This window comes from Salinicola acroporae (genome assembly GCF_003206615.1).
Lineage (GTDB): Bacteria > Pseudomonadota > Gammaproteobacteria > Pseudomonadales > Halomonadaceae > Salinicola > Salinicola acroporae.
The window spans coordinates 52,762-109,601 of record NZ_PZJW01000007.1 but is presented as its reverse complement, the minus strand read 5'-3'; the positions used below and the strand labels follow the sequence as shown (position 1 = coordinate 109,601).

Here is a 56,840-nt window from a genome sequence, read left to right as displayed (position 1 = left end):
TCCTCGAGTATCACACCAACGCGTTGCGGCTGGTGGCCAGCGATCGCCGCGGCGCGACGGTCTACGCCAACACCTACTATTCGGTCGGCGGCGGTTTCGTGGTCGACGAGGAGCAGGCCGAGCATGGCGAGAGCGCCACTCGCGGCGTGCGCCTGCCGTTTCCGTTCCGCAATGCCGTGGAGCTGCTCGAGATCTGTCGCCGCGAAAAGCTGTCGATCAGCGAGGTGATGCTCGCCAACGAGAGCGCCTGGCGCGGCGAGGCCGAGACCCGTGCCGGCCTGTGGCGCATCTGGGAGGCGATGAAGGCCTGCGTCGATAGTGGCCTGGATCAACAGGGCGTGCTGCCGGGCGGTCTCAACGTGCGTCGACGTGCGCCGAATCTGCACCGGCGCCTGATGGCGCTCGACGACGACAAGGGGCTGATCGCCAGCACTTTCTCGGCGATGGATTGGGTCAACCTCTTCGCCCTGGCGGTCAACGAGGAGAACGCCGCCGGGCGGCGCATGGTCACCGCCCCCACCAACGGCGCCGCGGGGATCGTCCCGGCGGTACTGCACTACTACATGAAGTTCCAGCCCGGGGCGTGCGAGAAGGACGTGGTGCGCTTTCTGCTGGCGGCCGCCGCGATCGGCATCCTGTGCAAGACCAACGCCTCGATCTCCGGCGCCGAGGTCGGCTGTCAGGGAGAAGTGGGTTCGGCCTGCGCGATGGCCGCGGCGGGGCTGGCCGAGCTGCTGGGGGGGAGCCCGGCGCAGGTCGAGAATGCTGCCGAGATCGGCCTCGAGCACAACCTGGGACTGACCTGCGATCCGATCGCCGGGTTGGTCCAGGTACCCTGTATCGAACGCAACGCCATCGCCTCGGTCAAGGCGATCAATGCCGCCCAGATGGCGCTGCGCGGCGATGGCGAGCATTTCGTTTCCCTCGACAAGGTGATTCGCACCATGCGGGATACGGGGCGTGACATGCAGGACAAGTACAAGGAAACGTCCCGTGGCGGTTTGGCTGTCAACACCATCGAGTGTTGAACCTCCGGGGGAGACGGTCTGGTATTTCCGGCCCTTTGCCAAGCCGTAGACCCTGACACGTGATAACGACAATCGCCGCTAGCTGTGCCAATATCGACCTCCTGAATCAGGGCCTGACACGGTGGCCCAGGAAGCACGTAACAAGGGCAAGGGTCATGAGCCAAGACAGTTGCATTATCTGTCATTTCAAGCACTACGGTGAGCTTTCCGATAACGACGAGGCCCTGCTGGCCGAGCTCGAGCAGAGCCCGACGGAAATCAAGGGCGACCAGATACTATGGCAGGAGGGTGATATCGCCCGTGAGTTCTGCACCCTGAGCAAAGGCTGGGCGTACTCCTTCCGTCACATGGAAGATGGCTCCCGTCAGATTCTCGAGATCTACCTGCCCGGCGATATCATCGGCCTGAGAGAGTTCGCCTTCAAGGAGCGGCTGACCGGCGTCGCCATGCTCGAGGATGGTGTCGTCTGTCATTTCCCGCACCGCCGGTTGATCAATGTCTTCCGCGAATCGCTGACCCTGTCGGCCATCTTCTTCGCAATCTCTTCGCACCAGCAGGCGCTGCTGACCGAGCGACTCGTCAACCTCGCTCGCCGCAGCGCGCGCCAGCGACTCGCGCATCTGATCTACGAGATGTACGTAAGGCTGGATCGCACCAAGGCTCGCCAGGGCAACAGCATCCGGTTGCCGCTCTCCCAGCAGCACCTCGGCGACGCCCTGGGATTGTCGTCGGTGCATGTCAGCCGCACGCTGACCGCGTTCCGGGAAGAGGGGCTGCTGTTGCGCTCGCGCCAGCGTGTGGAACTGCCCGATCCCGAGGCGCTGGCGCGGGAAGCGGAATTCGGCGATGCCTACCTCAACGACGGTATCGATCACTTCTTCCACCATTGAGTCGACGGCCCACGAGGTGCCGGGTCGGGCTGTTGCCGGCCCGGTTGGCTCGCAGTGACGGCGCGAATCGCTAACCGGCGGCAATCGCTTCCGGCAGCCGCGTGGCCAGGAAATCGACCAGTAGACGTATCTTTGAGGAGAGCTGGCGGTGGCGGGGATACACCGCCCACACGGCGGTGTCGGTGAACTGGTAGCGGTCCAGCACGGCCGTCAGTTGGCCCTGGCGGATTGCCGTTTCCACGTAGTAGTCCGGCAACTGGGCCAGGCCGATGCCCTTGCATGCGGCATCCAGCAGCGCCGGCCCCGAATTGCCCCGCCAGTTACCCTCCACGCGAACCTCCCGCTGACGGCCATCGACGCTGAACAGCCAGCTATCCCGCGATCCGACCAGGCAGTTGTGGTGCGGCAGCTCGGACAGACTGTGCGGCGTCGGATAGCGCTGGAAATAGGCGGGGGCGCCGACGACGTATTCGCGACGCTGGCACAGCCGCCGCGACAACAGGCTCGAATCCCTGAGCACGCCCATTCGAATCGCCACGTCGAAGCCCTCGTCGATCAGCTCGACCGTGCGATTGGTGAAGTGAAGACGCACGTCGAGCTGCGGGTAACGACATTGGAAGTCGTTGACCAGCGGCGCGATGAAGCGCTCCCCGAACGTGGTGGCGCAACTGATGGCGAGCCGCCCCTGCGGCTGGGACTGCAGTTCGTTGAGTGCGGCTTCGGCTTCCTTGAAACCGTCCAGCAGCGATCGGCAGTGTTCGTAATACACGGCCCCGCCATCGGTCAGCCGAATCTGGCGCGTGGTCCGATAAAGCAGCGGCGTTCCCAGGTCCTGTTCGAGTTGGCTGACCAGCCGGCTGACATGGGAGTTGGAGACCTTCAACGACTGGGCGGCGCGCGAGAACGTGCCCAGCCGAACCACGGCAACGAATGCCTCGATACCATCCCAGCGTGACATGCAGTCCCTCATCTCCGCGTTGCAGATCAATTATTGTTGCATGGCAACAATCATCTGCGAAATGCCTGGTTTATTGCCTGGCGGCGTGCGCCTAGACTGAGACTGGAAAGCGCCGCCATGGCGCCGGCTGGATGTCGAGCGACCCATCGAAGTTCCTCAAGCTCATAGTGGAGACCTGATATGAAATCGCGTGCCGCAGTCGCCTGGGAAGCAGGCAAGCCGCTCTCGCTGGAAGAGATCGATGTACAAGGCCCCAAGGCGGGCGAAGTAATGGTGCGCATGGTCGCCACCAGCGTCTGCCATACCGACGCTTATACGCTCTCCGGCAAGGACCCCGAGGGCCTGTTCCCGTCGGTGCTGGGCCATGAGGGCGCCGGGGTCGTCGAGGAAGTGGGCGAGGGGGTCACCAGCCTGAAGCCGGGCGATCATGTCATCCCGCTCTATACCGCCGAGTGCGGCAAGTGCAAGTTCTGCCTCTCGGGCAAGACCAACCTGTGTGGCGCGGTGCGTGCGACCCAGGGCAAGGGGCTGATGCCTGATGGCACGACCCGCTTCTCGAAGGATGGCACCTCGCTGCATCACTACATGGGCTGCTCGACCTTTTCCGAATACACCGTGCTGCCGGAGGTGTCGCTGGCCAAGGTTTCCAAGGAAGCGCCGCTGGACAAGATCTGCCTGCTCGGCTGCGGTGTCACCACCGGGATCGGCGCGGTGCTCAATACCGCCAAGGTCGAACCTGGCGCTACGGTCGCGGTATTCGGGCTGGGCGCGATCGGCCTGGCGGTGATCCAGGGCGCACAGATGGCCAAGGCGTCGCGGATCATCGCGATCGATGTCAACCCGGACAAGTTCGAGCTGGCGCGCCAGTTCGGCGCCACCGAATTCGTCAATCCCAAGGATTACAGCGATCCGATCCAGCAGGTGATCGTCGATCTGACCGATGGCGGTGTCGATTACTCCTTCGAGTGCATCGGCAATGTCAACGTGATGCGCTCCGCGCTCGAGTGCTGCCACAAGGGATGGGGCGAATCGATCATCATCGGTGTCGCCGGTGCCGGCGAGGAGATCTCGACGCGGCCGTTCCAACTGGTGACCGGCCGGGTCTGGAAGGGCTCCGCCTTCGGTGGCGTCAAGGGCCGCAGCGAGCTGCCGGGCTATGTACAGCGCTACATGGATGGCGAGATCAAGATCGACGAGTTCGTCACCCACGACATGGCCTTCGACCAGATCAATGAGGCGTTCGAGCTGCTGCATGCGGGCAAGAGCATCCGCACCGTACTGCACTATTGATACGGGCCCGGAACTGCCCGATTGATACGGGCCCGAAGCCGCCCGAGTGACACGGGTCTGAAACCGGACGTGATGCGTGCCCGAAGCCGCGCGAAAGGCATTTGAATTATCGCGCCCGAAGCCGCGCGAACCGCGTCCAATCCGCCGGCGGTGATACTGCCGGCGCTGCCAGGAGAAAACCATGTCGATGAGTGAGCAGTTGGAGCTGGTCTCGGCCACCAAGAGTTTCGGTGGCTGGGTCAAGCGTTACAAGCATTACTCCCGGGCGCTGGATTGCGACATGATCTTCGCGATCTACCTTCCGCCGCAGGCCGAAGAAGGGCGCGTGCCGCTGATGTGGTGGCTCTCCGGCCTGACCTGCAACGACGAGAACTTCATGCAGAAGGCGGGGGCGCAGAAGACCGCCGCCGAGCTGGGCATTGCGATCGTCTGTCCGGACACCAGTCCCCGCGGGCTGGACCTGCCCGGCGAACACGAGAGCTACGATTTCGGCTCCGGCGCGGGCTTCTACCTCAACGCCAAGCGCGAGCCGTGGTCGAAGCATTATCGGATGTACGACTACGTGACCGAGGAGCTGCCCTCGGTCGTACGGCTGCACTTCCCGGTCAATGGCCGCGAGTCGATCAGCGGTCATTCCATGGGTGGCCATGGCGCACTGGTGCTGGCCCTGCGACAGCCTGGACGCTATTCGGCAGTGTCGGCATTCGCGCCGATCGTCAACCCGACCCAGGTGCCCTGGGGGCAGAAGGCGTTCGAGAACTACCTGGGCGACGATGTCGGTCTTCGCACCCAGTATGACGCTTGCGAACTGGTCGCCAAGGGCTCGTCGCGCCAGCCGCTATTCATCGACCAGGGGGAAGCGGACAACTTCCTCGAAGATCAGCTCAAGCCCGAGCGGCTGGAAGCGGTGTGCGAGGAGCACGATCACCCGCTCACGCTGCGTCGCCACCCCGGTTACGATCACAGCTACTTTTTCATCGCCAGCTTCATCGACGAGCACCTGCGCTATCACGCCGAGAGGCTCTACGCCAAGCGCTGAGCGCGATCACGGTCCCGTTGACTCGTCGGGACCGAGAGTCGATCGTTTCGCGGCACGCTTCTGGCGTGCCGCTTTTTCGTTGGCCGGCCTGGGACGGCGTCCCGACTGGAGGGGTCGCGGTGGACTCCCGTCAAGCAGGTGCCGGTATGTCGATCGACTACTGCAGGGTGGTGGCTCCATGAAACCAGTGAACGTGATGAATCCTGAGGCCGACTCGATGCCCTACGTCGAGTGCCAGCGTCTTGAAAGCCTGTCGCGTCAGTTCAATCATGATCCTGCCACTCTCGGTCTCGGGGCCAGGCCCGGCACTGGCATCGGTGACGGGGATGGCTTCGAGATGATAGCGGCTGCCCATGGGTTGGACGTGACGAATCCTGACCTCCCAGTCAGCCGCCGGACCCCGGAGAATCTCGATATCGTGGGGCCGAATGTAGGCGTTCTGTTCGGCCAGATGGAGCGTATCCAACGTCCGGGGTAGTGGCAGACGCCAGCTACCACTGTGGAAAGCGCCATTGCGAACGCAGCCCCTGAACACATTGACGTTGCCAATGAAGGTAGAGACGAACGGGGTGCGGGGGGTGTCGTAGATTTCCGCGGGCGTGCCTAGCTGTTCGATTCGGCCATGATTCATGACCACAATGCGACTCGCGACTTCCATGGCCTCCTCCTGGTCATGGGTGACGAAGAGGCTGGTCACGTGGAGCTCCTCGTGCAGGCGACGCAGCCAACCTCGCAACTCCTTGCGAACGTTGGCGTCCAATGCGCCGAAAGGCTCATCGAGGAGCAGGTATCGAGGTTCCACCGCCAGCGCTCGGGCCAGCGCAATGCGCTGGCGCTGGCCGCCGGAGAGCTGGGGCGGAAAGCGCTTGGCCAGCCACTCCAACTGGACCAGATCGAGCAGCTCATGGACGCGCTGACGAATCGCGGCTTCGGTGGGACGCTGGGCACGTGGCCTGACGCGTAAGCCATAGGCGACGTTCTCGAACACGCTCATGTGATTGAACAGGGCGTAATGCTGGAAGACGAATCCGACCTGGCGGTGGCGGATGGGCTCGAACGTCATGTCGCGGCCTTCAAGCAGGATGTTGCCGCTGTCGGCGAACTCCATGCCGGCGATGCTGCGCAGCAGGGTGGTCTTGCCGCAGCCGGAGGGGCCGAGTAGCGCCACCAACTCGCCATCGTCGATGGACAGCGAAATGTCGTCCAGTGCCGTGAAGTTGCCGTAGCGTTTGGTCAGCTGGTTAACGTGGATGCTCATGACGATGCACTCTCCCATTGGCGCTGCTGGCGCCACTCGACGATCGACTTGGCGATCAGGGTCACGATGGCGAGGCCAGCCAACAGCGTGGCGACGGCGAAGGCCGCGCTGAACTGATACTCGTTGTAGAGAATCTCGACGTGCAGCGGCAGGGTGTTGGTCGAGCCCCGGATATGACCGGAGACGACCGACACCGCCCCGAACTCACCCATGGCGCGCGCGTTGCAGAGAATCACGCCATACAGCAGCCCCCACTTGATGCGCGGCAGCGTGATCGTCCACCACATCTGCCACGGGCTGGCCCCGAGCATGATCGCCGCCTCTTCCTGTTCCGCGCCTTGCTGCTGCATCAGCGGTATCAGCTCTCGGGCGACGAACGGCAGGGTGACGAACATCGTGGCCAGGACGATACCCGGCAGGGCGAAGAGGATGGGAAAACCGTTGGCGGCGAACCAACCGTCGAACCAGCCCTGCGCGCCGAAGATCAGAATGAAGACGAGGCCGGCGATGACTGGCGATACCGAAAAGGGCAGGTCGATCAGCGTGGTCAAAAGGCTTCTGCCCGGAAAATCGAACCGTGCGATACACCAGGCTGCGGCAACGCCGAAAAGCGTATTCAGCGGTACGCAGATCAACGCCGTGAATAGTGTCAGCCCGATCGCGTGGCGCGTGTAGCGATCGGTGATGGCGGTCATGTAGGCCTGCCAGCCATCCCGGAAGGCTTCGACCAGCACGGCGACCAGGGGCAGGATCAGGAATAATCCGATGATCGCCATTGCCAGCAAGCTCAGCAGGTACCGAACGAGAGGCGTTTCATCTGCCTGCTGCCGAGCCACGATTTGACGGTGGGTGGTGCTGTTCACGAGGCTCTCCTCAATCCTGTCCGGTGCGCTTGCGTGTCCAGTGCTGCAGGCCGTTGACGACCAGCAGCATGATGAAGGCCACGACCAGTGACGCCAGCGCGATGACGGTGGCACCGGCGTAGTCGTACTGTTCCAGCTTGGTGACGATCAGCAGGGGCACGATCTCGGACTTCATCGGCATGTTGCCGGCGATGAAGATGACCGATCCGTACTCCCCCAGTCCTCGCGCGAAGGCGAGCGAGAACCCGGTTAGAATGGCTGGCACCAAGGGTGGTAGCAGTACGCGGTGGAAGGTCTGCCAGCGCGATGCGCCCAGACTGGTCGAGGCTTCCTCCTGCTGTCGGTCCAGCTCCTGAAGCACGGGTTCGACCGTGCGCACGACGAACGGCAGCCCGATGAAGATCAAGGCCACGACGATGCCCAGTGGTGTGAAAGCGATGCGAATCCCCCAGTCCGTGAAGAACTGCCCCAGCCAACCGTTGGGGGCATACAGCGTCGTCAGCACGATCCCGGCGACGGCAGTGGGGAGCGCGAACGGTAGATCGATCAGGGCATCGAGGCTGCGCTTGAAAGGTAGCGGGTAGCGCACCAGCACCCAGGCGACGACCAATCCCAGCAGCACATTGGTGAAGGCCGCGGCGAAGGCGGTCGAGAAGCTGACGCGAAATGCCGCCAGTACCCTGCGATCCGCCAGCGCATGCCACATGCCGCCGAGACTGAGGCCGGCGGATTGGGTCACGAGAGCCGATAGCGGGATCAGCACCAGCAGCGAGAGCGTGAACACCGTGATGCCCAGGCTCAGCCCGAACCCCGGTAACCGTGTCTTTCGATGGCTCATGAGCGGTCGGCTTCCACGCGGTCAGGGCTGATAGATCTTGTCGAAAACACCGCCATCGTCGAAGTAGGTCGCCTGCGCTTCGCGCCAGCTACCGAAGACTTCATCGACCGTGTGCAGCTCCAGCTCGGGGAAGCGTGCGAGATCCTCTTTCGAGGCAGCCTCTGGATCGACCGGACGATAGTAGTTGGCGGCGACCAGGGCTTGGGCTTCCGGAGAGTAGAGGTGTTCGAGATAGGCGCGAGCGGCCCTCTCGGCGGCCTCGCCCTTGTTCTCGACGTTGCCCTCGACGACCGCCACCGGCGGCTCGGCAACGACGCTGACCGAAGGCACCACGATATCGAACTGACCCTCGCCCAGCTCTTCGGTGGCTAGAAACGCCTCGTTTTCCCATGCCAACAGCACGTCGCCGATACCCCGCTGGACGAAGGTGTTGGTGGCGCCGCGGGCGCCGGAGTCGAGGACCGGTACATGGCGGTAAAGGTCGCCGACGAATTGCCGCGCTGCCGCTTGTGCGGCGCTGATTTCATCGGCGTACCGGGGATCGTCGAGCTTGCTCAGGTCGCCCAGTTGTTCCTTCAGGACGTAGATCCAGGCGGCCAGGAAGTTCCAGCGCGCGCCGCCGGAGGTCTTGGGGTTGGGGGTGATGACCTCGATGCCATCCTTCGTCAGGTCATCCCAATCCTGAATGTGCTTGGGGTTACCCTTGCGAACCAGAAACACGATCGTCGATGTGTAGGGAGCGCTGTTGTGCGGCAGCGCGCTCTGCCACGCCTCGGGTATCTTGCCGGTGCGATCGGCGATGGCATCGATGTCGTAACCCAGCGCCAGTGTCACCACATCCGCCGGTAGGCCGTCGATGACGGAACGCGCCTGCTTGCCGGATCCCCCATGGCTCTGCTCGATGGTGACGTTGTCGCCGGTCTGCTCGCGGTACCAGTGGCTGAACAGCGGGTTGTAGGCCTGGTATAGCTCTCGGGTCGGATCGTAGGAGGCGTTGAGCAACTCAATCTCTTCCGCCTGGGCGAATGTCGTCGCGGCCAGCGCGGAAAGTCCCAGCGCGCCGGCAAAGATCCACGAAGTCAGTTGGCTCATTGGTTTCGTTCCCTGGAGTCGATCGGTAGGCGATGTAAAGGGATGACTCTAGGTGAGGGGCTGTCCGTTGAAAAAGTAATAAAAAACGAATTGTTTATCGTATTTTTAACTTAGTGGGCCAGCGTGCCGCGAGCGCCAGCTGCACGGTCTCCTCGTCCAGCGCGACGCTGCACAGGCGAAGAAATTCATAGGCGAAGGCGTGGAGAAAGTGGCCACGTCTGAGGGCGAGATAGGCGGTATTGCGGGGGAACAACGACTCGCCCGACAGCAGCGTCAATCCCCGGTCGCGATCGGGGTGATAGGCCAGTGACGCGATGATTCCGATCCCCAGGCCGAGCTCGACGTAGGTCTTGATCACGTCGGCATCCAGCGCGGTCAAGACGACATTGGGTGCCAGCGCGGCCTTCTCGAAGGCCTGATCGATCCTGGCGCGGCCGGTGAAACCTTCGTGGTAGGTCACGACGGGATAGTCGGCCACGGCCTCCAGGGTCAGGGTGGCCACCTTGGTGAGCGGATGGTCGTCGGGCACGACGATGCTGTGGTGCCAGTGATGGAACGGGAAGCGTACGAACGACGCGCCATCCTCGTTGACGGCTTCGGTGGCGATGCCGATATCCACCGTCCCCGCTTTCAACAGGGAGACGATCTCCCCGGGGCTACACTGGTGGAGCTCCAGATGGACTTTGGGAAATCTCTCCTGGAATCGAGCAATGATCGGCGGCAGGGAGTAGCGCGCCTGGGTGTGCGTCGTGGCGATCGCCAGCCGGCCCTGGTCCCGGTTCGCCAATTGATGCGCCGAGCGCTTGAGGTTTTCGGCATCGAGAAGAATCCGCTCGATCGTCTCGAGCAGCGTGCGGCCTGCGGTCGTCAGCCCGAGTAGCCGCTTGCCGCGACGCTCGAACAGCTCGACGCCGAGCTCGTCCTCGAGGTCGCGAATATGCTTGCTGGCACCGGATTGGGAGGTGAAGAGTGCGTTCGACGCCTCGGTCAGGTTGAAGCGTTGGCGCACGGTCTCGCGGACGATGCGTAGCTGCTGGAAGTTCATGGCGGTCCCGGTGAAGATCGTTACCATGGAATATAAATCAGGCTTTTTATTCCCTTTAATACCTATTGCTCATATCCATATCGACCATTCGCTGCCGATATTGCCGCTTTGTGTCTAGCGATCGTCGCCTGAAGTCAATCCCTGGCCCGCGGGAGGGTCACAGTAGAGGAGGTTCATTCGATAACAACTCAAGGGAGAGGACTCATGACCAGAGCAACACGCTCGAGGGCAAAGCATCGCCTGTTGGCCGCGGCGCTACCGTTGGCACTGTTGACGGCGGGATCGGCGCAGGCTGATCTCGACGAGGTGCGTCTAGGCGTCTCGCCGTGGCCCGGGGTCACCGTCAAGACCGAGATTGCCGCTCAACTCCTCGACGCCATGGGCTACCGCACCGAGCAGAAAGAGCTGGCGGTGGGCGTCATCCTCAACGGACTGGCCAACGGCCAGCTGGATGCCTACCTGGGCAACTGGTACCCGGTGCAGCAGGAGATGACCGAGCCGCTGCTCGACTCGGGGCGCTTGGCCCACGCCGCAGCCAACATCAGCAACGCCAACTCGGGGCTGGTGGTGCCCTCCTACGTCCATGAGGCGGGGGTCGACAGCGTAGCCGATCTCGATCGCTTCAAGGATCGATTCGACGGCAAGATCCAGGGCATCGAAGCCGGTACCGGCATCAACGATGCCATCCTGGAGGCGATTGCCGAGGACAAGGCCGGGCTCGGCGACTGGCAGCTGCAGGAGAGCTCCACCGCGGCGATGCTGGCCTTTGCCGGGCAGAAGATCGCCGATCACGAGTGGGTGACGTTCGTCGGCTGGGAGCCGCACTGGATGAACGTCAACTACGATCTCTACTACCTGAAGGATGCCGACGACAGTGGCGTTGCCGATATCGTCAGCACGGTATGGACCCTGGTGCCGGGCGATCTCGAGCAGCAGGATGCCAATCTCTACCGCTTCTTCTCCCAGTATCAGGTCGATATCGCCGACCAGAACGATTGGGTCTACCAGTACAGTCACGAAGAGCGCCCCGCCGACGAGGTGGCCAGCGAGTGGATTCGCGCTCACTACGATACCGTGAGCCAGTGGCTGGACGGCGTGACGGCCAAGGATGGCAAACCCGCCATCGACGCCGTCAAGTCGCAGCTGGATAGCTGACCGCGGGAGGCGTTCGAAACCCGGCGGCCCGTTGAAGGCGTCGAGGACAGCTAGACGGGATGGCTACGAGCCTTCGAGCCGTCGCTCGATCGCCTGGCAGAAATCCTGCCAGGCGATCTGCATTGGCGGTAACTCCGCGTGGCCATGCAGCGCCGAGTGGACCATGCCGGGCGCACGGCGATAGCCCACCGAGGCGCCGGCTTGGCGCCACGCCTCTACCGCCGTCTCCAGCGGGCGAGTGAGCGGGTCGCGCTCGACTGCCAGCACCTCGATCGTTGGCGTGGGCGGGCGCTCGCCGGGGATCGCCGGCACGTCCGGCGCCGCCATCTGCCACAGCGACAGCACGTCGGCTCGTGACAGCAGCGGGGCATCCTCGCCCAGCGTTGCCGCGGTGGGCGTTCCCACCACCGGATAGATCAGGCCGAGCAAGCCTTGCCATTCACCGCCATGGGCGACATCGATCGCCAGCCGGCCGCCCGCGCTATCGCCGATGACGGCGACAGGGGCAGTGGTCTCGACCACGGCGTGGCAATCCGCCAGCGCCTCCGCGTAGCTTGCTTCCGGTAGCAACCGATAGTCGACGCTGACGACCTCGCGCTGCAGGCGCTCGGCCAGATCGGCGGTGATGCCGTGATGGCTGTCGACCGAGCCCAGGTTCCAGCCGCCGCCGTGGAGATAGACGACAACGCCGGAGCGGCAGCGAGCCGGTTGAAAGCGGCGGATCTTGACGTCGGCAACACGCTCGTCACGAACCCGCATTCCAGCCGGGTCGGCTCGGCGCCGGCTGGCATGCAGGGCTTCATACTCCCGACGTGTCGTCGTGACCGGCGCCTCGGCCTCGGTGAGGCTGAACTGGTGGATGAAATCCTCGATCCGCATCGGGTATCCTCTGTCGGTGGCTGCGGCTAACACGGTAATCGGACCACTGGCACCCTGCCAGCGCCATCGCCGGGGCCTGGGTTGCGCCAAGACGATTGCGACGAACCCATGCCAGCAAGCCCTTGTTATACTGGGGGTCCACTTCCTCGAACACGAGCTCCCGTTCATGCCGTCAGGTTGGCCGCGCACGCTTCTTCGCTATCTGGTGATCGCCATCGCGGCCTTCGTGGGTTTGTCGGTGCTGTTCGTACTGGTGTTTCGCTTCGTGCCGGTATTCGGCTCGATGGTGATGGTGGAGCGCAAGGTGAGTTCGTGGTTCCACGGTGACAACCTGGCCATCGAACAGCAGTGGGAGCCGTGGTCGCGACTCTCGGACAACGCCAAGCTGGCGGTCATGGCGGGGGAGGATCAGCGCTTCCCCGACCACTGGGGCTTCGATGTGTCGCAGATCCGGCGCTCGCTGGCCAACTGGTCGGATGGCGGCGATCTGCGGGGCGCCAGCACGCTGAGCCAGCAGACCGCTCGCAATTTGTTCCTGTGGACGGGACGCAGTTGGATCCGCAAGGGATTGGAAGCCTGGTTCACGCTGCTGCTGGAGGCGCTGTGGCCCAAGCAGCGAATCCTTGAGGTCTATCTCAACATTGCCGAGTGGGATACCGGCGTGTTCGGGCTGGAAGCCGCGGCGCAGCACTATTTCGGCACCTCCGCCGCCAGCCTCAGCGTGTCGCAGGCGAGTCGGCTCGCCGCGATTCTGCCCAATCCTCGCGGCTGGAGCGCATCTCGGCCTTCCGCGCACGTCCAGCAGCGGGCGGCCTGGATCCAGCGCCAGATGCGCAATCTCGGCGGCACCGCCTTCCTTCAGCGTCTCGACTGACGCCACCGGTCGGCTCAGTCGTCGGCCCAGTCGGCCAGCACCGCGTCGCGCTTCTCCAGCAGGTGGCGCTCCATCACGGCTCCCAACGCGGGCCCGTCACGAGCTTCCAGGGCACCCATCATGTCGCGGTGTTCCTCCACCGCCTTGCGCCACTTGGCTTGTGAACGATTGGAAGAGAGCCGCAGCGGATGGAGGCGCCGGTTGAGCGACAGGTATGTCTGGCGCAGGGCGTCGTTGCGGGCTGCCCGGTTGATCAGGTCATGAATGCGCTGGTTGGCATGGTAGTACGCGGACAGGTCATGGCGCTGCCAATGGTCCAGCATCGCCTCATGGGCTTCACGTACGTCCGCCAGCTCTTCCGCGGTGATCCTGAGCGATGCCAGCTCGCCGGAGAAACGCTCCAGTGCGCTCATCAGTTCGAAGGTATCGTGAATCTCCTGGCGCGTCATGCGGGTCACGAAAGTGCCGTAGTTGGGCGAGATCGTCACCAGTTTCTCGGCGGCCAGCACGCGCAGCGCCTCGCGTAGCGGCGTGCGCGACACCGCCAGGCGCTCGGCCAGTTCGCGTTCGTTGATCCGTTCGCCGGGTTTCAGGTCGCCTTCGGTGATCAGGTCGTGTAGCCGCTCCACGATCTTGTCGTGCAGCGCGGCGCGCTCGATGCGCATTGGTCGGGCGGCGAGGCCGAGTGCCGTATCGTCGGATGTCTGCATGCATTGAACCCTGTCGGTTTCCTTCTTTCTATCGCAAGCGTTCGATCGTGGCTACTGCGCATGGCGGCGGGACCGGATTCTTCTTCAACCTCAGAGGCGGCTGCCACGCTCGCTTTTTGCACGCCTGATCGTGGCCTGCGACTTATGTCGTGGTTTGTCGGCGCGCGATTATTCGGCATATTGCGTAATGAATGCAAAAAACAATGTGAAGCGATCCTCTGCTTCACCTCCCCAGGCTTCATCCCCCAGGCTCCAACCCTGGCTTCACCTTTGGAGACGCCGCCATGCTCGAGCTGGACCAACACCCCTCCGGTCGCCATTTTCTTCAGATTCCGGGACCGTCGCCCGTGCCGGATCGCATCCTGCGGGCGATGAGCCTGCCGACCATCGATCATCGAGGTCCGGAGTTCGGCGAACTGGGCCTGAAGGTACTGGGAGGCATCCGCAAGATATTCCAGACCCAGCACCCGGTGATCATCTATCCGGCATCGGGAACAGGGGCATGGGAGGCGGCGCTCTCCAATACTCTCAGTCCCGGCGATTCGGTGCTGATGTTCGAGACCGGGCATTTCGCCACGCTATGGAAGCAGATGGCACTGCGACTCGGGCTCGAGCCGGAGTTCCTCTCGCTGCCGGCATCGCAGAGCTGGCGTCATGGCGTACAGCCGCAACTGATCGAGGCGCGGCTGCAGGAAGACCGCGAGCATCGAATCAAGGCGGTGTGCGTGGTGCACAACGAGACCTCCACCGGGGTGACCAGCGATATCTCCGCGGTGCGCCGGGCCATCGATGCCGCCGACCATCCGGCGCTGCTGCTGGTCGATACCATCTCGGGCCTGGCGAGCGCCGACTACCGCCACGACGAGTGGGGCGTCGACGTCAGCGTCTCCGGCTCCCAGAAGGGATTGATGCTGCCACCCGGAATCAGTTTCAACGCGCTGTCGCCCAAGGCGATCGAAGCCAGTCAACGCTCGACCATGCCCCGAGGATTCTGGGCCTGGGACGAGATTCTCACCGCCAACGCCAACGGTTACTGGCCCTACACGCCGAACACCAACCTACTCTATGGTCTCGGCGAGGCGCTGGACATGCTGCTGGGGGAGGGCCTGGAGCAGGTCTTCGCTCGCCACGAGCGCTGGGGAGAGGGCGTCCGGCGCGCGGTCAACGCCTGGGGACTGGAGATCCAGTGCCAGGAGCCGGCGCTCTATTCGCCAGTGTTGACCGGCGTGGTGACGCCGGAGGGTATCGATGCCGACGAAGTGCGTCGCACCATCTACGACCGGTTCGATCTGTCGCTGGGGACGGGACTCGGCAAGGCCAAGGGGAGAATGTTCCGCATCGGCCATCTCGGCGACTGCAACGACCTGACCCTGATTGCCACCCTCGGCGGTTGCGAGGCCGGGCTCAAGCTCTGCGGGGTCGAATTGTTCGGCAGCGGTATGCAGGCCGCGCTCGACTTCTTCGCCGACAACCCGGCACCCGGCACGCCGGCGGCTCGCAAGTTGGCGGCTGATGATCCGACGGGTCAGCCACAGGCGGATGCTGCCCGCGCCTGACAGGAGATCGCCATGAGCGTGATGCCGAGAAGCCCGGTGGCGCGGCAACCAAGACGTGCCGCCATGAGTGAATTCGAGGACCGGCTGCGGCGCGAGTTGAAGGGCGAAGTGGCGTTCGATGCCGGATCGCGGGGACGCTATGCCACCGACGCCTCGATCTATCAGATCATGCCGTTGGGCGTGGTGGTGCCGAGAAACCAGCAGGACCTGTCGTTGGCACTGGAGGTCGCGCGCGATTTCGGGGCGCCGGTGCTGCCGCGTGGCGGCGGCACCAGCCAGTGCGGGCAGACCGTCAACGAGGCGCTGGTGATCGACACCAGTCGCTGGTTGACCGGCATCGGCGAGCTGGATGTCGAGGCGCGCACCGTCTCGGTGGAACCGGGCGTGGTGCTCGATCATCTCAACGCCTGGCTCAAGCCCCACGGGCTCTGGTTCCCGGTGGACGTCTCCACCTCGGCGCAGTGCACGCTGGGCGGCATGGCCGGCAACAACTCCTGCGGCTCGCGCTCGATCCGCTACGGCAACATGGTTCACAACGTGCTGGGGCTTGAAGCGACGCTGGCGGATGGCCGCGAGGCGGTTTTCGGCCGCTTCGACGAGATCGCGCCCGGCTCGGCCCTGGCGGGGCTGGCTGATTCGGTGGCGGCGATCATGCAGCGCGAGGCGGCGGCGATCCGCGAGCACTATCCGCAGGTGCTTCGCCGGGTCGGCGGCTACAACCTGGATCTGTTCGACTGCCGCAATCCGATTCCCTACGACGCCGAGGGCCGGGCCAATTTCGCCCACCTGCTGATCGGCTCGGAGGGGACGCTGGCGTTCACGCGAAAGCTGACCCTGAAGCTGTCGCCGCTGCCGGTGCACAAGGTGCTCGGCGTGGTCAATTTTCCGACCTTCTACCAGGCGATGGACATGACCCAGCATATCGTCGAACTGGGCCCCGCCGCGGTGGAACTGGTCGATCGCACCATGATCGAGCTGGCGCTGGAGAATCCGGCGTTCCGACCGACGGTGGAAAAGTCGCTGATCGGGCGCCCGGACGCGATGCTGCTGGTGGAGTTCGCCGGCGAGAGTCTCGATTCGCAGCTGCACCAGCTGAAAGCGCTGGAGACGCTGATGGGCGACCTGGGGCTGCCGGGCAGCGTCGTCGGGCTGGAGTCGGGAGCCGAACAGTCGGCGCTGTGGAACGTGCGCAAGGCCGGGCTCAATATCATGATGAGCATGAAGGGCGACGGCAAGCCGGTCTCGTTCATCGAGGACTGCGCCGTGCCACTCGAGCACTTGGCCGAATATACCGAGCAGTTGACCGACGTCTTCCATCGCCACGGCACCGAGGGCACCTGGTACGCCCACGCCAGTGTCGGCACGCTGCACGTGCGGCCGATTCTCGACATGCGCCGCGGCGGTGCCACCAAGATGCGTGCCATTGCGGAGGAAGCCTCCGAACTGGTTCGCCGTTACAAGGGCGCCTATTCGGGAGAGCACGGCGATGGCATCTGCCGCGGCGAATGGGTGGCGTGGCAGTTCGGCGCGCAGCTCGATGCCGCCTTCGGCGAGATCAAGCGGCTGTTCGATCCGGACAACCGTTTCAACCCCAACAAGATCGTCGACACGCCGAAGATGGACGACGCCCGGCTGTTCCGCTTCCCCGCCGACCACCAGATCCTTGCGGTGGCCACCGAACTCGACTGGTCGGCCTGGGACGTGACCCGCGACCCGCTGAGCGGCGAGCTGGGCGGCCCCGGCAGCGGTGGTGACCCGGCCAACGGGCTCGCCAAGGCGGTGGAGATGTGCAACAACAATGGCCACTGCCGCAAGTTCGATGCGGGCACCATGTGCCCCAGCTATCGGATCAGTCGCGATGAACGCCACCTGACCCGGGGCCGTGCCAATACGCTGCGGCTGGTACTGTCGGGCAAGATCGGCGATCGCGGCCTGGCCAGCGACGAAGTCGCCGAGACCCTGGACCTGTGCGTCTCCTGCAAGGGATGCAAGCGCGACTGCCCGACCGGCGTCGACATGGCCAAGTTCAAGATCGAGGCCCGCGCGGCACGGGTCAAGGCGCGTGGCCTGGGATGGCGCGACAGGCTGGTCTCCGAGCTGCCGCGCTATGCGCCCTGGATGCGACATGTCGGTCGCCTCGCCGCGCGTGTCGAGAACGTCTCCTGGCTGGGAGGACGTGCCAAGCGCTGGCTCGGTTTCGCCGAGGCGAGGTCGCTGCCGATCTTTGCCGGCGATTATCTCCGAACGACACGGCGGGCGGCGAGGGATGAAGCGCCCCGTTCGGGGTCGCCTCCGGTCGCAGAAGTGGTGCTGTTCGTCGATACCTTCAACAACTATTTCGAGGGAGACAACGCGGCCGCGGCAAGGCGCGTGCTGGAAGCCGCGGGCTATCGGGTTCATTTCAATATCCTCGAGGGTGAACGGCCACTGTGCTGCGGCAGAACCTATCTGGCAGCGGGGCGAGTGGATCGCGCCAGGCAGGAAGCGCAGCGCACGCTGGAGACGCTGATGCCCTACGTCGAGCGAGGCGTGAAGATCGTCGGGCTCGAGCCCTCGTGCCTGCTCACGCTACGCGACGAGTTTCTGCACTACGGTTTGGGGGATGAGGCCACACGGCTGGCGGATGCCGCCATGCTGTTCGAAGAGTTTCTGGTGGCGGAGAAGCAGGCGGGACGGCTGAAGCTGGAGCTCGCGCCGCTGGCGGTCGGCCGAGCCAAGGTCCACGGTCACTGTCATCAGAAGGCCTTCGACGCCTTCACCCCGGTGACGACGGTGTTGGGCTGGATTCCGGAACTCAAGGTCGAGGCGATCGCCTCCTCGTGCTGCGGCATGGCCGGCAGTTTTGGCTACGAGGCGGAACACCTCGATGCCTCACGCCAGATGGCGGAGCTCTCGTTGCTGCCGGCGGTGCGCGAGGCGGATGAAGACACCTGGATCGTGGCCGATGGCACCAGCTGCCGGCACCAGATTCTCGATGGCGCCGGGCGCGAGGCGCTGCACGTTGCTCGGGTCCTGGCGGCGGCATTGCCGGTGCATACCAATTAGACATTAGTCTTGTTTTGCTGCCAAACGCGCCTGGCCTGGCGAGCTCTGCCGCGGGCGATATCAAGGCGCTCGTCGGGTTTCGGCGGGCGCCTTGCACCTCTTTGCGGGATGCAACTCGCTGTCATGAAATGGAATTCTGCCGAGTCGCTGGCTACTCTGAAATCTTAGCGGGACGCTCGTGCCCGTAACGACGCGGTGCGCCCACGCTCGCCGCCGCCGTTATCGCTTATCACAACAACCAATGACATAAAGCGAACGCTCTCATGGAAGATCTTCAATTCTGGGATTTCGCGGTCATCGCCGCCTACTTCGTGATCGTCACCTTCATCGGCTACAAGACGGCCAGAGGCAAGACAACGCCTGAGGAGCTGTTTCTGGCCGGGCGAAGCCTCGGGCCGCTGGCGATCGGCTTCTCGCTGTTCGCCTCCAATATCTCCTCGGACACGCTGATCGGCCTGCCCGGGGCCGCCTACCAGCACGGCATCTCCGCCGCCAACTACGAGTGGATGGCTGGCGTGGTGCTGATGTTCACCGCGATCTTCGTGCTGCCGGTGCTGATGCGGGCCCGGGTCACCACCATGCCGGAACTGATGGAGCGGCGCTTCGATTCCAGGCTGCGCAAGTATCTCTCGGTCATCACGCTGTTTCTGTCGATCATTCTCGATACCGCCGGCACCCTTTATGCCGGCGGCCTGATCGTGACCACGTTCATCCCCGGCACCAACCTGTGGGAGGTGTGCGCGCTGCTGGCGCTGTTTACCAGCATCTACACCGCCTTTGGCGGGCTGCGCGCGGTGGTCTACACCGACGTGATGCAGGCCTGCGTGCTCATCGGTGGTTCGGCGGCGATGACCTGGATCATCTTCGGCCACTTCGACTACAGCTGGTCGACGGTCAAGGAGGCGGTGAGCCCGGAGAAACTGTCGTTGATTCGGCCGTTGGACGACCCCAGCGTGCCATGGCTCGGCCTGATCACCGGGGTGCCGATCGTCGGCTTCTACTACTGGAGCATGAACCAGTATGTCGTGCAGCGCTTGCTGGGCGCGCGGGATATCCAGGCGGCGGGGCGGGCCTCGATCTTCGCCGCGGCGCTGAAACTGCTGCCTATCTTTATCATGACCATCCCCGGGGCCATGGTGATACCGTTGTTGCCGGGGCTCGAACACCCCGATCAGGTCTATCCGAGAATGGTTCAGGAGTTCACGCCGACCGGCCTTACCGGGCTGATCCTGGCCGGCCTGATCGCGGCGCTGATGTCGACGCTCTCCTCGACGCTCAACTCCTCGGCGACCCTGCTGACGCTGGATTTCATCAAACCGGCCAGGCCCAGCCTGAGCGATGCCCAACTGGCCAGATGGGGGCGCATCTGCACCTTCATTCTGGCTGCCATCGCCGCCCTCTGGGGGCCGATGATCCAATACTTCTCGGGGCTGTGGGCGTATCTGCAGCAGGTGTTCGCCTTCGTCGCGTCGCCGCTGGTGGCCACCTTCCTGATGGGGCTGTGGGTCAAGTCGCTGGGGTCGTCGGCGGCACTGCGAGGGCTAGCCAGTGGCCATGCGCTCAGCGCAGTGCTGTTCGTGCTGGTGGAGACCGGCGTGCTGCCGATTCACTTCACCATCATCGGTGGCATTCTGTTCGCCGCCACGGCGCTGTTCACCTGGTTCTGGATGACGCGACTCGGCGCCAGCGATCGGCCGGGCCGCGATGATGCGCATATCGCGGTCATCGCCAAAGAGGGATTGGAGCGAGTACCCCGCGATGTCATGATCGGCATCGCCATCGTTTCGGCGCTCACCGCCATCATCGTCTATCTGCTGCGCTGAGGGCGTCGTCGGGGCCGTTTCTCTTTCCCAGGTCGCTCGGTATGCCAATGCCGGGCGGCTTCTGATTTTCAGGCTGCTATTCACAAGGACCTGTCATGGACATTCTTCGCCTCGCGATCGTGGGTTACGGCAAGATTGCCTGCGACCAGCACCATCCGGCCATCGCCAATGACCCCCGCCATCGACTGACGGCCGTTGCCAGTCGCAACGCCTCCGTGCCCGAGGTGGCGAATTTCGAAAGCCTCGAGGCGCTGCTCGCGCAAGGGCCGGAGATCGATGCCGTGTCGCTGTGCACCCCCGCCGGCGTACGCGCGGCGCAGGCGCGACTGGCGATGGCCCACGGCAAGCACGTGATGCTGGAGAAACCGCCCGGCGCCACGCTGGCCGAGATCGAGACGCTGCGCGAGGAGGCCGAACGCCATGGCGTCACGCTGTTCGCTTCCTGGCACTCCCGGCATGCCCATGGGGTGGCGGGAGCGAAGCGCTGGCTGGCGGAACGCCAGATTCGCGGTGTCGAGATCGAGTGGCGTGAGGACGTGCGGGTCTGGCATCCGGGGCAGGCCTGGATCTGGCAGCCGGGCGGCATGGGCGTATTCGATCCCGGCATCAATGCGTTGTCGATCGCCACCGCGATCCTGCCGCGTCCGTTCCACCTGGTCGACGCCCAGCTGCAGGTGCCCGGCAACTGCCAGACGCCGATCGCGGCGTCGCTGGATTTCGTCGACGGCGACGACGTGCCGATCCACGCCGACTTCGACTTTCGCCAGCAGGGCACCCCGCCGATCTGGGAGATTCATGTCGAGACCGATGCCGGGCGGCTGACGCTGGAAGCGGGTGGCAGCCGGCTGCTGATCGACGGCGAGCTGCAGGAGGAAGGCCCAGACGCGGAGTACGCCGGGCTCTATGCGCGTTTCGCCGAGCTGATTGCCGAGGGCCGTTCCGATGTCGACGTCAGCCCGTTCCGGCATGTCGCCGACTCATTGATGCTGGGATACCGCCATACGGTGGAGGATTTCGTCGAGTAGACGACAGCTGCGAGACACGAGCTACGAGAAGGGCCAGCGACTGATGTTGCTGGCCCTTTCCTCATGCGACAAGCACATGCTGAATTTCGCGGCTCGCGGTGTCAGCGATTCATCGCCTGCGGCAGGTAGAGCACGATCTCCGGGAAGGCCCGCATCAGCACGATGGCGAACAGCATCAGCAGGAAGAACGGCAGGGTCGCTTTGGCGATAGTGAAGATGTTCTTGCCGGTGAGCCCCTGGATCACGAACAGGTTGAAGCCGACCGGTGGGGTGATCTGCGAAATTTCCACCACGATCACCAGATAGATGCCGAACCAGATCGGGTCGATGCCGGCGGCGTTGATCAACGGCATGATGATCGAGGTCACCAGCAGGATCAGCGAGATGCCGTCAAGGAAGCAGCCCAGCACCAGCAGGAACAGTGTCAGCATCACCAGCAGCACGTTGGGCGACAGTCCCATCGCGGCGATGGCGCTGGCCAGCTGCGTCGGCAGCTGGGTGAAGCTCATGGCCGACGACAAGAACGAGGCGCCGGCGATGATGAACGCGATCATGCAGGAGGTGCGCAGTCCGGCGAACATCGACGCCAGGAAGATCGACTTGTCGAAGTGGCCGTTGAAGCGCGCGATGATCATCGACAGCACCACGCCCACCGCGGCCGCTTCGGTGGGGGAGGCGACGCCACCATAGATGCTGCCCAGGATGCCGCCGATCAATACCAGCAGCGGGATCAGCCGCCAGCTGTTCCTGACCTTGTCGAGAAACGGCATCGGCGCTTCGGCGTGTCCCGCGCCGCCGCGCCTGCCGGCAGTCAGCGACCAGATCACCAGGTAGAGCATGAATAGTGCCAGCAGCAGCAGACCTGGACCGATTCCCGCCATGAACAGGCGCGAGATCGACTGCTCGGTGACCACGCCGTAGACGATCATCATGATCGACGGCGGAATCAGCAGGCCCAGGGTGGAGGCGCTGGCCAGCGTACCGATCGCCTGCGTCTCGCTGTAGCCGCGACGCTCGAGCTCGGGCAACGTCATCTTGCCGACGGTGGCACAGGTTGCGGCTGAGGAGCCGCAGACGGCGGCGAACAGGCCGCTGCCGATGATGTTGGAGTGCAGCAGTCGCCCCGGGAGGCGGTTGAGCCAGGGTGACAGCGCGCGGAACATGTTGTCGGCAAGCCCGGATCGGAACAGGATCTCGCCCATCCATACGAACATCGGCAGGGCGGTCAGGTCCCAGCCGTAGCTGGCACCCCAGAAGTCGGAGGCGAGGATGGGGCCGACCTCGAAGCTCGAGAAGCCGGTCAGCGCGATCCAGCCGGTGCCGAGCAGGGCGAAGGCGATCCACACGCCGCCGCCGAGCAGGATCGCGAGGGTAAAGAGCGTTGCAAGACTGAGCGTGAGCACGAGTCGATACCTCGGTTCGGATTCTTGTTGGAGGCGTCATCAGCCGGCGAAAGTGTCACTCACCGCCGAAGTCGTCGTTGTCGCCGGGGGCCACGTAGCGCGACGGCGCCGTCACCGCTTGCTTCAGCGTCGTCAGCAGCGCTTCCAGCAGCGCCAGGCAGAGCAGCGCTAGGCCGACGACGAGGACGGTCTGGGGGATCCACAGCGGAATCGCCATCAGCCCTGCGGAGACGTCGCCGTAGTCGAGGCTCTCCTGGATCAGGCCGATCACTTCCCAACTGAGCAGGGCGCTGAGTGCCAGCGCGATCGCCAGGCACGCCACTTCGCACCACACTCGGGTCGCCGCCGGCAGACGGGCAATGACCAGCGTGACGCGGATATGAGCGTGATGAGTGAAGGTGTAGGCCAGGCTCAGGAAGGTGGCGCCGACCAGCAGGTAGGAGGCGATCTCCGAGACGCCGCTGATCTCGTAGCCGAGGCGGCTGGCACCGACCAGCACCAGCACGGCGTCGAGACAGCGCAGCAGTACCTGTAACGTGACCATGGCGCAGATCGCCAGCATGCAGGCCGCGGCGCCCCAGGCGCCCAGCCGGTAGAGCGGATTCAGTCTGAAGGTCATGACGGAGACTCACCGGGTGTGAGTGGAGACAGCCCAAGCAAACGGATGGCCCGCGCCAAGGCGGGCCTCGTGATGGGCGTTACTGGCTCTGCTTGGCCTGGCGTTCGCGGTAGCGATCGACCAATTGCTGGGCCTGATCACCGGCGCGTGCCTGCCAGTCTTCGAACAGTTTCTGGCCGGCGGCTTTCAATTGCTGCTGGAGCTTCTCATTGGGCTCGCTCACGGTGACGCCATGAGACTCGAGGGCCTTGGCACTCTCGGCGCTGTCTTCCTTGCTCATCTGCCAGCCGCGCCGCTCGGCCTTGGCCGCGGCGTCGAGAACGGCCTTCTGCGTGGCGTCGTCGAGACGATCGAAGGCGCGCTTGTTGACGAAGACGATGTTCTTCGGCAACCACAGGTTGGCATCACTGTAGTTCGACACGTAATCCCACGCCGACATGGACTTGCCGGTGGATACCGAGGTGATCATGGCGTCGACACGCCCGGTGCTGAACGCGGTGGGGATATCCGCTTCCTCGGTCTGGGTCGGGATGCCGCCCAGATTCTCGACGAAGCGCTGGGTGTTGATGTTCGGCGCACGGACCCGTAGGCCCTCGAACTGGGAGGCATCGGTCAGTTCGAAATCGGTGTAGATGCCCTGCGCCGGCCACGGCACCGCGTACAGCGGCATCAACCCCTCCTTGGCGAAGAGCTCGGTGATGATCGGCTTGGAGGCCTGCCACAGGTCGTAGGCGTCGGCGTAGCTGCCGGCCAGCCCAGGCAACGTGTCGACTTCGTAGATCGGCGATTCGTTGGAGAGCGTGGAGAGGAATATCTCGCCGGCCTGGACCGTGCCGCGGCGCACGGAAGGCTTGATCTCGGCGTGGCTGATCAGCGAACCACCGCTGTGGACGTTGATCGTCAGCTCGCCATCCGTCGCGTCGGCGACATCCTTGGCGAACTGCTTGGTGTTCTGGGTATGGAAGCTGGCATCGCCGTAGGGGGAGGCGAGGTTCCACTGGTCGGCGAGGGCCGGTGTCGCGACGGCGAGCGATCCCGCCACGGCGATCGTCAACAGTTGAACATGGGGTATGCGCATTGTTGGATTCCGTTTGTTATTGAGAAGGTCTTCCTGCACGCCGCTTGTTATTGAAAGGGGTCATGCTCGGGACATGGGACCTCTGCATTCTTCAAGTCGGCCGGCGATGGCGTCAAATCGTTAATTCTTATCCAAACTATCGGGCCAGACTTTCACCTCCTCCCACTGCCCGTCGCCGACGTGATCCGGGGAATGTTCCGCGGCGTAGCGAGCGGCGCACTCCTGGGCGAGTCGGGTGACCCCCCGGCAGAAGCTGGGATAGCTGCTGGTGCGCCAGATCGCATCGTAGAACATCGCCGGTAGCGGCGTGGGCAGTGCCAGCCGCAACAGCTCGCCGCGCTCGCAGGCGTCCGACACCGTGGAGACCGGTAGCGATCCGATGCCGACGCCATCGATGCTCATGCGGACGATGGTCATCAGCGTGGTGGCGCAGTGGATCTTGGGATCGTCGATACCGAGTTCGGCCAGATAGGCCACGAGCTCGCCGTAGGGGCGTGCCAGCTTGCTGAACGAGACGAACGGCAGGCGGGACAGCGCCGATGCGCCGCCCTGGCGCAGGCGCTCGGCATGTTGCGGTGCCACGAACAGGCCCATCTCGTAGGTGGCCAATGGCAGTTGGGTTACCGATAGCCCGGGGGCGACACCATCCATGGCGAAGATCATGTCGAGATCGTTGTCCGCCAGGCGCTGCTGCAGAACCGGCGAGATATCGACGGTGAGTTCGATGGTGAGCTGCGGGTGGCGTTCGGCCAGTTGGGTCAGGAAGGTGCTGAACCAGCTATGAGCGATGGTCTCGATGACCCCGAGCCGTAGCGTGCCGGAAAAGTCCTCCTGATTCTGGAATAGCTGCAGCGCCTCCTCGCGGCTGTCCAGCAGGCGTTCTGCATGGGCGTAGAACTCCCTGCCGCGCAGTGTCGGCTGCACCGGCCGGGCGCTGCGATCGAGCAGTGACTCGCCGACTGCCGCCTCCAGCCGGGTGATGCGATCGGAGATCGACGGCTGGGTCAGGTGCAGGCGCGCTGCGACCTTGCGAAACGAGCCCAGCCTGACGACCCAGACGAAGGCTTCGAGCTCCTTGAAGTCGAACATGAGGGGATCTCGTACTCGAAAGCGGATGGCCGATTCTTCGGCGCGGCGCCGTGAACGTCAACTCTCCCGCGCGTGTGGACCAGCATCGCGTGATGGATGAAAGATTGCGCCGATACTGCGCATCGCGAAAAACGATTGGACCCTGCGGCTGGCGTTTTCCTAAAGTGCAGTGATGCCACTTCGAGGGGCCAGCTTCCACGGCTCTCTTCTGAAAGTCCTGCCTTGGCGGGCTTTTCTGAAGTGGGTTGAGGCGATGGGCCCCCAGGCGGGACTTCCTACAACAACGATACGAGGTAATGCGATGCGCGCGCCCCTGCTCAACTGCGACATGGGTGAAAGTTTCGGCAACTGGGCGTTAGGGCTCGACGAACAGGCGATGCCTTTCGTCGATTGTGCCAATATCGCCTGCGGTTTTCATGCCTCCGATCCCGACGTCATGCGCAAGACCGTGGCGCTGGCCGTGTCCCATGGGGCGAAAATCGGTGCGCATCCAGGCTATCCCGACCTGATGGGGTTCGGTCGCCGCTCGATGGCCTGTTCGCCGCAGGAGGTCGAGAACCTGATGCTCTACCAGATCGGTGCCTTGGAAGCGTTCTGTCGCGCCGAGGGCACCCGTATCCAGTACGTCAAGCCACACGGTGCGCTCTACAATGACATGGCCGGCGACTTCGATCTGCTGCGGGCGGCGATGCAGGCGGTGGTTCGATACGATCGGGACCTGCCGCTGCTGGTGATGTCCACCGCCAACCCCGGACCGGTGCGCGAACTGGCCGCGGAGATGGGCGTGACACTGTGGTTCGAGACGTTCGCCGACCGCGCCTATGACGCCAGGGGACACCTGGTCTCGCGGCGTCTTCCGGGTGCGGTGCACCACGATCGCGGCACCATCGTCGAGCAGGCCGTGGCCCTGGCCAAGGGCGAGCCGTTGATCGCGGACGATGGCAGCGAGCTGCGACTGCCTGCCGATACGCTGTGCGTCCACGGCGACAATGCCGAGTCCGTGGCGGCGGTGAAAGCCATTCGCGAAGCCTTCCAGCGGTTGGCGGACGCATGAGTCAATCACCTTCCCCCGTCGTCTCGCCCTCTTTCGGTATCGAAACGGTCGGCATGGATGCCCTCATCGTCAGGCTGTTCGATGCCATCGACGAGGCGCACATGCCCTGGATCCTGGCCGCCGACAACGCCCTGCGGGATCGGTTCGGAGAGGTGCTGATCGACCTGGTGCCGTCCTATACCACGCTGCTGGTGCACTATGATGTGGCCCGGCTCTCCCAGCGCGAGGCCAGGCAGTGGGTCGGCGAAGCCCTGCGAGGGCTCGAACCGGCCTCCACCGAGGCCGGTCGGGAGCATCGCATTCCGGTGTGGTACGACGACAGTGTCGGCCCCGAACTCACCCGGGTCGCCGAGCGCCTGGGCGTCGATACCGATGAGATCGTGCGTCGCCACACCGGTCGCGACTATTGCGCCTTCGCCCTCGGGTTTTCCCCCGGCTACGCCTTCATGGGCATGATCGAGGAGAGCCTGGCCACGCCGCGATTGAAGACGCCGAGACAGAAGGTGGCGGCGGGCAGCGTGGGAATCGCCGAACGCCAGACCGCCATCTACTCGATGCGCTCGCCGGGTGGCTGGAACATCCTGGGCCGTACCGCCGTCGAGCTGTTCGATCGCGAGCGCGATGAGATCAGCCTGTTTCGTCCGGGCGATCGGGTCCGATTCGAACCGATCAGCCGCGAGGCTTTCATCGAACAGGGCGGCGACACCACGCCGCTGGAGGAGCGCTGATGGCGACGCCAGAAATCTCCCGGGCAACGAGTGCCGCTCTCGTCGTCGAGGCCACCGGGCCGCTGGCGCTGGTAGAGGACGCTGGCCGCTTCGGCGCCCGCCATCTCGGCGTGACCCAAGGCGGAGCGCTGGACTGGATCTCGCTGGGCTGGGCCAACTGGTTGCTCCGCAACGCGCCGGATGCCGCTGGCATCGAGATCGCCATGGGCGGGTTGAAGCTGCAGGCCACGAGCCGGATGCCGGTGGCCATCGCGGGTGCCGATCTCGGCGCCACGCGGGATGGTGAGGCACTGCCCGCCAACGGCAGCTTCGTTCTCGAACCGGGGCAGGTGCTGGCGTTCGACCAGCCCAGGGCGGGGCTGCGCGCCTACCTGGCGTTGCCGGGCGGAATCGATGCCGAACCTTTCATGGGAAGTCTCTCGACCGTCGCCCGTGAGCAGTTGGGTGGCCTCGATGGGCGGGGGAGTGCGCTTCGGGTCGGCGATCGGTTGATCGCGGCCTCGGCGACCGCCGATACCCGCGAGATGCCATTCGCGCCGGCCATGCCGCAGGAGGAGGCCACGCTCGAGCTGGTCACCGGCGCGCAGATTGCGCACTTCGATGGTGCCAGCCTGTTCGCGGCCTTCAATCAGGCCTGGCAGGTGGACAGTCGAGCCGACCGCATGGGCGTGCGCCTGACCGGCACGGCGTTACGCTGTCGGTTGGGGGGCATGATCTCGGAAGGCATCCCGCTGGGCGCGGTCCAGGTCCCACCGGATGGCCAGCCGATCATCCTGCTCAACGATCGCCAGACCATCGGCGGCTACCCGCGTCTGGGGGCGCTGTCGCCCATGGCCTGCGCGCGTCTCGGGCAGTGCGCGCCCGGCACGGCGATACGGCTCTCTCCGGTCTCTCCCCAGCAGGCGCGGCGAGCCTATCTGCGTCAACTCGCGCTATGGCGCTGAGCGTGGACGGGGTCGCTGCCATCGTTCGTCGGCGGGCGCCGGCGGGCAAGGGCGTCGGTCGCCATACAGTGTCGGCCCTTCAGTCGTCGCCCGCCTGGCGCATCGGTATCCTGTCGATGGTGGCGTAGATCTCCTGGAGGTCGACCTCCCCCTGAAGCTGCACCTTCTTGCCGCCATCCTTGCCGACCAGGATCGTCGTCACGCCCTGCTCGGGGCTGACGTCGACGGCCTCGAGCAGCGCCCGGGTCTCGTAAGCCGTCATCGGGCGGCCATGGCGGGTGCCGCTCTCTCCCTCGACCGTATAGAACACCATGTCCCGATCGTCGAACTGCTCCCGGGTGCGCTCGAGCTGCTGGCGCAGATGCCGGTAAGCGGGTTGTCCCGCATCCGGCGTCACCACGATGAGCGGGCGGAAGTTCCATCGGTCGGTAATCAGCGGGTTGGCCGGGTCGTTGCCGTTCGCCTGAGCCGAAGCCCCTGTCGCGAACGAGACTCCGGCCATCAGTACTCCGGCCATCAGTACTCCGGTCATCAACCAGTGTTTCATGGGATCTCCCTCGAGTGTCGTTTGTGAATCCCACATTGTGACTCCAGGGGCAGCAAGGGGTTCAAGCTGCCCGGATGGCAACAAGCTTATTCTTAGCAAAATTTTTTCTAAAAAAGTAAAAATATTTGCAGGTGGTGGGGTGTCAGGATAATCTTTCAAAACGAAAAGGGAGGAGTGAACCATGGCTGATCGCGATGGTTTCGATATGCCGCCGACATCGATCGCCGCCTTGCAGGCGCTCTCGATCGCCGCGCGTCGAGGAGAGCCCCGAGCACCGAAGTTGACGCCGGGGGCGCTCAAGTTGCTCGAGCAGCTGCTTGCCGCCCCGGAACTGGCGGCCACGCTCAGTATCTCGGCGCTGGCGAATCAGCACGGCGTCAATGCTTCCAGCCTGACCCGACTCTCGCACGCCTTGGGCCTGCCGGGGTTCAAGGCATTTCAAGCGCTGTTCCGCGCCGATGCGACCACCGGCGCCTTCTACTCTACCCGGGCGGAGCGGCTGCTGGATCTCGGTCAGATTCCGAGTGACGGCGGCTATCCCGTCCAGCGCCAGACCCTGTGGCAGGAGGAGATGGGCAACCTCTCCCGAACGGCCGAAGGGGTCGATGAGGCGACGCTGGCGCGTGCCGTCAGGGCGTTGACCGAGTCCCGACGAGTCCACGTCGTCGGCCAGCGTGCCTGCTTCGCGGGGGCGCACTATCTGGCCTACTACCTGGGTTACCTGCGCAGCGATGTACGCCTGATCGACTCTCTTGGCGGTGTCAATCTCGAGATGGGGCGTGAGTTGGGAGAGGGCGATCTGGTGGTGGGCATCAGCTATCGCCCGGAAACCCGGGTCAGTGTCGACTACTGCCGCCAGGCGCTGGACCAGGGGGCGCGATTGCTCGCACTGACCAATCAGGCGACGGCGCGACTGGCCACGATGACCGATATGACGCTATTGGCGGCAGCCGAAGGACCATTTTTCTTCAATCCCATGAGCAGCCTGTTCGTGACCATCGAGATGCTGCTGTCGCACATGGCTCACGAGATGGGGGGCGACGCGGTAGCGTCGATTCGCCGTCGTGAAGCCTTGATCGCCCGCTGGCAGATCGAATGACCCTCCCACCCCCCAACGACCCACCGAACCCAGGAGAACCGTTGTCATGACCGCCCGCCCGGGGCTTGCCGCCGCCCTGCTGAATCGCGCCTATGCCGATGACCTCGATGCCACGCCGGCATCCGACACCCTGTTGATCAATGAGCAGTCGCGATGGCTGGAGTCGCGCGGGGAACGCGTCATCAAATTCGGCTTTGGCCAGTCGCCGTTCCCGGTCTATGAGCCAGCGGTGGAGGCGCTGGCCCGACATGCAGACCAGAAAGCGTATCTTCCCGTCCAGGGGCTGCCGGCGCTACGGGATAGGGTCGCAAGTTTTCACAGTGAGCTCGACGGCACGCCCTGGCAGGCATCGAGAGTTGTCGTGGGCCCCGGCAGTAAACTGTTGCTGTTCGCGTTGATCAAGGCGTTACCCGAGGCGGAGATCTTGATCCCCGCGCCAGCCTGGGTCTCCTATGCGCCGCAGGCGCGTCTGGCTGGACAGCCTGCGGTCAAGCTGGCGGCCAGCTTCGACACGCGCTGGCAGATCACACCGGAGCAGCTCGAGGCGCATTGCCGAGCGGGTAGCAGCCGCACGCGACTGCTGATCCTCAATGCCCCCGGCAACCCGACCGGGCTCTCGCCTGATGTCGAGACGCAGCGCGCGCTGGCCGAGGTGGCTCGACGCCACGGCGTGATCGTGCTGGCGGACGAGATCTACGGTCCGCTGGACCACCACGGCTCGCACCGCGCCTTCGCCCGCGACTACCCCGAGGGCACAGTAACCACCAGCGGGCTCTCGAAGTGGTGTGGCGCTGGCGGCTGGCGGCTGGGTGTGATGCACCTCCCCGATGCACTGGGCGGTGAACTGTTCGCGCGCCTGCTCGGCATCGCCTCGGAGACGTGGTCCAGTGTCGCCAGCCCCATCCAGGAAGCGGCCTGCATCGCCTATCGGATGACTCCCGAACTGACGAACTATCTCGAGCGTCAACGGGCCTGGCTGGGCCTGATCGGCCACTGGTGCGCCGGCCGGCTGCAGGCGGCCGGCGTGCGCACGCTGGCACCGGACGGCGGCTTCTACCTGTTTCCCGATTTCGACGCTCATCGGGCAGCATTGGCCCGGCGCGGCATCACGACCAGCGCCGAGCTGACCGCCCGACTGCTGGAGGAGACCGGCGTGGCGCTGCTACCGGGGAGCGCATTCGGCTGCGATCCCTCCCAGCTCACGGTGCGCCTGGCTTATGTCGACTTCGATGGCGGCGCGCTGCTGGGAGACTGCCCGCAACGTTACGACGATCCCATGGCGGTGCCGGCCCTGGACAAGATCCGGGCCGGTATCCAGGCCATCGTGGAATGGTTACCATGATCGACGGCGAGTGATGGTGAGAGGATCGTCGGCGGCGAAGCGTGTCGATGTTTCCCGGCGATACATTAAATTGCCGGCAGAAACATTTTGGGGGGAACTCTCCCTCCGAACCGGCATCCCACTAGGGCACACGCATAAAATCGATATCTGGAGGTATTCATGCAAAGGATCACTGCATTTCTCGCGGCGGCAATGATGACGACCGGTCTCGCCAGCGCGCCTGTGATGGCTCAGGAGTCCGCCGACAGCGGTGCCCAGGCGCAGGCTCCGGCGCAAAACTTCTCCGATGACCAGCTCCAGCAGTTCGCTGATGCATCGCAGGATATCGCGATGATCTCTCAGGATTACACCGAACAGCTGCAGAACGCCTCCGATGAGGGAGAGCAGCAGAAGATTCGTCAGCAAGCCAACGACGAGATGGTTCAGGCGGTCCAGGATAGCGGCATGAGTGTCGAGCAGTTCAACTCGATCGGTCAGGCTATCCAGCAGGATCCGCAACTGATGCAGCGTGTGAAAGGGATGGTGCAGCAGCCCCAGCAGTAAGCACCGGCTGGGCGATCTCCGGGATCGCCCCCAACGAAAAACCGCCGACCCAGAGTCGGCGGTTTTTTTACGACTGTCCGATTCGAGGACGGGATCAGTTGTTGTCGATCGCGTCGCTGGCGTCGTTCAGCAGGTCGGACGTGGCGGCCTTGGTATCTTTCCAGGCACTGGAGGCACCTTGCTTGGTGTTTTCCCACGCTTCAGCCGCCTGGGACTTGGCATTCTGCCACCAATCGTTGGTGTACTCGGGCTGCTGCTTCAGCGCACTGTCGTCCATGTCGAGAACGACACGATATTCGATGTCATCGAGACTTTCGTCGTGATCGGTTTCGACGGTGAAGTTACCTTTCTCGACCACGAAATTCTTGTCGCCCATATCCAACACGCCACCGGCTTCGACGACCAGCGCCTGAACGCTCATGTCCTCGCCCAGCAGGATGTCCTCGACATCACCGATATCTTCGTCCGGCTTGCTGGCGAGAAAGACATCGGCGTCCATCAGTTCATCGGCAGAATAGAGGCCCTGCGCGTCCTGCGTTTCCTGAGCCGTTGCGGCCTGGGTCATCATCATGCTGCCGGCTGCCAGTGTGGCCACGCCGAGTGTCTGCTTCCATGACAGAGTTTGCATATACGTCTCCTTGTCTTGCGGCTTCGTTGGCGTGCAACTACCTGTAATCCATTAACTTTTAAAGATTACACTTTGTAATGTAGCTGTTCGTCGAGCATTTGCAAGCGAGTGGCCGACGTCGCTATAGCATGAAGGCCAGTTCCAGAGGCAGGTAGACGAAGGCCAGTAGCGTCGAGCAGAACACCAGGCTGGCGACGTACTCGGGTTCACGGCGGGAGCGTTGAGCGAACAGGTAGTTGTAGACGGCGACCGGCATGCTCATCTGCAGCGCCACGGCGCTGGCGGCGATCGGCGGCAGGCCGAGCCAGGCGGCGATGGCGAAAGAGAGCGCCAAGGCGATGGGCACCCGGCAGAGCGTGAACAGGAAACCGGAGGAGAGGTTGCGGGCCTGGATACTGGCCAATGAGACGCCGAGCGTGATCAGCATCAATGGGATCGTCAATCCGGAGAGCAGGTGCACGGTATTGCCGAGCCACGCCGGCAAGGACATGCCGGTCAGCATCAGCGTCAGAGAGATCGCGATGCTATAGAGCGTAGGGTTGCGTAGTAGTGTCTTCCAGGGGTTGCCACGTGTCGCCATCATCATGCCGACGGTGAACTGGATCAGCGCATTGGCGACCCAGGCCGTCATGGCGAACGTGAAGCCCTCCTTGCCGAATGCGTAGAGCGCGACGGGCAGGCCCATGTTGCCGGCGTTCGGATACATCATCGGCGAGATGATCACCTGCCAGGGTTTGTGCAACAGCCTGGCGACGCCCAGGCTCGCCAGCGCCATGCCGGCGAGCACCAGGAAGGTGGTCGCGAGCGTACGCCCGAAGGTATCCGGATCGACCTCGGCATTGGCCAGGGAGGCCAGGACCAGCGCCGGCGTGCCGATGTTGAAGACCAGCTTGGTGACGAACTCGGTGGGATAGCCGTAGCCCAGCCGGATCCAGCCGAACCCGATGCTCGCGCCAACCAGAACGGGGGCCATGACGGCGAACAGTTGAGCGAGCATCGGGGGTCCTTGAGCGTGATTGCGACGAAAGTGGAAGCGGTATTGTCGTCAATCCGTCACGTGGCTGGCAATCCACGATTGCCAGCCGATCGCAGGCCCGGTCGGTCGATCACTCCATCTCGACCACGATCCGGCCATGGTGATTGGCGCAGGTTTCCAGGTAGCGATGCGCTTCGGCAATCTCCGTGAGCGGAAAACGATGGTCGATCTGCGGCTTGAGCTCACCCGTCAGGGTCATGCGGTCGACATCGGCAATGGCGCGCTCCAACGCTTCGCGATTCTGCGGAATTCCCAATTCAGGCTTGCCGCTGAAATTGGAGAGGCAGTGCACGTGGAACTGAATGTTCTTGCGAAACGCCGCCTGGGCCGGGAACGTGGTCTGGTTGCCGCCCAGCATGCCGTAGAGCAGCAGCCGGCCGCGAGGCGCCAGGACATCGCCCAGCAGGTTCATCTGGGGGCCGCCCAGGGCATCCAGCACGATGTCGACGCCGTGATGATCGGTCAGCTTGTCGATCCGGGTGGCAAGATCCTGAGTCTCCGTATGGACCACAGCCGAGGCGCCAAGGGACTTCAGGTAATCGACAGCCGCCTCGTGGGGGGTGGCAGCGATTACCCGGGCGCCCAGCGCCCGCGCGACCTGCACCGCGTAGGGCCCGCCGATATGGCAGGCGCCGGTGATCAACACCGTTTCGCCAGACTGGAGATTGGCGATCTCGCGAAATCCCAGCCAGGCGACCAGCGACGGCACGTAATGGACGCTGGCCTCGCTTGGCGACAAGCAGCCGGGGTAGGCGATGAGCGCCTCCTCCGGTAGCAGCGCGCGCTCGGCGTGTGCCGTATACTGGTTGGGGTCGAAGGCGGGAATCGAGGCCACGCGATCACCTGGCGAGAACGCGCTGACGCCCGCGCCGACGGCGATGACCTTGCCGGCCATCTCGCTGCCCGAGCCGGCCGGCAACTGGGCCAATGTCGGCGCCATGTTGCGCCGCCACATGACATCCTGCCAATTGATGCCGAGTGCTTCCGTCTCGATCAGTACCTCCCCGTTGGCGGGGTGCGGATCGTCGCGTTCAATGATTTCCAGAACGTCGGCGTCGCCGAAGCGTTGAAACTGTATTGCACGTGACATTGTGCACCTCAATGTATCCAGGGCTTGTCCTCGACTCTATCGACGATGGGGGACAAACACTATGCTCAATGATCGATAGTGGCTATAACGGCTATCGATACGGCATTCGCGACGAGGGTCGATGCCGCCCGCCGAGGGGAGACATGAATGAATCGTAGTGACCTGCGTGGGGTGGATTTCAAGCTGCTGGTGGTATTCGAGACCCTGATGCAGGAGCGCAGTGTGTCGCGCGCCGCCGAGCGGCTGTTTCTGGGCCAGCCGGCGACCAGTGCCGCACTCTCCCGGCTGCGGGACGTTTTCGGTGATCCGCTGCTGGTACGTACCGGGCGCCAGATGGTGCCGACGGCCCGCGCGGAGCAGATCTATGAACAGCTGCAGCCGGCTCTCGATGCGATCTCCAACGTTCTCAGCCGCACCAGCGAATTCGATCCGGCCACCAGCGAAGCGGTGTTCCGGGTCGGGTTCAGCGATGACATCGAGTTCGCCCTGCTTCCCGCGCTGCTCAAGCGCCTGCGGACAGAGGCGCCGGGGATCGTGCTGGTGGTGAGGCGCGCCGATTTCCACCTAATGCCGCAACTGCTCAACACCGGAGAGGTGACCGTGGCTGCCGGCTATGCGCGAGATCTACCGGCCAACGCCAAGCAGAAGATCCTGCGTCATAGCCGCGCCAAGGTACTGCGGGCGGACAGTCGCCCGGGCGCGTTGACCCTCGACGACTATTGCGAGCGGCCCCACGCGCTGGTTTCGTTCGATGGCGATCTCAACGGCTATGTCGATGATCTGCTCGCCGAGCAAGGGCGCAAGCGTCGCATCGTGCTGGCGGTACCGCAGTTCAACAGCCTGGCCTCGCTGCTGCGAGATACCGACATGGTTGCCACCGTGCCCGACTACGCCGCCGAGGTTCTGGCGGCGCAGGGTGGGCTGCGTGTGGACGAACTGCCGCTGGAGCGCCCTCCATCGCCGTTGAGCATGGTGTGGCAGAGCGTCTATGACAACGATCCCGCGGAGCGCTGGTTGCGCTCACGCATTCAGATGATGTTCGCCGACGACGAGTCATGAGCACCGCCCGAGCCAGGGAAGGGGCCGAGGTGGCTTGACTTCATTAGTGAAGATCAGAATCATTCGCGCCTGCGGTCAGCCGATCATCTCGGCGCCGAATGCCACGCTCGACGCCCTGGCCGGCGCACCGACCACGCCTTTCGCCGACCCGCGGCGGCGGGGCATCGTGCCAGGCAGTCCGCTCGAGCCCCATCGCCGGCCATGGAACCCGAATGGAACTACTGCGCGTCGTCTTTCGTCATTATCGCTGGCCGTTCATCGGCGTCATGCTGCTCAGTCTGCTGAGTGCGGCGCTGGGGATCGGCGTCATCGCCTTCATCAACCACTACCTGATCGTCACCGATCCGGTTGGCGGTGAAATCAGTGCGGTCACGGCCTTGCTGCCGTTCATCGGGCTGGTGGCACTGCTGCTGGCGGTGACGCTGGGGTCGCAACTGGCGTTGACGACACTGGGGCACCACTTCGTCTATCGCCTGCGCGGCCGCCTGATCAAGCGCATCCTCGATACCGATATCGAGCGTCTCGAGCAGCTCGGCAGCGCCCATCTGCTGTCGTGCCTCTCCAGCGACATCCGCAACGTGACCATCGCCTTCGTTCGCCTGCCGGAGCTCGTCCAGGGGATCGTCATCACGCTGGCCTCCGTCGGCTACCTGTTCTGGCTATCGCCGCCGCTGCTGCTGGTCACCGCCATCTGGATCGCCGTGACCATGCTGGTCGGGTGGTGGCTGGTATCGAAGGTCTATCACCATATTCGGATCACCCGCGCCACCGATAGCCGGCTCTACCAGGATTACGAGACGATCATCCATGGCCGCAAGGAGCTGGCACTCAATCGCGATCGTGCGCGTCATCTGCTGGAAGAGGTCTACGGCGCCGACGCTCGAACCTATCGCGATCACATCATCCGCGCCGATACCTATCACCTGAGCGCCGGCAACTGGACCAACATCATGATGCTGGGCGCCATCGGCGTGGTGTTCTTCCTCGCCAATGGCCTGGGCTGGTCCAACACGGCCGTCGCCGCGACGTTCTCGCTGACGCTGCTGTTCCTGCGCTCGCCGCTGATTCAGGCCGTCGGTGCCACGCCGACGCTGATCACCGCGCAGGTGTCGTTCGACAAGCTGCGCGAACTGGCACTGGCGGAATACCGCGAAGGGTTCGACCTGGTGGAGACCCACAGCGAGTGGCAGGTGCTCGAAATGCGCGACATCAGCTATCGCTACCCGGCCAGGGCAGGGCGGGACGGCTTTGCCGTCGGGCCGATCAACCTGCGTCTGGAACGGGGCGAACAGGTCTATCTGATCGGCGGCAACGGCAGCGGCAAGTCGACGCTGGCCAAACTGTTGACCGGGCTCTACCGACCCCACTCGGGGGAAATCCGCATTGATGACGAGATCATCGGCGAGTCGGAATGGCACCGTTACCGCCAGCGTTTCTCGGCGGTCTACACCGACTTCCACCAGTTCGACCGGTTGATGGGGCCGCATGGCGGCAGTGCCGATCCCGCGCTGCTGGATAACTGGCTGCAGACCCTGCAGCTGGCGAAGAAGCTACAGCTCGACGACGGCAAGGTGCTCGATACCGAGCTCTCCCAGGGGCAGCGCAAGCGCCTCGCGCTGCTGATGGCGTTGGTCGAACAGCGACAGATCCTGTTGCTCGACGAGTGGGCCGCGGACCAGGACCCGCAGTTCCGGCGCGCCTTCTACCGTGAACTGATGCCGCGCTTTCGGGAACTGGGCATCACCGTCTTCGCCATCAGCCACGACGATCACTATTTCGCCCACGCCGACCGGCTGCTGGAGATGCGCGAGGGCCATCTGCGCGAATTGACCGGCGACGAGCGCGAACTGGCCAGCCGGGATGCGGTGGCGCGAATCGGTACCTCCTGACAGGGCCGGACGGCGTCGCACGTCATCTAGCCGTCGTCGCCCGATGACGACCGGGAAAGGGCGGATCTGCCGCCCGGGAGCGCCTTGCCCTTGCGCTGGCCCACACTGCTCTCCTGGGCCAAGCGTTGCCCGCCGTGACGGGCCTTGGCCTCCATCACCGGAATCAGATCGCCCTCGCTGAGATGACGCCAGAACCGCTGCGGCATGTGCTGGGTCATCACCCTGTGATTGAGACGCGCGGGGTTGAAGGTGCTGACGAAATAGGTCCGCCAAAGGGCGTGCTCCTCGTCGGCGTTGGCGTGCTCGGCGGCCGTCCTGGCCTGGTCGGTCCAGTCCTTCGGGCAGGGAGTGCGATAGTCCAGCGCCGAGCCGTCCCACCTTACGCCGCCACGGGGGGTGGCGATGATCCAGCGTGATCCGCCCATGCGGTCGGCGAAGTGCTCCGCGCCCAGGTCGAGCACGTCGTGGGCGGGCTCGAACCAGGCGAGATAGCGTTCACCTCGCCCATCGTCACGTCGGTGGAAGCGCAGGAAGGCATGCATGTGATGCGCTTCCCGCTTCACCGCGTGCCAGCGCTGATGCAGCACGCGGCCATCGACGTCGGCAGGATGCATGGCTGCGGCGTCGCCCTGGGCCCATCGCCACAACACCCGGTACAGCAGTGGCCAACGCGGCGGGTCGTGGCCCTCGACACGATAGCGCGCGACGTTACGCAGCAGCGTCAACTGGTCGCGACCGATCCGGATCGGTGCCGGCGGCGAGCCTGGCGGCATGGACGGTGGCTCCCGCGAGGAGAACAGATCGTCATGACTGGCGTTGCCATCGTGCCAGGTCACGCTGGCCGGGGGCGCGCCGAGGTGAAGCAGCCGGCGCGCTTGGGTGCGCCACTCATCGAAGTCGTTGGCCCAGGCAGCGGACGAGGTCGGGCCCATCGAGGCATTGGCCATGGCGGGATCTCCTGCGGAACGCGGCGCTACCACAGCGCCATCTGCGCCGGCTGGGGTTGGGTCAGGCTCTGGCGCAGGCGAGTGCTGTCACGCTGGGCATCGGCGGGGCGGTAGTCCTGGGTCACCACGAAGGGCCGCAAGGTCTCCAGGCGACACCGCAACGCCACCAGGTCCTGATAGCGGATGCGCCGCAGTCGCCGCAGATCGACCAGTCGCTGCACGCTGCGCAGCCCGATACCCGGAATGCGGGCGATCATCGCCGGCTCGGCGCGGTTGAGGTCGACCGGGAAGTCGTCGCGGTGGGCCAGCGCCCAGGACAGCTTGGGGTCGATCTCCAGGTCCAGGTTGCCCGGTGCGTTCAGCAACTCCTCGGCCTGGAAGCCGTAGCCACGGATCAGGAAGTCGGCCTGGTAGAGCCGGTGCTCGCGCAGCAGTGGCGGCGCGGCCTGGGGTAGCCCGGCGGGGCGCTCCGGAATCGGGCTGAACGCCGAGTAGTAGACGCGCTTGAGGCGGAAGTCGCGATAGAGGTGCTGGGCGGACTGGAGGATGGTGCGGTCATCGGTGGCATCGGCACCGACGATCATCTGCGTGCTCTGGCCACCGGGCGCGTAGGTTGGCGCCATGCGCTTGGGGTTGGCGCTGCGCGGCAGGCGCTTCGCATCCCTCTCGGCATTGTCGTTGGCGGCATCGATGCGCTGGCGCATGTACCCCATGGCCGAGTGGATAGTGCCGAGCTCCTTTTCCGGGGCCAGGGTCTTGAGGCTGGTCAGGGTCGGCAGTTCGATGTTAGCGCTCAACCGGTCGGCGTAGCGCCCGGCTTCCTCCAGCAGCCTGGGATCCGCTTCCGGAATCGCCTTGAGATGGATATAGCCGCGAAACTGATAGGTCTCGCGCAGCAGCTTCGCCACCTGGATCAGCTGCTCCATGGTGTAATCGCTGGAGCGGATGATCCCGGAGCTCAGGAATAGCCCGCTGATGGTGTTGCGACGGTAGAACGACAGCGTCAGGCGGACGACCTCCTCCGGCGTGAATCGCGCTCGCGGCACGTTGCTCGAGCGCCGGTTGACGCAGTACTGGCAGTCGAACAGGCAGAAGTTGGTCAGCAACACCTTGAGCAGCGAGACACAGCGGCCGTCCGGGGTGAAGCTGTGGCAGATCCCCATGCCGTTCGACGAACCGAGCCCCGCCTTGCCGCGAGACGAGCGCTTGGGTGCGCCGCTGCTGGCGCAGGAGGCATCGTACTTGGCGGCATCGGCGAGGATGGAGAGCTTGTCGATCAGTTCCATGCGGCAATCCTGTGACCCATCTCGAATACTGTCTTAATATACAGTATTCGAGATTGTCGAGATCGACAAGGTGGATTGCCGAATCCGAGGCGGGCATCGACGCTGGAGAGGCTAAGCGCTCAGCCTGGTTGGGCCATCCGTTCCTCGATCCACGCCCTGACGTCGGGGTAGGGGCGCTGCTCGTGGACGCCGAAGCCGTTCAACTGCCGCGCCTTGAGTGGTGTGAACACCGGCATCGACAGCCCACACAGGAAATGAGCGATGCGCTGCGCGCCGGGCAAGGTCCCGAGCTGTTCGCGATGGCGTTCGATGAACGGCCCGGCCTGGCGGGTAAAGTCGGCATCGGTCAGCTCGGGCAACGGCGGCGCTCCTGGCAGACGCGCGACATGGCCGTGGCAGACCGAGCAGTGGCCGCAGCCTTGGGCGGCCTGACTGCGATCCGCCGGGGCGCCACCGTGCTTGAATCGGGTATCGCCGAAGTAGGCGGCGAGTCGCCGGGTCAGGCAGGTTTCCGATTCGAACAGGTCCAGCATGGCCTGGAGGCGGTCGATCTCCGCCTGCTCCCGGGATTGGCTCTCCGCCAGCAGTCGATCGGCGAGCGCGTCGATATCGAATTCGGGCTGGCGGACCTCGTAGACGTCGGTCATGCGTTTGCCTTCCAGCACCACCCAGCCCTTGTCCTGGAAGTACTCCAGGGCGGCGATGACCCTCGAGCGCGAGGCATCGATACCCGCCGCTGCGCCGGCCTGATGAAGTCGCTCGAAATCCACCGTTCCCCAGGTCCTGGCGATGGCGATGTTGTCGATCAGCAGGCGCACGAAGTCGGCGCGCTCGCCCTCGAAGCGCGCGACCAGGTCGGCGGTCTCGTCGAGATAGCGCAGTCGATACTCGGCCAGGTAGGCGAAGCGGGGCGCGATGACGCCGTGCATCTCGAGCCGGACCAGCAGCGTCTTCAACGGCAGCAGACGGACGTTGCTGTCGCGGGAGAGCGCGTTGAGCAGCACCGGCCACTGGCGCGCCGGCTGCCGGCCGGCGTCGGCGATCTCGCCGAGCACGTGGCGGATACCCTCGCGTTCCGGCGCGTCGCCGTAAACGAAGTTCTCGAGCACCCGCAGGCCGTCCCGACCGGCCAGCATCAGGCAGCGCGACGGTTTGCCGTCACGTCCGGCGCGGCCGATCTCCTGGCTGTAGTTCTCGATCGACTTGGGCAGGTCGTAGTGGATGACGTTGCGGATATCGCCCTTGTCGATCCCCATGCCGAAGGCGATGGTAGCGACGATGCAGGGAATCTCGCCCTCCATGAAGCCCTGCTGGATCCGGTCCCGGGTCTCGCTGTCGAGGCCGGCGTGATAGGCGCGCGCTGCAAAGCCCTGGTTCGCCAGCGCCTTCGCCACCGACTCGGCGGTCTGCTGCAGCGTGACGTAGATGATGGTGGACGATTGCTGTTGTGGTGCGCGTTGCGGCGCCAGCCATTCGACCAGTGCGGGGAGGCGGCTGTCGGTCTCTACCGGCTGGACCAGCAGCTCCAGGTTGTTGCGATAGAAGCCGGTGGTGACGACATCGTCCTCGGCGATGGCGAACTTGGCGCGCATGTCGTCGATCACCGCGGGTGTGGCGGTGGCGGTCAGCAGCAGCGCCTGGGGGATGCCGAACTCGCGCTGGTAATCCGGCAGTTTCAGGTAGTCGGGCCGGAAATTATGGCCCCACTCGGAGATGCAGTGCGCTTCGTCGATGACCAGTAGCGAAATCGCCACCTGACGCAGGAAGTGCCGAAAGCGCTCGTTCTTGAGCCGCTCCACCGACACCATCAGGATCTTCAGCTCGCCGCGCCGGGCGCGCTCCATGATCTCGCGGACGGTATCGCGATCCTGGGTCGAATCGAGGCTCGCGGCCGCCACGCCGTGGCGCTGGAGAAACGCCAACTGGTCCTGCATCAACGCCAGCAGCGGCGAGACCACCAGCGTGAGATGTGGCAGATGCAGCGCCGGCAACTGATAGCAGAGTGACTTGCCGGCGCCGGTGGCGAAGATCGCCGCGGTGGAGCGACCGGCGATGACGCGCTCGACGACGGCCTCCTGGCCGCCGCGAAAGTCTGCGAAGCCGAATACGTCGAGCAGGGTTTCGCGGGCGCCCTGGATGTTGGCCTGGGTCATGTTCTCTCCTGGGGCCACGGCGCGGTTGCAGCCAGCGAGTGGGCATCGGCCGGCTTCTCGGCGGGCGGTTCGGTCTGGTGTGGCGTCAACGCCGGTTGGGCGTGTCGCGACGAGCGATAGCTGACGCCGTGGCGCAGGCGCGGTGCCTCCGGGCCGCTGTGCAGCGCGGTGACCCGGTCGATGATGGCGCGGTCGGCCAGGGTCAACCGATCCAGCATGCGTAGATGCTGCAGCCAGTTGGGCACCAGGAAGACCTCCTGCCACAGGTCGCGATCGACGATATCCCGATAGAGCGACCAGCGCTTGGCGCCGTTGCGCAGCCGCAGCCGGCGCAGCGGGCGGACGGCACGGGCGAATTCCCGCAGATGGTCACCATCGATGCGGTACTCGACGGTCACCATCACCGAGCCCCGCGCCGGGTTGAACTCGAAATCGGGCCGATCGGTGTGGGCCTCCGGCGCCTCGATCAGATCGCCGGCGTCCAGGTTCGGCAGCTTGGAAGGAAGCAGCAGCAGCGCCGAGACGATCAGCAATCCGCCGGCCAGCATCAGCGCCATCTGCACGCCCAGCCCCTCGGCCAGTTGTCCCCATAGCAGCGAACCCAGGGTCAGCCCGGCGTAGAGCGCAGTCTGATACAGCGCCAGCGCCCGCGCCTTGACCCAGTCCGGCACCAGGATCTGTACCGAGGAGTTGTAGGAAGCCACCGCCGCGATCCAGCAACTGCCGCCGACGATGAGTGCCGGGAACAGCACCCACAGCGTATCGAGACCGCCCAGCGCCAGCATCACCAGCCCCAGCAGCATGGCGGAAAAACTGATCAGTCGGCTGCTGCCGACCCGCTGGCGCGCCCGGTTGACCAGGGTGCTGCCGGCGATGGCACCGATTCCGAGGCCGCCGAGCATGTAACCGTAGAGCGAGGCGCTGCCGCTGGGATGCTGATGGGCCAGCAGCGGCAGCAGCGCCCATAGCGCGCTGGCGGAGATGCCGAAGATGAACGAGCGCATCATCACCAGCCGGGTGACACTGGAGTACTGGACGAAATGCAGCGCGGCCTTGACCCCTTCCCACAGCCGCTCCGGCGGCTGCGACTTGGGCAACACGGCGCGCTTCCAGTGCCACAGCGCGGCGATCAGCCCGCAGAAGCAGAGCACGTTGAGCAGGAATATCCAGGCCGGACCCACCGCCGCCAGCAGCAGGCCGCCGATGGCCGGCCCGATGGCGCGGGCGGCGTTGTAGTTGACGCTGTTGAGCAGCACCGCGCTCGAGACCAGATTGCGCGGCACCTGCTCGTTGACCGCCGCCTGCCAGGCCGGGGTGGTGATCGCGCCGCCGATGGAGACGCACAGGATCGAGGCGATCAGCAGCGCCGGCGAGAGCAGCTCCAGGAAGGCGATCGCGGTGACGAACAGCCCGCCCAGCACCTCGATGCCCAACCCGAACAGCATCACCTTGCGGCGATCGTAGTTGTCGGCGATCACGCCGGTGACAATCGACATCAGCACCAGCGGCAGCGCCGCCGCAACCTGGATCATCGCCACTGCCACTGCGCCACCGTCGTTCGAGGTCACCACCCAGGCCGCCGCCACCGACTGCGCCCACAAGCCGAGGTTGGCGAACAGGTTGGCGATCCAGATCATCCGGAAGGCGGGGACGCCCAGCGGGGCGAAGGTGCTGACATCCGCCGGGCGTGGCGGCGTCTGCTCGGGTTCGAGGGTCAGGTCGCTCTGGCGGGAAACGGGTTGCAGCATGACAAGCTCGCAGACAGGAGGCGAATCGGAAGGCAAAGCCTGGAGATTAGCATCCTTGGTCCGCCTGCGAGGGTCCAGTGCTATCGCTAACCGGCAAGCCCCATGTCAGGAAACGATGGGTATCATGGTGACAGCGGCGATGGCCGTCTACTGCAGTACCGCGATGGGACAGGCGTCGGCGGGGTGGTTCATGACCCGCATGGGGATGCCGTAGATGGCTTCCAGGTTGGTATCGTTCATCATGCTGGCGGGTGCGCCTTCGGCAAGCAACTTGCCGCTGTGCAGCGCGACCAGATGATCGCAGTAGCGCGCGGCCATGTTGACGTCGTGGAGCACGATGATCACGCCGAGCCCCAGCTCGCGACAGAGCTTGCGCACCAGCGCCAGCACTTCGACCTGATGGGCGATGTCGAGCGCCGCGAGCGGCTCGTCGAGCAACAGGTAGCGGCTACCCTGGGCCAGCAGCATGGCCAGCCAGACCCGTTGCCGCTCGCCGCCGGAGAGGGTATCGACCAAGCGGTCGGCGAAGGCTTCGGTGTGGGTCAGGGCGATGGCACGCTCGATCTGCTGATGGTCGTGGCCGTTGAGCCGACCCAGCAGGCCGTGCCAGGGGTAGCGGCCGAAACCGATCAGTTCGCGGCAGGTGAGGTTCTCCGCGCTGGGCAGATGTTGCGGCAGGTAGGCGACGTGGCGGGCGAACTCGCGGGGCTTCCAGTGCGACAGCGGCCGGCCATCGAGCCGGATATTGCCCTGGCTTACCGGCTGTTGTTGCGCGAGCAGCTTCAGCAGTGTCGACTTGCCGGAACCGTTGTGCCCGATCAGGCCATAGACCTGGCCTTCACCGAAGGTGAAATCGATGGGAGAGAGCAGCGCCTTGCCCGCAATCTCGAAGCTCGCCGACTGGACTTCGAACATGGCCGGGGCAACCTCGCGGTGAGTGGTGGGTCACGTGACGGAATGCAATCCTAATTCAAATACGAACGGTTATCAAAGACAGTTGTCGCCGTTTATCGTCTGGCGGCTTCCCTGCCTGCCGACCAGCCGTCTCCGAGGAGTGTGAATCCACGAAGAGAAGCGTGAATTCATGAAGAGGGGCGTGGACCCATGAAGAGCAGCGTGGAACGATGAAGAGATGGGTGGACCCATGATAAGGAGCGTGAGCCCGTGAAACCGTGGTTGTTGATCCTGCTGTTCGCGCTCGTCGGCGCGGGCGCGCTGTCCGCCGTCGCTTCCCACGAACCGTTCGAACCGCGGTTGGTGAAACTGGAGACGCAGCGGGCCCTGCCGTCGCTGGACGATGGGCTGGCCGGGGAGTCGCCGGCGATCAATGCGCTCTTCCTGAGCTATGCCGACGAGCCGGCGTTGTGGACCAGCGCTTGGCTGGCGATCCAGAACCACGGTGATCTGGCGCGATCGGCACTGCTCGATTACGGACTCGATCCAGCGTTCCAGCGGGTGCTGGTGCGCTACGGGGCGGATGCGGTGCTGCCGGTGGTCTATTACCGCGATCACGATATTGCCACGCTGCGGGCGCAGCACTGGTTGGGCACCCACTACCGTGCGGCGAGCGAACGGTTGGCGCGCTGGTGGGACGATGGCGCGAGCGATGCTGGCGTGGACGTCTCTCCCGGCCAGGGCGAGAGCGCGAGCCAGGCCGAGGACGTAGCCTCGGCGAGAAGCAATGAGAATTCGGCCGAGAGGGTATTGACGCCCACCCGCCGTGGGCAGGTCGCCATCGCCATTCTCGATGCCAAGGGCCACGATTTTCTGCAGCAGTTCGTGGTCGATCCCGGCGGCGAGGTGCAATGGCTGCAGAGCGAGCGCCTGGTGAGCGACCTCGGTGATCTCTTCACCAGCGGTCTGCGCGACCTGGAGAGCCAGTGGCGACGCGGCGAGGCGATCGGGGTGGCCGATATCGGCTGGGCGGGTGTCGACCTGCTGGTGATGGCCAGCGCGATCAAGGTGCTGCGGGCCGGCCGGGTGGTGCGAGCCGGCGCCGCTGTGGAGGGGCAGGGCGCGCGGGCCGCCGGACGCGGCGTACTGGCCGGCGGCGGTCGCTTCGTCAGCCTTTCGCGGGCGGCCAAGGTCGCCGCGATCACCGGCACGGCCTACATGGTCGTGCGTCACCCCAGTCTCGTCAGTGCGCTGGGTGCCAATGTCTCGCGATGGCTGGGCTGGCCGGTATGGCTGGGACAGTTTCTGCTCTGGATGGTGGTGCTGTTGCCGCTGCTGGTCGTGGTCCGGTTCGTCTATCGCTGGTTGCTGGCGCCGTTGCTGTGGCTACTGGTGCCGTTGCTGAGAGCGACCTCGGGAATGCCGCGATGGCTGATGAAAAGGCAACGCTCGCCTGGCGATGGCACACTGCAGTCTCGACCGGAAAACGATGCGAGAACGGATCCCATGCTATGAAACACGAAGCCTGCAATGACGACGAGGCCTATTGCCTGGTTCTCGAACCGCCCGATATCGAGACCTATATGCGGCTTCGACACGAGGCCGGCATGAACCCACGCAGTGCCGCCGGTGCTGAACGCGGCCTGCCCGGCAGCCTGTTTGCTGTGCAGGTCGTCCATCAGGGGGAAGAGGGGAACGAGACGGTGGGCATGGGCCGCGTCGTCGGCGACGGCGGTTGCTTCTACCAAGTGGTGGATATCGCCGTGCAGCCGGCACACCAGGGGCGTGGCCTGGGCAAGCGGATCATGGCCGAGATCCGCGCCTATATTCTGCGCGAGGCGCCGGAAAACGCCTTCGTCAGCCTGCTGGCAGACGGCGAGGCCCACCGGCTCTACGCCCAGTTCGGTTTCGAGCTGACGCATGCCATCGGCATGGCGTGGTATCCCGACCGAGCCGGCCATCGGTCGGCCGAAGGCTGACTGGCCGATCACCGGGCCTCAGTGGCGTGGCTCGCCGTCCAGCATCTCCAGCTCGTCCTGGCAGCGGGTCACCGCCTGGGCGATATAGCGTCCCGCCATACGCTCCGAGACACCGAGGCGCTGGCCGATCTCGCGCTGGGTCAACCCTTCCAGGCGATGCCAGATCAGTGCCTCGCGCAGCTGATCGGGGAGCGCGCCCAACGTTCGCGTGAGCTGATGGACACACTGCCGCTGGCATACGTCCGTCTCCGGGCAGACGCGCGGACAGACCAGTACCGGCTCCAGGGCGTCGATGGCGATCAGTTCGGGATGCTGGCGGCGCCGATGATCGATCAGCAGGTTGCGAGCGATACGGAAGAGGTAGGCGCGCGGATTGTCGAGCACCCGGCGTACCGGCGCGTCGAGCAGACGCAGGTAGGCGTCATGGCAGAGATCGGCGGCCTGGTCCCGAGAACCGAGTTGGCGATCGAGAAAGCCAAGCAGCTCGTGGTGGTGTTGACGGTAGAGGGATTCGAACATTGCTTCGCGCATGAGGGCGGCCCCGCGGGCAGAACGACAAAAGTGTCGCGATCATGGCAAAAATGAGAATCATTAGCAATAAGTTGCCACCGGGCACCTCGTGCCGCCCGGTGGTGACGTGTTTCGCGTAACGGCTGGCTCAGTTCGTCGTCGTCAGCGTCCCGGTCTTTCCCGCCTCCTGATTGTTACTGTCACTCGAGGGCCGATAGGCGGCGATGGGATTGACCAGCGTGCCGGCGAACTGCAGGTTCTTCGACGGATCGGCCAGATCGATCATCTGGCGGTTGTTGCGCAGCTGCAAGCGGTTGAGGCACGACAGCGTGAACTCGGGCGCGAACAGGTCGAAGCGCGCGAACTTGTCGGCGAATTGCGGATGACGGCGCTGGTAGTCGATCACGCAAGACGCCACCAACCGCCAGAAGTCATCCTCCTCAAGCTGGTTCGAGGCCACCAGGATCTCGGCGAGGAAACGGAAGAAGCAGTCGAACAGGTCGGTGAAGATCGACAGGATCTTCAGGTGCTCCGGCACCTCCACCGCAATGCGGCGGGCCGCCTCCGGCAGCGACTGGCCGTTGTCGAAGATGCCGGTCTCCTCGCCGATGTCCTTGAGGATCGCGCCGACCGGCAGGTGATCCTCGAGCTGCAGGATCAGGTTCTCGCCGTGGGGCATGAACACCAGGTCATGGGCGTAGAAGCAGTGCAGCAGCGGTGTCATGTAGGCCGCCAGATAGCGCTCGATCCAGGCCTGGGCGCCGACGCCGGAGGCGTCGATCAGAGCCGGCAGCAGCGCATCGCCATCGGCGTCCCGGTGCAGCAGCGCAGCCATGGTCGTCAGCCGCCGATGGGGCGCGATGCGGGTATAGGGGCTCTCCCGCCACAGGCACGCCAGCATCTTCTGATACGGACTTTGCTTGTCGGTAGCGGCCTCGAAACCGGCGTGGTGATAGCCCAGCGTGGCGACTTCACGCAGTACGCTGAATCCCTGTGCCTGCAGTTCCGGGTCGCTTGCGACCAGGTTCTCGACCCAGGCATTGATGGCCGGCGTGCCGCGCATGTAGTGGGGCGACAGCCCGCGCATGAAGCCCATGTTGAGGATCGACAGCGCGAACTTGACGTAGCGTCGCCGGGGCCGCGAGACGTTGAACCAGGTCCGGATCGACTGCTGGGCGCGGTAATCGTCGTCCGCCTCGCCGAGCAGTACCAGGCGCTGCTCGGCCACTTCGCCGGCGAAGGTGATCGCCAGCTTGTGGCGCCATTGCCATGGGTGGACCGGCATCAGCAGGTAGTCATCGGGATCGAGCCCGAGCGCCCGCAGCCGGTCGGCGAAACGCTCGCGGACGTCCGCATCCAGCTCCTCGGCGAACAGGGTCTCGGCATCGAGGCCCTCGATGGCGCTGTACTCCGTGCAGTGGCGCGCGGCGGCCAGCCACAGCGGGCGAATCGCGGCGCCGGCTTCCGGTGCGTAGCGGTGATAGTCCTCGATATCGAAGCCGATCCGGCCGCTGTTGGCGACGAAACAGGGGTGACCTTCGCTCATCGCTGTCTCGAGGGTCTGGAAGTCGGCCAGCGCCAGTTCGCCGGCCGGCGGCACGTCACGGCCTGACTTGTAGGCCATGCCGGCCAGGGTGCTGGCGATCTCCTCCAGATAGGTGGGCAGATTGTCGGGATCGATGCCCAGGCGCGCGCGGCACTCGAGCAGGAACTGCGCCACGTCCAGCGGTTGGGAGGCGCCGTCGCGCGTCTTGGCCAGCGTTCTCTTGTCGATCCGCCAGTGATCCAGTGCCATCCGCCGGGCGCGGAACCGGTAGCGGATATCGTCGCTATCGGTGGCGAGGGCGTAATCGGCCCAGCCGTTGGCGTCGATCTCGGTTTCCGCGACCGGCTGCAGCAGTCGCTCGTGGGCGAACTCGCTGATCGCCTTGCACAGCAGGTCGCGGTTGGCGCGCCGCCAGCGATCGGGCCGCAGGTGGGCGCTGGCCTCGCCCATGGCAGTGTCGCGGCGCTGCGAGGCGTGCAGCGTCTCGAACCGCTCGCGGGTGCAGAAGCCCAGGCGAGCGGTCTTCTCCGCCAGCCGGATCTCGCCCTCGTAGACGAATCCCGCCCGGCGGTTGAGCGGGTGGACCCTGTCGTTGGTGACGTCCGGTTCGACGACGATGCGGCGCGTTTCCGGATCGCTGAACAGGAAGGCCACGACGGTATCGATCACGGCCTGACTGAAACCGTGGATCGGCGCGGCCGCCGGCGCTTTCGGCGCGACCAGGAAGTGCATGCCGCGGTCGCCGGGTTGGACAGCGTACTGCTCGCCGACCGGATCCTGACGGGGGTCGTAGCACTCGACCAGAAACGCCGGCTGGCCGTCATGGAGGCCGATGAACGCCTGGGCGCCGTCGCTCTGCTGCATGTCCCGGTAGAAGGCGGCGACCTGATCCAGGGTGTCGCCATTCATGCCCCAGAAACGGGCCCGTTCGCTGCTGACCCAGTCGAATACGAGCGCGATATCCTGATCCAGCGCGAGGGGGCGAAGAGCAAGGGTGCCGATACCCGGCCAGTCGCGACGAAAGCGAATCTCGGGCGAATAGAGGCTGCTGGGCGGCGGGGCCTTCGTCTCGTGGTCGCTCACGCTGCCCGTGGCGTCGTCCATCCTGGCGGCGGTAAGCCGGCTCTGCGGTAGATTCATGCGTCTCTCTCCTGACGGCAAACGGAAATGGCGAACTGGCGAGCGACAGCGGTCATGCCGTGGCTCGCTGGGGCTGGAACACGCGGTCGTCGGGCGCGCCGAAGTCCTGGAAGGTGAAGCCGCGCTCCACGGGATAGACCTCGCGGCCGGCGAGTTCGCGGATGATGCAGGCGTTGCGGTAGCACGCCATGCCGAGATCGGGGGCGACCAGGCCGTGGGTATGCAGCTCGGCGTTCTGGACGAAGATGTCGTCGTCGATGCCGATGCCGTAGTAGCGGCCCACCGCATAGCGACCGGCGCCGTCCCGACGGATCCGCTCCTCGATCGGGGCGAGGAAGGCCGGGGTCTGGGCCGCGTAGCCGGTGGCCAGGATCACGCCCTCCGTCTGGTGGTCGAAGCGTCGATCCTGCTCGGTGTGGGTGAAGGTCAGGTCGAAGCGGCGATGGGCGGCATCGAAGCGACAGCTATCGAGCTGGGCGCAGGTCAGCAGGTGGGTATCCACCTTGCCTTGCAGGCTCTTGGTGTAAAGGCGGTCGTAGATGGTATTGATGAGATCGAGATTGATGCCCTTGTAGAGCCCCTTCTGCTGGCGCATCAGCTCGTCCCGGGTCGCCTCGGGCAGGGCGTGGAAATAGTCGATGTAATCCGGCGAGGTCATCTCGAGCGTCAGCTTGCCGTACTCCAGCGGGAAGAATCGCGGCGAGCGGGTGACCCAGCTCAGGGTATAACCGTGAGTGTCGATCCCCTCGAGCAGGTCGAGATAGATCTCGGCGGCGCTCTGGCCGCTGCCGACGATCGTGATCGCCGACTTCGCCTGCAGCGCGGCCTTGTGATCGAGATAGCGAGAGGAGTGCACCACCCGCTCCGCCACCGGCTGGCAGCAGGCCGGAATCATCGGCTCGTTACCGGTGCCCAGCACCAGCCGGCGGGCGCGATAGATGCGGTTTTCGTTCTTTCGAGTATCGCGGCAGCGGATGCGATAGCACTGCTCGGCGTCGTCGTAGGTAATGCTCTGGACATCGCGATTGAAGCGCAGAGACTCGAGCTGCGTGGTGACCCACTGGCAGTACCGGTTGTACTCGCTGCGCAGCAGGAAGAAGTTCTCGCGTATGTAGAAGTTGTAGAGCCGCCCCTGGGATTTCAGGTAGTTGAGAAAACTGAATCGGTTGGTTGGGTCGGCCAGCGTGACCAGATCGGCCATGAAGGGCGTCTGCAAGGTGGCATCCTCGAGCAGCAGCCCGGGGTGCCAGTCGAAACTCGAGCGGCGCTCGAGGAACAGACCGTCGAGATCGTCGATGGGATCGGTCAGGCAGGCGAGGCCGAGGTTGAACGGCCCCAGGCCGACGGCGATGAAGTCGTAGATGCGGCTCAGCATGATGACTGGCTCCAGACGGGGGATGGACGATTGGAAGACGCGGCCAGTGACTCGCCGGCTCGGGTGATCTCCGCGACCAGCGCCACCAGTTCCTCGAGGCGGGTCATGGGGTTGAGCAGCGTGAACTTGAGATGGAAGCGGCCGTCGACCCGCGTGCCGGCGACGACCGCCTCGCCGCGTCGCGACAGGGTCTGACGGATCTGCTGATTGAGCGTTTCGAGATCGCTGTCGTCGTCCACGCCGTCGGGACGGTAACGGAAGACCAGCGTGCTCAATGCCGGCGGCAGCAGTACCTCGATGTCGTCTCTCTGGCGCATGGCCCGGTAAGCCTGCTGTGCCAGTTCGATCACCTCGTCGAGATAGTCGCCGAGGCGCTCGGCGCCCAGCGTGCGCAGGGTCATCCAGAGCTTCAGGGCGTCGAAGCGCCGCGTCGTCTGAAGGCTCTTGTTGACCAGGTCCGGGGTGCCTTCCTCGGCTTGATCGCGAGGATTGAGGTAGTCGGCATGGTAGGTGATATGGCGCAGTTGGCGGCGGTCGCGAACCAGACAGGCGCTGCAGCTCACCGGCTGGAAGAAGGTCTTGTGGTAGTCGATGCTGACCGAGTCCGCCTGCTCGATCCCGGCGAGCCAGTGACGGTGTCGGCGGGAGAGCAGCAGCCCGCCGCCGTAGGCCGCATCCACATGCAGCCAGATGCCGCGCTGGTGGCAGCGTTCGGCGATGGCGGGGATTGGGTCGATGCTGCCGAAGTCGGTGGTGCCCGCGGTGGCGACGATCGCGAACGGGATCAGACCCGCCTCGTCGCACTCGTTCAGCGCCGTCTCGAGCGCCCCGATATCCATGCACTTGCTGGCGTCGCTCGGCACGGTGATCACGGCGTCGTAGCCGAGGCCCAGCAGCGCGGCCGCCTTCTGCACGCTGAAGTGGCTGACCTCGGAAGTGAGGATGCGTAGCTGGCGGTAGTTCGGAGGTAGCCCGTGATGGCGATTGCCGGGGTGTCCGGGCATCGCTTCGCAGGCGCTGTCGCGGGCGATGCTCAAGGCCATCAGGTTGGACTGGGTACCGCCGCTGGTGAACACGCCGTCGGCGTCTTCGCCGAGGCCGACACGCGCCGCGGTCCAGTCGATCAGCTTCTGCTCGATCAGGGTCGCGCCGGCGCTCTGGTCCCAGGTTTCCACGGCCGTGTTGAGCGGCGTGGCGATCGCCTCGGCCAGGATCGACGGCAGCGTGATCGGGCAGTTGAGATGCGCGACGTAACGCGGGTGATGGAAGTAAACGGCGTGATCGAGATAGAGCCGCTGCAGTTCGTCGAGACTGGCCTCGAGATCGTCGAGCGGACGGTCGAGATCGATCGCCTCGAAGGCGGGCTGCAGTTCGTGGGGCTCGATGCCGCTGCAGGGATTCCGGGCACGGGTCAGGGTGTCCCGGACCCGCTCGACGCAGCGCTGCATGCCACTGCGGTAGGCCTCCAGCGCCTGCTCGTTGAACAGGGCCGGCGGTTGGTCCCGGCTATCGGGTCGGGAGCGTCGTAGCACAATGGCGGGAGCAAGCTCCGTGTCGTATCGCATGGCAGATCCTCCTGATTGCCTCACTTCGGCGCCTGGGTCGATGGCCGGAAGCGCCGGGATGACGTTCCTGCGGACAAAGGCGCGGCCTACGCGACGCCGTGGGCGCGCGTTGATGAACCTCGAATACGGTGATGCGTTGATGGCCCGCTGGCGTTGCCGGGCCGGACTGTCGCGTGGCGAGTCGAGACGGGGAGGCGTCCCTGCCTCCCGGTTCGCCGGACGGGCGCTACGCTTTGTCTGAAAAATGTCTGCGCTTAACCATACGGCGTTAAAAATCGGCTCAAAATACTCATTTACACCCCGTAAACTGGAGCGCCAGCCCGGTCCGTCTTTCGCCGATTTTTGCCTTGTCTGGCTATCGCTCGCCGATTTTTCAGACAGAGCTTAGCCAGGCGTCCGCGTGGTCGAATGGTCTAGCTGTGGTCTCCTCCCGGTGGGATCAGAACTGATAGGAAACGGTGGCGGTGACGTTACGCTCCGCGCCGAAGTAGCAGTACTCGAGCGAGTTGCACGACGCCACGTACTCCTTGTCGAGCAGGTTGCCGACGTTGACCCGGGCGCTGACCCCTTGCAGCCCGACCTGACTCAGGTCATAACCCACCGCGGCATCCACCAGGGTGTAGTCGGGAACCGTTTCGGTGTTGGCGCGATCGGCATAGACATCCGCGTAGTAACGCACGCCCAGGCCGGCATCGAGCCCGTCGAGCGCACCACGGTCAAACGCATAGTGCCCCCACAGGCTGGCCTGGTGACGCGGCGCATAGATGGCGTAGTTGCCGTCCTCTTCCGGGTCGTCGCTCTTGGTGTAACGAATGTCGGTGTAGCTGTAGCCGGCCTGCAGGCGGAAGTTGTCGGTCAGCCAGGTTCGGGCCTGCAGCTCGACGCCCTGGGAACGGATCTCGCCCACGGAGCGATAGGGGTCGCTGGGTTGCTCCTTGGTGGCCACGTTCTTCTGATTGATCCGGAACAGCGACAAGGTATAGAGATCGCGGCTTCCTGGAGGCTGGTACTTGAGCCCGGTTTCCCACTGTTCACCCTCCATGGGTTCCAGCAGATCGCCTTCCGCATCGACGAAACTGGTCGGCGTGAAGGCGGTGTTGTAGCTCAGGTACGGCGCGAGGCCGTTGTCGAACAGGTAGAGCGCGCCGACACGACCGCTGAACTGGGTATCGTCGAGTGTGCTCTCGTTATCGGTGAGATGGTTCTTGTTCTTGATGTCGACCCAGTCGTAGCGGCCGCCCAGGGTGAGGCGCCACTGGTCGATCGCCATCTGATCCTGCAGGTAGATCCCGGTCTGGCTGAGTTCATGACGCTCGTCCGCGATCGTGTAGATACCCGGCGCTTGGGGGGCCGCACCATAGCTGGGGTCGAAGGCATCGAGACTGGGGAAGGAACCGTAGGTCCAGGTGACGTCATTCTTGCGCTTCTGGTAATCCACGCCGACCAGCACGGTGTGGTCGATGAACCCGCCCTTGAGCTTTGCTTCCACCTGGTTGTCGACGGTCCACGCTTGCAGCGACTCGCGTCCGCCGGAGTAGTAGCGGTTCAGTTCGTTGGAGTCCGGCGATACCCAGCCGAAGCCGTAGACCTGGTTCAGCTCGACGTCCGAGTTCAGGTAGCGCAGTTTCTGACGACCGGTGACGTTGTCGCTGAAACGGTGCTCGAGGTTGTAGCCGAACATGCGCTGGGTGCGCTCGTACTTGTCGTAGTCGGCCTCGCCGTCGAAGAAGTTGTTGCTGATATGTCGGCCATTGTGGCGACTGACGGCGCCCTCGTAGGGTACGCCGGAGTGATAGCTGCCTTCGGGATCGTGCTGCAGGTAGGCCATCAGGGTGATGCTGGTGTCGTCGGTGGCGTCCCAGGTGATCGAGGGCGCGATGGCGTAGCGCTCCTCCTCGACGTGGTCGAACTGGGTGTCCGACTTGCTGCCGATGCCGACCAGGCGATAGGCGACGCGCCGCTCGTCGTCCAGCGGGCCGGTGAAGTCGAACGCGGCGCTGCGCTGGCTGTTGGTGCCGGTGCTGAAACGGAGCTCGTTGCGGCTCTCGAAAAGCGGCTGCTTGCTGGTCAAGGCCACGAGACCACCGGGGGACGAGCGCCCGTAGAGCACCGAGGCCGGTCCCTTGACGATCTCGACGTTATCCAGGAACCACGGATCGATCACCATCGAGCTGTAGCTGTTGGCGTCGCCCATCACCTTGAGCCCATCGAGATAGGTGTTGCTCAGGCTGCCGTCGGAGAACCCCCGCATGACCAAGTAGTCGTAACGATTGGACGCGCCGACCTGGTTGGTATAGACCCCGGGCGTGTACTGTGCCGCTTCGCGCACCGTGCGCACTCCGCGTTCGTCCATCTCGGCGCGATCGACGTTGGATACCGTCTGCGGCGTTTCGACGATGGGCGTCTCGGTCTTGGTCGCGGCCGACTGCCCGGTCACCGTGACGGTATCGAGGTTGGCGGTTTCAGCCGACGCCGTGGTGGCGACGGTGTTGTCGCCCGTCTGCTGGGCCCAGACGGGAAACGACAGGCAGGCGCAGGCCAGTGCACTTGCCGGATAGCGCAGAACGTAATGCATGAACGACAGACTCCCCTTGAATGAAAATCGTTCTTATCCATGGATGTTGCCAATAAGAAGACGTAGGGGAGTCCGGTTTCTGAACCGCAATGACGATTTTTTTCAAAAAAGGGGAGAGGCGTTACAACGAGAGCGGCGAATGCCGACGATCTAGGGAAGAGGGAAGAGGGAAGAGGGAAGGGCCGGCGTTTACCGACCCTTTGGCGATGTTCACCAGGTGATGATGGCGATGATCACCAGGGCGAACAGTGCCCACTTGATGGCGTAGTAGAGCGTCTTGTTGCGCTTCTTGAGCGCCTTGCCCTGGCGCCGAACCGCGTAGATGTACTTGAAGGCGCGATTCAGCCCGCCAGTGCGATCTTTGTCGTCGTTGGGCGAACTGGCGGCGGCCATCACGGTACGGCCGAAGAAGTGGTTGAGACTGCGGGCCCAGCCATATTTCATCGGTCGTTCGATGTCGCAGAACAGGATGATGCGATTCTGCTCGGAGCCGTTTTCGGCGCGATGCAGATAGGTCTCGTCGAACATCACGGCCTCGCCGTCGCGCCAGCTGTACTTCTCGCCATCGACATCGATGTAGCAGCGATCGTCGTTGGGGGTGATCAGGCCCAGGTGATAGCGCAGGGAGCCGGCATACGGGTCCCGGTGCAGGGTCAGATGACTGCCCGCCGGCAGCTCGGCGAACATCGCGGCCTTGACGTTGGGGATGCCCACCAACAGCTGCGTGGTCTGCGGGCAGAGCTGCTCTGCCGAGGCGTGGCTCTCGCCGTACCACTTCAGGTAGAAGCGCTTCCAACCCCGGCGGAAGAAGGAGTTGAAACCGGCATCGTCGTAGCGGGACGAGGCCTTGATGTGGTCCTGCAGCGCCAGCGCTTCGTCACGGATCGTCTCCCAGTTGCCGGTCAGGCGCTCGAGCTCCGGATAGTTCCCCAGGTCATGGTAGGGGCGATCCTTGTCGCGGCCGAAGAGCGTCATCAGCGCGTTGATCGGCGCCATGAAAGTCGAGTGATCGGAGAGCTGGCGCAAGGGCTTGTGGCGCACGCGCCCGCGATAGTGCGTGTAGAGCACACTGGCGATGAAAAGCAGTATCAGTATCCACTTGATCATGGGATCGGTTCCGCTGGCGAGCCAATCGCCACGGGCGATCGCGCTTCAGTGAAATTAGTTTGTCCGCTCACGATTTTCGCGAGATCGCGATCAGCGTCAAGAGATAGTCGCCGATTTTCGCCACCTGGCCGGTCAGTCGAGCACCGGCCCGCCACTCCGGCGACAGTGTCTCGAGCAGCTCGATCGCCACCGTCCCGCCTTCGGCGTCCCAGGCGGTCACCCGGGCATGGGGAAAGTAGAAGCGTCGGCGCACCAGCGGGTAGAGCGCCTTGAACAGGCTCTCCTTGAGCGAGAACGCCACGGTGAGGAACTCCCCCTGTCGCTCACCGGGCAGGTCGTCGAACCATTCGCGTTCCGATGCCACCAGGATCTGTGGCGCCAGGCGGCGCGCACGTTCAGCGGTCATCTCCATCTCGGCGTCCAGGCCGATGCCGCGACACGCTTCCCGCTCGGCGACGACCGCCGCCGCCAGCCCCCGGCTGTGAGTGATCGAACCGAC

The 56,840-nt window shown here is 64.6% G+C and carries 48 protein-coding genes (2 of these 48 only partly in view); 20 read left to right on the top strand and 28 right to left on the bottom strand.

Translation table 11 applies throughout. From position 1 onward, the window contains the following. A protein-coding gene (locus tag DOM54_RS13270) for an L-serine ammonia-lyase (protein ID WP_110716801.1) crosses the window boundary here: on the top strand, positions 1-1,028 show its 3' portion. The gene continues 355 nt to the left of window position 1, outside the view; only the last 1,028 of its 1,383 coding nucleotides appear in the window; its start codon lies off the left edge, out of view; its stop codon occupies positions 1,026-1,028. Between the two features lie 155 nt (positions 1,029-1,183). Further along, a complete protein-coding gene (locus tag DOM54_RS13265; RefSeq protein ID WP_110716800.1) occupies positions 1,184-1,918 on the top strand; it encodes a Crp/Fnr family transcriptional regulator in 735 nt (244 codons plus the stop codon). A 70-nt stretch (positions 1,919-1,988) separates the two neighbouring features. Here DOM54_RS13265 and DOM54_RS13260 read toward each other — a convergent pair whose 3' ends face one another. Next, on the bottom strand, positions 1,989-2,876 hold the full coding sequence (locus DOM54_RS13260) for a LysR family transcriptional regulator (protein WP_110716799.1): 888 nt from the start codon (positions 2,874-2,876) through the stop codon (positions 1,989-1,991). A gap of 180 nt (positions 2,877-3,056) precedes the next feature. Here DOM54_RS13260 and DOM54_RS13255 point away from each other — a divergent pair, with 180 nt between their 5' ends. Beyond that, on the top strand, positions 3,057-4,166 hold the full coding sequence (locus DOM54_RS13255; protein WP_110716798.1) for an S-(hydroxymethyl)glutathione dehydrogenase/class III alcohol dehydrogenase: 1,110 nt from the start codon (positions 3,057-3,059) through the stop codon (positions 4,164-4,166). Between the two features lie 181 nt (positions 4,167-4,347). Beyond that, entirely contained in the window at positions 4,348-5,205 is an 858-nt protein-coding gene (gene fghA / locus DOM54_RS13250; RefSeq protein WP_110716797.1) for an S-formylglutathione hydrolase, read from the top strand. A 157-nt stretch (positions 5,206-5,362) separates the two neighbouring features. On the opposite strand, the gene DOM54_RS13245 is transcribed toward fghA, so the two are convergent. The 5 genes from DOM54_RS13245 to DOM54_RS13225 form a co-directional block, all read right to left on the bottom strand. Next, a complete protein-coding gene (locus tag DOM54_RS13245) occupies positions 5,363-6,463 on the bottom strand; it encodes a sulfate/molybdate ABC transporter ATP-binding protein (protein WP_110716796.1) in 1,101 nt (366 codons plus the stop codon). Next, positions 6,460-7,326: a sulfate ABC transporter permease subunit CysW gene (cysW, locus tag DOM54_RS13240; RefSeq protein WP_206019102.1), complete on the bottom strand. Its 867-nt coding sequence runs from the start codon at positions 7,324-7,326 to the stop codon at positions 6,460-6,462. The genes DOM54_RS13245 and cysW overlap by 4 nt, the downstream gene beginning before the upstream one ends. Before the next feature lie 10 nt (positions 7,327-7,336). After that, complete coding sequence (gene cysT, locus DOM54_RS13235; RefSeq protein ID WP_110716794.1) at positions 7,337-8,164, bottom strand: sulfate ABC transporter permease subunit CysT; 828 nt, start codon at positions 8,162-8,164, stop codon at positions 7,337-7,339. A gap of 21 nt (positions 8,165-8,185) precedes the next feature. After that, entirely contained in the window at positions 8,186-9,256 is a 1,071-nt protein-coding gene (locus DOM54_RS13230; protein WP_110716793.1) for a sulfate ABC transporter substrate-binding protein, read from the bottom strand. Positions 9,257-9,350: 94 nt separating this feature from the next. Further along, positions 9,351-10,328: a CysB family HTH-type transcriptional regulator gene (locus tag DOM54_RS13225; protein WP_240613895.1), complete on the bottom strand. Its 978-nt coding sequence runs from the start codon at positions 10,326-10,328 to the stop codon at positions 9,351-9,353. A gap of 177 nt (positions 10,329-10,505) precedes the next feature. Here DOM54_RS13225 and DOM54_RS13220 point away from each other — a divergent pair, with 177 nt between their 5' ends. Further along, positions 10,506-11,456 (top strand): ABC transporter substrate-binding protein, encoded by a 951-nt coding sequence (locus DOM54_RS13220; protein ID WP_110716792.1) that lies wholly within the window; start codon positions 10,506-10,508, stop codon positions 11,454-11,456. Between the two features lie 63 nt (positions 11,457-11,519). On the opposite strand, the gene DOM54_RS13215 is transcribed toward DOM54_RS13220, so the two are convergent. Next, a complete protein-coding gene (locus DOM54_RS13215; protein WP_110716791.1) occupies positions 11,520-12,335 on the bottom strand; it encodes an alpha/beta hydrolase fold domain-containing protein in 816 nt (271 codons plus the stop codon). Between the two features lie 166 nt (positions 12,336-12,501). On the opposite strand from DOM54_RS13215, the gene mtgA reads away from it, so the two are divergent. Further along, the gene (gene mtgA, locus DOM54_RS13210; RefSeq protein WP_110716790.1) at positions 12,502-13,209 is read left to right on the top strand and encodes a monofunctional biosynthetic peptidoglycan transglycosylase; all 708 of its coding nucleotides are present in this window, start codon (positions 12,502-12,504) and stop codon (positions 13,207-13,209) included. A 14-nt stretch (positions 13,210-13,223) separates the two neighbouring features. Here mtgA and DOM54_RS13205 read toward each other — a convergent pair whose 3' ends face one another. Then, positions 13,224-13,919 carry a GntR family transcriptional regulator gene (locus DOM54_RS13205; protein ID WP_110716789.1) on the bottom strand — a complete coding sequence of 232 codons (696 nt, stop codon included), beginning with the start codon at positions 13,917-13,919 and terminating at the stop codon, positions 13,224-13,226. A gap of 284 nt (positions 13,920-14,203) precedes the next feature. On the opposite strand from DOM54_RS13205, the gene DOM54_RS13200 reads away from it, so the two are divergent. From DOM54_RS13200 to DOM54_RS13185, 4 genes are all read left to right on the top strand, one after another. Beyond that, positions 14,204-15,475 (top strand): pyridoxal-phosphate-dependent aminotransferase family protein, encoded by a 1,272-nt coding sequence (locus DOM54_RS13200; protein ID WP_110716788.1) that lies wholly within the window; start codon positions 14,204-14,206, stop codon positions 15,473-15,475. A gap of 12 nt (positions 15,476-15,487) precedes the next feature. Beyond that, entirely contained in the window at positions 15,488-18,520 is a 3,033-nt protein-coding gene (locus tag DOM54_RS13195; RefSeq protein WP_110716787.1) for an FAD-binding and (Fe-S)-binding domain-containing protein, read from the top strand. A gap of 263 nt (positions 18,521-18,783) precedes the next feature. Beyond that, positions 18,784-20,343, top strand: coding sequence for a sodium:solute symporter family transporter (locus DOM54_RS13190; RefSeq protein ID WP_110716786.1), 1,560 nt, complete (start codon positions 18,784-18,786; stop codon positions 20,341-20,343). Between the two features lie 95 nt (positions 20,344-20,438). Then, positions 20,439-21,368 (top strand): Gfo/Idh/MocA family protein, encoded by a 930-nt coding sequence (locus DOM54_RS13185; protein ID WP_110716785.1) that lies wholly within the window; start codon positions 20,439-20,441, stop codon positions 21,366-21,368. Positions 21,369-21,469: 101 nt separating this feature from the next. Here the strand turns inward: DOM54_RS13185 and DOM54_RS13180 are convergent, their stop codons facing one another. The 4 genes from DOM54_RS13180 to DOM54_RS13165 form a co-directional block, all read right to left on the bottom strand. After that, positions 21,470-22,771: a TRAP transporter large permease gene (locus DOM54_RS13180; RefSeq protein ID WP_110716784.1), complete on the bottom strand. Its 1,302-nt coding sequence runs from the start codon at positions 22,769-22,771 to the stop codon at positions 21,470-21,472. 55 nt (positions 22,772-22,826) lie between these two features. Further along, on the bottom strand, positions 22,827-23,390 hold the full coding sequence (locus DOM54_RS13175; protein ID WP_110716783.1) for a TRAP transporter small permease: 564 nt from the start codon (positions 23,388-23,390) through the stop codon (positions 22,827-22,829). A 79-nt stretch (positions 23,391-23,469) separates the two neighbouring features. Next, positions 23,470-24,468 carry a TRAP transporter substrate-binding protein gene (locus DOM54_RS13170; protein WP_110716782.1) on the bottom strand — a complete coding sequence of 333 codons (999 nt, stop codon included), beginning with the start codon at positions 24,466-24,468 and terminating at the stop codon, positions 23,470-23,472. 120 nt (positions 24,469-24,588) lie between these two features. Beyond that, positions 24,589-25,557, bottom strand: a complete 969-nt coding sequence (locus DOM54_RS13165; RefSeq protein ID WP_110716781.1) for a LysR family transcriptional regulator — start codon at positions 25,555-25,557, stop codon at positions 24,589-24,591. A 301-nt stretch (positions 25,558-25,858) separates the two neighbouring features. On the opposite strand from DOM54_RS13165, the gene DOM54_RS13160 reads away from it, so the two are divergent. The 3 genes from DOM54_RS13160 to DOM54_RS13150 are packed head-to-tail and all read left to right on the top strand — an operon-like array spanning position 25,859 to position 28,283. Beyond that, complete coding sequence (locus DOM54_RS13160; RefSeq protein WP_110716780.1) at positions 25,859-26,611, top strand: 5-oxoprolinase subunit PxpA; 753 nt, start codon at positions 25,859-25,861, stop codon at positions 26,609-26,611. Further along, positions 26,608-27,339 (top strand): 5-oxoprolinase subunit B family protein, encoded by a 732-nt coding sequence (locus DOM54_RS13155; RefSeq protein WP_110716779.1) that lies wholly within the window; start codon positions 26,608-26,610, stop codon positions 27,337-27,339. The genes DOM54_RS13160 and DOM54_RS13155 overlap by 4 nt, the downstream gene beginning before the upstream one ends. Continuing rightward, positions 27,339-28,283: a 5-oxoprolinase subunit C family protein gene (locus DOM54_RS13150; RefSeq protein WP_110716778.1), complete on the top strand. Its 945-nt coding sequence runs from the start codon at positions 27,339-27,341 to the stop codon at positions 28,281-28,283. Before DOM54_RS13155 ends, DOM54_RS13150 begins: the two co-directional genes overlap by 1 nt. Before the next feature lie 79 nt (positions 28,284-28,362). Here the strand turns inward: DOM54_RS13150 and DOM54_RS13145 are convergent, their stop codons facing one another. Further along, positions 28,363-28,830 (bottom strand): DUF4174 domain-containing protein, encoded by a 468-nt coding sequence (locus DOM54_RS13145; RefSeq protein WP_240613894.1) that lies wholly within the window; start codon positions 28,828-28,830, stop codon positions 28,363-28,365. Between the two features lie 181 nt (positions 28,831-29,011). Between DOM54_RS13145 and DOM54_RS13140 the strand changes: the two genes are divergently transcribed. The 3 genes from DOM54_RS13140 to DOM54_RS13130 all read left to right on the top strand — a co-directional run bounded on the left by DOM54_RS13140 (position 29,012) and on the right by DOM54_RS13130 (position 31,814). Next, positions 29,012-29,929 carry a MurR/RpiR family transcriptional regulator gene (locus DOM54_RS13140; protein ID WP_110716777.1) on the top strand — a complete coding sequence of 306 codons (918 nt, stop codon included), beginning with the start codon at positions 29,012-29,014 and terminating at the stop codon, positions 29,927-29,929. Positions 29,930-29,975: 46 nt separating this feature from the next. Continuing rightward, positions 29,976-31,271, top strand: coding sequence for a pyridoxal phosphate-dependent aminotransferase (locus DOM54_RS13135; RefSeq protein ID WP_110716776.1), 1,296 nt, complete (start codon positions 29,976-29,978; stop codon positions 31,269-31,271). Between the two features lie 159 nt (positions 31,272-31,430). Then, positions 31,431-31,814, top strand: coding sequence for a DUF4168 domain-containing protein (locus tag DOM54_RS13130; protein ID WP_110603142.1), 384 nt, complete (start codon positions 31,431-31,433; stop codon positions 31,812-31,814). A 94-nt stretch (positions 31,815-31,908) separates the two neighbouring features. Here DOM54_RS13130 and DOM54_RS13125 read toward each other — a convergent pair whose 3' ends face one another. The 3 genes from DOM54_RS13125 to DOM54_RS13115 form a co-directional block, all read right to left on the bottom strand. Then, complete coding sequence (locus DOM54_RS13125; RefSeq protein WP_240613893.1) at positions 31,909-32,442, bottom strand: PRC-barrel domain-containing protein; 534 nt, start codon at positions 32,440-32,442, stop codon at positions 31,909-31,911. A gap of 121 nt (positions 32,443-32,563) precedes the next feature. Beyond that, positions 32,564-33,439 carry an AEC family transporter gene (locus DOM54_RS13120; RefSeq protein ID WP_110716775.1) on the bottom strand — a complete coding sequence of 292 codons (876 nt, stop codon included), beginning with the start codon at positions 33,437-33,439 and terminating at the stop codon, positions 32,564-32,566. Between the two features lie 109 nt (positions 33,440-33,548). Continuing rightward, positions 33,549-34,568: a zinc-dependent alcohol dehydrogenase family protein gene (locus DOM54_RS13115; RefSeq protein WP_110716774.1), complete on the bottom strand. Its 1,020-nt coding sequence runs from the start codon at positions 34,566-34,568 to the stop codon at positions 33,549-33,551. A gap of 147 nt (positions 34,569-34,715) precedes the next feature. Here DOM54_RS13115 and DOM54_RS13110 point away from each other — a divergent pair, with 147 nt between their 5' ends. Both DOM54_RS13110 and DOM54_RS13105 read left to right on the top strand, forming a co-directional pair. Then, a complete protein-coding gene (locus DOM54_RS13110) occupies positions 34,716-35,627 on the top strand; it encodes a LysR family transcriptional regulator (protein WP_110716773.1) in 912 nt (303 codons plus the stop codon). A 212-nt stretch (positions 35,628-35,839) separates the two neighbouring features. Then, entirely contained in the window at positions 35,840-37,516 is a 1,677-nt protein-coding gene (locus DOM54_RS13105) for a multidrug ABC transporter permease/ATP-binding protein (protein ID WP_110716772.1), read from the top strand. 26 nt (positions 37,517-37,542) lie between these two features. Here DOM54_RS13105 and DOM54_RS13100 read toward each other — a convergent pair whose 3' ends face one another. The 5 genes from DOM54_RS13100 to DOM54_RS13080 form a co-directional block, all read right to left on the bottom strand. Next, positions 37,543-38,463, bottom strand: coding sequence for a TIGR03915 family putative DNA repair protein (locus DOM54_RS13100; protein ID WP_110716771.1), 921 nt, complete (start codon positions 38,461-38,463; stop codon positions 37,543-37,545). 26 nt (positions 38,464-38,489) lie between these two features. Beyond that, the gene (locus tag DOM54_RS13095) at positions 38,490-39,749 is read right to left on the bottom strand and encodes a putative DNA modification/repair radical SAM protein (RefSeq protein WP_110716770.1); all 1,260 of its coding nucleotides are present in this window, start codon (positions 39,747-39,749) and stop codon (positions 38,490-38,492) included. A gap of 119 nt (positions 39,750-39,868) precedes the next feature. Then, entirely contained in the window at positions 39,869-41,902 is a 2,034-nt protein-coding gene (locus DOM54_RS13090) for a RecQ family ATP-dependent DNA helicase (RefSeq protein ID WP_110716769.1), read from the bottom strand. Next, positions 41,899-43,650 (bottom strand): MFS transporter, encoded by a 1,752-nt coding sequence (locus DOM54_RS13085; RefSeq protein ID WP_110716768.1) that lies wholly within the window; start codon positions 43,648-43,650, stop codon positions 41,899-41,901. The genes DOM54_RS13090 and DOM54_RS13085 overlap by 4 nt, the downstream gene beginning before the upstream one ends. Before the next feature lie 147 nt (positions 43,651-43,797). Then, a complete protein-coding gene (locus tag DOM54_RS13080) occupies positions 43,798-44,565 on the bottom strand; it encodes an ABC transporter ATP-binding protein (protein ID WP_110716767.1) in 768 nt (255 codons plus the stop codon). A 249-nt stretch (positions 44,566-44,814) separates the two neighbouring features. Here DOM54_RS13080 and DOM54_RS13075 point away from each other — a divergent pair, with 249 nt between their 5' ends. Next, positions 44,815-46,059, top strand: coding sequence for a hypothetical protein (locus DOM54_RS13075; protein ID WP_206019101.1), 1,245 nt, complete (start codon positions 44,815-44,817; stop codon positions 46,057-46,059). Continuing rightward, a complete protein-coding gene (locus DOM54_RS13070) occupies positions 46,056-46,523 on the top strand; it encodes a GNAT family N-acetyltransferase (RefSeq protein WP_110716766.1) in 468 nt (155 codons plus the stop codon). The genes DOM54_RS13075 and DOM54_RS13070 overlap by 4 nt, the downstream gene beginning before the upstream one ends. An 18-nt stretch (positions 46,524-46,541) precedes the next feature. On the opposite strand, the gene DOM54_RS13065 is transcribed toward DOM54_RS13070, so the two are convergent. From DOM54_RS13065 to DOM54_RS13035, 7 genes are all read right to left on the bottom strand, one after another. Further along, positions 46,542-47,054 (bottom strand): RNA polymerase sigma factor, encoded by a 513-nt coding sequence (locus DOM54_RS13065; RefSeq protein ID WP_110716765.1) that lies wholly within the window; start codon positions 47,052-47,054, stop codon positions 46,542-46,544. 127 nt (positions 47,055-47,181) lie between these two features. Further along, on the bottom strand, positions 47,182-49,719 hold the full coding sequence (locus tag DOM54_RS13060; RefSeq protein WP_276309682.1) for a GNAT family N-acetyltransferase: 2,538 nt from the start codon (positions 49,717-49,719) through the stop codon (positions 47,182-47,184). 52 nt (positions 49,720-49,771) lie between these two features. Beyond that, on the bottom strand, positions 49,772-51,094 hold the full coding sequence (locus tag DOM54_RS13055; RefSeq protein WP_110716764.1) for a lysine N(6)-hydroxylase/L-ornithine N(5)-oxygenase family protein: 1,323 nt from the start codon (positions 51,092-51,094) through the stop codon (positions 49,772-49,774). Next, positions 51,088-52,659: a pyridoxal phosphate-dependent decarboxylase family protein gene (locus DOM54_RS13050; protein ID WP_110716763.1), complete on the bottom strand. Its 1,572-nt coding sequence runs from the start codon at positions 52,657-52,659 to the stop codon at positions 51,088-51,090. The genes DOM54_RS13055 and DOM54_RS13050 overlap by 7 nt, the downstream gene beginning before the upstream one ends. A gap of 439 nt (positions 52,660-53,098) precedes the next feature. After that, on the bottom strand, positions 53,099-55,234 hold the full coding sequence (locus DOM54_RS13045; RefSeq protein WP_110716762.1) for a TonB-dependent siderophore receptor: 2,136 nt from the start codon (positions 55,232-55,234) through the stop codon (positions 53,099-53,101). A 210-nt stretch (positions 55,235-55,444) separates the two neighbouring features. After that, positions 55,445-56,341, bottom strand: coding sequence for a lipid A hydroxylase LpxO (gene lpxO / locus DOM54_RS13040; RefSeq protein WP_206019100.1), 897 nt, complete (start codon positions 56,339-56,341; stop codon positions 55,445-55,447). Between the two features lie 67 nt (positions 56,342-56,408). Then, positions 56,409-56,840, bottom strand: partial view of a 4'-phosphopantetheinyl transferase family protein gene (locus DOM54_RS13035; protein WP_162619871.1) — the 3' portion only. The gene runs 315 nt beyond the window's last position; the window shows 432 of its 747 coding nt (coding positions 316-747); its start codon lies off the right edge, out of view — the gene reads right to left on this strand; the stop codon is at positions 56,409-56,411.

What these genes read in the sequence shown, in the direction of transcription:
- DOM54_RS13265 (WP_110716800.1), top strand. Translation starts at nt 1,184, where the DNA reads ATGAGCCAAGACAGTTGCATTATCTGTCATTTCAAGCACTACGGTGAG.
- DOM54_RS13260 (WP_110716799.1), bottom strand. Translation starts at nt 2,876, where the DNA reads ATGTCACGCTGGGATGGTATCGAGGCATTCGTTGCCGTGGTTCGGCTG.
- DOM54_RS13255 (WP_110716798.1), top strand. Translation starts at nt 3,057, where the DNA reads ATGAAATCGCGTGCCGCAGTCGCCTGGGAAGCAGGCAAGCCGCTCTCG.
- fghA (WP_110716797.1), top strand. Translation starts at nt 4,348, where the DNA reads ATGTCGATGAGTGAGCAGTTGGAGCTGGTCTCGGCCACCAAGAGTTTC.
- DOM54_RS13245 (WP_110716796.1), bottom strand. Translation starts at nt 6,463, where the DNA reads ATGAGCATCCACGTTAACCAGCTGACCAAACGCTACGGCAACTTCACG.
- cysT (WP_110716794.1), bottom strand. Translation starts at nt 8,164, where the DNA reads ATGAGCCATCGAAAGACACGGTTACCGGGGTTCGGGCTGAGCCTGGGC.
- DOM54_RS13230 (WP_110716793.1), bottom strand. Translation starts at nt 9,256, where the DNA reads ATGAGCCAACTGACTTCGTGGATCTTTGCCGGCGCGCTGGGACTTTCC.
- DOM54_RS13225 (WP_240613895.1), bottom strand. Translation starts at nt 10,328, where the DNA reads ATGGTAACGATCTTCACCGGGACCGCCATGAACTTCCAGCAGCTACGC.
- DOM54_RS13220 (WP_110716792.1), top strand. Translation starts at nt 10,506, where the DNA reads ATGACCAGAGCAACACGCTCGAGGGCAAAGCATCGCCTGTTGGCCGCG.
- DOM54_RS13215 (WP_110716791.1), bottom strand. Translation starts at nt 12,335, where the DNA reads ATGCGGATCGAGGATTTCATCCACCAGTTCAGCCTCACCGAGGCCGAG.
- mtgA (WP_110716790.1), top strand. Translation starts at nt 12,502, where the DNA reads ATGCCGTCAGGTTGGCCGCGCACGCTTCTTCGCTATCTGGTGATCGCC.
- DOM54_RS13205 (WP_110716789.1), bottom strand. Translation starts at nt 13,919, where the DNA reads ATGCAGACATCCGACGATACGGCACTCGGCCTCGCCGCCCGACCAATG.
- DOM54_RS13200 (WP_110716788.1), top strand. Translation starts at nt 14,204, where the DNA reads ATGCTCGAGCTGGACCAACACCCCTCCGGTCGCCATTTTCTTCAGATT.
- DOM54_RS13195 (WP_110716787.1), top strand. Translation starts at nt 15,488, where the DNA reads ATGAGCGTGATGCCGAGAAGCCCGGTGGCGCGGCAACCAAGACGTGCC.
- DOM54_RS13190 (WP_110716786.1), top strand. Translation starts at nt 18,784, where the DNA reads ATGGAAGATCTTCAATTCTGGGATTTCGCGGTCATCGCCGCCTACTTC.
- DOM54_RS13185 (WP_110716785.1), top strand. Translation starts at nt 20,439, where the DNA reads ATGGACATTCTTCGCCTCGCGATCGTGGGTTACGGCAAGATTGCCTGC.
- DOM54_RS13175 (WP_110716783.1), bottom strand. Translation starts at nt 23,390, where the DNA reads ATGACCTTCAGACTGAATCCGCTCTACCGGCTGGGCGCCTGGGGCGCC.
- DOM54_RS13170 (WP_110716782.1), bottom strand. Translation starts at nt 24,468, where the DNA reads ATGCGCATACCCCATGTTCAACTGTTGACGATCGCCGTGGCGGGATCG.
- DOM54_RS13165 (WP_110716781.1), bottom strand. Translation starts at nt 25,557, where the DNA reads ATGTTCGACTTCAAGGAGCTCGAAGCCTTCGTCTGGGTCGTCAGGCTG.
- DOM54_RS13160 (WP_110716780.1), top strand. Translation starts at nt 25,859, where the DNA reads ATGCGCGCGCCCCTGCTCAACTGCGACATGGGTGAAAGTTTCGGCAAC.
- DOM54_RS13155 (WP_110716779.1), top strand. Translation starts at nt 26,608, where the DNA reads ATGAGTCAATCACCTTCCCCCGTCGTCTCGCCCTCTTTCGGTATCGAA.
- DOM54_RS13150 (WP_110716778.1), top strand. Translation starts at nt 27,339, where the DNA reads ATGGCGACGCCAGAAATCTCCCGGGCAACGAGTGCCGCTCTCGTCGTC.
- DOM54_RS13145 (WP_240613894.1), bottom strand. Translation starts at nt 28,830, where the DNA reads ATGAAACACTGGTTGATGACCGGAGTACTGATGGCCGGAGTACTGATG.
- DOM54_RS13140 (WP_110716777.1), top strand. Translation starts at nt 29,012, where the DNA reads ATGGCTGATCGCGATGGTTTCGATATGCCGCCGACATCGATCGCCGCC.
- DOM54_RS13135 (WP_110716776.1), top strand. Translation starts at nt 29,976, where the DNA reads ATGACCGCCCGCCCGGGGCTTGCCGCCGCCCTGCTGAATCGCGCCTAT.
- DOM54_RS13130 (WP_110603142.1), top strand. Translation starts at nt 31,431, where the DNA reads ATGCAAAGGATCACTGCATTTCTCGCGGCGGCAATGATGACGACCGGT.
- DOM54_RS13125 (WP_240613893.1), bottom strand. Translation starts at nt 32,442, where the DNA reads ATGCAAACTCTGTCATGGAAGCAGACACTCGGCGTGGCCACACTGGCA.
- DOM54_RS13120 (WP_110716775.1), bottom strand. Translation starts at nt 33,439, where the DNA reads ATGCTCGCTCAACTGTTCGCCGTCATGGCCCCCGTTCTGGTTGGCGCG.
- DOM54_RS13115 (WP_110716774.1), bottom strand. Translation starts at nt 34,568, where the DNA reads ATGTCACGTGCAATACAGTTTCAACGCTTCGGCGACGCCGACGTTCTG.
- DOM54_RS13110 (WP_110716773.1), top strand. Translation starts at nt 34,716, where the DNA reads ATGAATCGTAGTGACCTGCGTGGGGTGGATTTCAAGCTGCTGGTGGTA.
- DOM54_RS13105 (WP_110716772.1), top strand. Translation starts at nt 35,840, where the DNA reads ATGGAACTACTGCGCGTCGTCTTTCGTCATTATCGCTGGCCGTTCATC.
- DOM54_RS13100 (WP_110716771.1), bottom strand. Translation starts at nt 38,463, where the DNA reads ATGGCCAATGCCTCGATGGGCCCGACCTCGTCCGCTGCCTGGGCCAAC.
- DOM54_RS13095 (WP_110716770.1), bottom strand. Translation starts at nt 39,749, where the DNA reads ATGGAACTGATCGACAAGCTCTCCATCCTCGCCGATGCCGCCAAGTAC.
- DOM54_RS13090 (WP_110716769.1), bottom strand. Translation starts at nt 41,902, where the DNA reads ATGACCCAGGCCAACATCCAGGGCGCCCGCGAAACCCTGCTCGACGTA.
- DOM54_RS13085 (WP_110716768.1), bottom strand. Translation starts at nt 43,650, where the DNA reads ATGCTGCAACCCGTTTCCCGCCAGAGCGACCTGACCCTCGAACCCGAG.
- DOM54_RS13080 (WP_110716767.1), bottom strand. Translation starts at nt 44,565, where the DNA reads ATGTTCGAAGTCCAGTCGGCGAGCTTCGAGATTGCGGGCAAGGCGCTG.
- DOM54_RS13070 (WP_110716766.1), top strand. Translation starts at nt 46,056, where the DNA reads ATGAAACACGAAGCCTGCAATGACGACGAGGCCTATTGCCTGGTTCTC.
- DOM54_RS13065 (WP_110716765.1), bottom strand. Translation starts at nt 47,054, where the DNA reads ATGCGCGAAGCAATGTTCGAATCCCTCTACCGTCAACACCACCACGAG.
- DOM54_RS13060 (WP_276309682.1), bottom strand. Translation starts at nt 49,719, where the DNA reads ATGAATCTACCGCAGAGCCGGCTTACCGCCGCCAGGATGGACGACGCC.
- DOM54_RS13055 (WP_110716764.1), bottom strand. Translation starts at nt 51,094, where the DNA reads ATGCTGAGCCGCATCTACGACTTCATCGCCGTCGGCCTGGGGCCGTTC.
- DOM54_RS13050 (WP_110716763.1), bottom strand. Translation starts at nt 52,659, where the DNA reads ATGCGATACGACACGGAGCTTGCTCCCGCCATTGTGCTACGACGCTCC.
- DOM54_RS13045 (WP_110716762.1), bottom strand. Translation starts at nt 55,234, where the DNA reads ATGCATTACGTTCTGCGCTATCCGGCAAGTGCACTGGCCTGCGCCTGC.
- lpxO (WP_206019100.1), bottom strand. Translation starts at nt 56,341, where the DNA reads ATGATCAAGTGGATACTGATACTGCTTTTCATCGCCAGTGTGCTCTAC.